We start from the raw sequence: 49,024 nt of genomic DNA on the forward strand, positions 1-49,024 counted from the left end.
CACGGCCCGGGCCGAGGCGCCGAGGGCGGCCGCGGGGCCCGGGCGCCCGGGGTGCAGGGCGGTGACGGCCCAGCCCGCGCTCGTACGTGCGAGGCGGACGTCGATCGTGGTTCCGCCCTCGCGGACGGCGGAGCCGGTCCGGGTGGACTGGGCAGAGGGGACCAGGACGCTCGCCGTTTCGGGCAGGAGCCCGCCGTACTGGGCGTCGATCACGCGGACGACCGCCTGGTCCGCCGCGGGGGTCAGCGGCCCGGCCTCGGCCGCGAGTTCGGCGGCCCGCGGCGCGGAGATGCCCAGGGCCGCCGCTCTCGCCGCGGCGTTGCGCGGGCTTCCCCGGCCCGCCGGCCAGGTCCCGAGCGCCTCGACCAGCCGTACGGCGGCGAGTTTGGCCGCGGGCTCGATCTCGCCCGGCCCCGGCCGCCAGGGAACCGCGGCGGGAAGCGTCCCCGGCGGCGGCGCGGGCGCCGAGGCGGTGGCCCGCGCGGCCCCGGCAGGCGTACGTACCCCTGCGGCGGGCGGACTCGCGGCCGACGGCCCGGCCTCCCGCACGCACCCGGCCGCGGCCGCGCACCAGGCGGCCGTACCCAGCAGCAGTGAGCGCCGGCCTGGCCCGGCGGGCGGGGCCACGTGCGGCGGGGGACTCGGGTCCATGGCCGGCTCCTCGGACATCCGGGGACGGGAGGGGAGGTGACCGCCGTGTCCGCCGGCCGCCACGGACAACTTCGCACCTCCACGCGCTTCGGCCGGGGAACGGCACGTTCACGACGCCCCATCCGGGTCAGGAGCGAGTGGCGCGCGCCACCGCGACAGCGGCGCTACCGCGTCAGCGGGGACGTGTCCTCGGCGAGCAGGGAGAGGAGGCCCGCGACCTCATGGCCGGCTTCCGCGGGGTGCCGGAACATCGCGCCTTCGGCGATCTCGTAGCGGTTGCGCCGGCCGTCGCGCGAGCGGCTCAGGTATCCGTCCGCTTCGAGGTCGGCGACGATCGCCTGGACCGTCCGCTCGGTGAGTCCGCAGGTGACCGCGACATCGCGCAGCCGGACCCCGGAGTCCCGGGAGATCGCCACGAGGACCCGTGCGTGATTGGTCAGGAAGGTCCAGGACGGGCGGCGCTCTGAGCTGCTTTCCATGTCTCCATGATGCGCCGCCCCATTCGCGTGAGACAAGTCGCGTAAGACGGATCGCGTGAGATGAATCGCGTGAGATGAATCGCGTGATGCAAACCGCGTAAGAAGAGACGCGAAATCCTTTTCCAGTAATCCTTGACGTATGAATGCGCGCGGCGCACGATCGAGGTGGCGATCCGACTGGCCAAGGGAGTCTGGAGATGCCTCCAGCTCGGGAAAGCACGACGGCGACACGGGCCGCCTGTCAGCGGTCGACGGTCCACGTGGAACCGGACGGCACCGGCGGCGCGCTCGTCGTCCTCGCGGGAGAAATCGATCAGGACTGCGCCTCGGAGCTCCGGGACGTTCTGGCCTCCGCACTGCGTGCCCATCCCGGCCGGGTGGTGCTGGATCTGGCCGGCGTCACCTTCTGCGACTGCGCATGCCTGAACATCCTGCTGCAGGCCCGCCAGGAGGCGGGTATGCGCTTCGGGGTCCGGAACATCAGCGCCCAGGTATCGCGGCTGCTTCGCTTGACGGACACCTTCGCGTCCTTCCCGAACGGCGCCGACCCCGGTTCGCATCCGGCCGAGGAGGGCACGGGCCGGACCTGACGCGGGGCTAGCCGCTTCGCGCTCCATGGGCCGGAGCCGGGGCCGCCACCTCGAACCAGACGGTCTTCCCGCCCTCCCGCGTCATCACTCCCCAGCGCCTGGCCAGCAGCTCCATCACCATCAGCCCGTATCCGCCGGGCAGCCCGAGCACCGTCGGGGTCCGCAGCCGCGGCAGCGCGCGGCTGGCGTCGCTGACCTCGATCCGCAGGTCTCCCGCGCGCCGGAGAGCGGCATCCGGTTCGGCGGGGGCGAGCCTCAGCACGAGCTCCGTGGGGCCCCCGCCGTGCCTGACCGCGTTGGTCACCGTCTCGGAGACCAGCAGCAAGACGTCATCGACGACGGCGTCCCGCTGCTCGTCCGTCAGTCCGCCGGGATGTCCCCGTTCGGGCCAGGCCCAGTCCTCGATCGCGCCGCGGCAGAAGGCTCGGCACCTCCCGACCACGGCGGCGGCACCGGACAGGCCGAGCCGCCGCGTCCGCACACCCTGCCCCATCATCTCCGGCTCCACCACGCCTCCGGTTCCGCGCCGACACCCCTGTCCACCTCCCCCACCGTTGGCCCCTACCCCCGATACCGGAGTGAAACCGGTGGCGCGGGACGCCCGCGGCCGATGACCTGCCGGCCCCGCGTGCTTCAAAGGTGCAACCGCTCTCCTTAATGAGCGGCTAGCCCTCACGCGATAGGATGGCCGCATGAGCGAGACGACGGGGCGCCGCGAGCGCAAGAAGGCCCAGACGCGCAAGGCGCTGGCGGACGCCGCCCTGCGCCTCTTCACGGAGCGCGGCTTCGACGACGTGGGCGTCAGGGACGTGGCCGAGGCGGCGGACGTGGCGGTGACGACCCTGTTCAAGCACTTCCCGAGCAAGGAGGCGCTCGTCTTCGACGAGGACGAGGGCAGGGAGGCCGCGCTGGTCGCCGCCGTGCACGACCGGCCCCCCGGCCAGTCCGTCCTGCACGCCCTGCGCGACCACCTGACGCACACGGCCGTGGTGGTCGGCCAGGACACCCCGGAGTTCACCAGGTTCACGGCGCTGGTGGACTCGTCCCCCGCCCTGCAGGAGTACGCGCACCGGATGTGGCTGCGCCACGAGAAGGCCCTGGCCGCCGCCCTCGCCGAGGCCACCGGCGCCCCCGAGGGGGACGTCCGCACGGCCGCGCTGGCCCGCTTCGTCATGGAGGGCCCGAGCCTGGTCCGCGGCCGCACGGATCCCCGGAAGGCCCTGCACGAGGTGTTCGACCTGCTGGAACGCGGCTGGGGGGACGCCCCCTCCTGATTCCGGGCGGGCCTTTCGACCACGGGGCCCGCGCTCGGTCCGGCGCCCTTTGCCCGCGCGCCGCGTCCGGCCCGGCCGCGCCTACGCGCCGTTGCCGGGCTCGGCCGCGTGCCACACCGTCGTCGTGTTGCAGAACTCCCGGATGCCGTGGCCCGAGAGTTCGCGCCCGTACCCCGAGCGCTTCACGCCGCCGAAGGGAAGGGCCGGGTGGGAGGCGGTCATGCCGTTGAAGAAGACGCCACCGGCCTCGATGTCCCTTACGAAGCGCTCCTGTTCCGCCTCGTCGCGGGTCCAGACGTTGGAACTCAGGCCGAAGGGCGTGTCGTTGGCGAGCTCCACCGCATCGTCCAGGTCCCGCACCCGGTACACGGTGGCCACCGGACCGAACGCCTCCTCGCGGTGGATGCGCATCTCGGGGGTGATCCCGGTCAGGACGGTCGGCTCGAAGAACCAGCCGCGCGCCAGACCGTCCGGCAGGCCCTGCGGCCGGCGCCCGCCGCACAGGGCGGTGGCCCCGCGTCCCAGGGCGTCCTCGACGAGCTCCTCCACATCGGCGCGTCCCTGCTCGGTGGCGAGCGGCCCGACGTCCGTGGACTCGGACAGCGGGTCGCCGACGGTCAGCGCGGCCATGCGGGCGGTGAAGGCCCGCGTGAACTCCTCATGGACGTCGGCGTGTACGAGGAACCGCTTGGCCGCGATGCAGGACTGGCCGTTGTTCTGCACCCGGGCGGTGACGGCGACCGCCGCGGCCCGCTCGACGTCGGCCGACGGCATCACCACGAACGGATCGCTGCCGCCCAGCTCCAGGACGGTCTTCTTCACCTCGTCCCCGGCGACCGCCGCGACGGCCCGGCCGGCGGGCTCGCTGCCCGTGAGCGTCGCCGCGGCGATCCTGGGATCGCGCAGGATGCCCTCGACGGCCCGGGAGGAGACCAGCAGCGTCTGGAACACCCCTTCGGGAAAGCCCGCGCGCCGGAAGAGGTCGCCCAGGTAGAGCGCGGTCTGCGGGACGTTCGACGCGTGCTTGAGCAGCCCAGCGTTGCCCGCCATCAGGGCGGGCGCCGCGAAGCGGACCACCTGCCAGAGGGGGAAGTTCCACGGCATCACGGCGAGGACCACGCCCAGCGGCCGGTAGTGGACCCGGGCGCGGGAGGCACCGGCGTCCTCGACGTCGTCCTGCGAGGGGTGCTCGTCGGCCAGCAGCCGCTCGGCGTTGCGCGCGTACCAGCGCATGGCCTTCGCACACTTCGCCGCTTCGGCCCGGGCTGCGGCGATCGGCTTGCCCATTTCGAGCGTCATCGTGCGGGCGATGTCGTCACGGTCCTGGTCCAGCAGGTCGGCCGCGCGGTCGAGGAGTCGGGCACGCTCCGCGAACCCCGTCGTACGGTGGCTCCGGAAGGCCGCGTGGGCGGCCGCCAGGCGCTGCTCGATCTGCCCGGCGTCCAACTCGTCGAAGGTCTTGAGCGTCTCGCCGTTCGCGGGGTTGACGGTTGCGATGGGCACGTCCGGCCCTCCTCGTCCTCGATGCGTCGAACCGAACCGAACCGGACCGTACCGGCCACGTCACCCGGCCGCCCGGCGGACCGCGGTGGCGCGTCCGCCCGCGAGGCGGATTCACCCGATCGCCGGGGCCGGCGGCCGCCGAGCCATATCTAAGTCGTTGCTTATATAAGTGGGAGCTGGCACAGTGGCGAGCGTGCACGCCTTTGACGTACTGGGAGACCCCGTGCGGCGCCGGATATTGGAGCTGCTCGCCGCCGGCGAGCAGCCGTCCGGCGCCGTCAGCGAGGTGATCCGGGAAGAGTTCGGGATCTCTCAGCCCGCCGTGTCGCAGCACCTGCGGGTGCTGCGCGAGAGCGGCTTCGCCGTCGTACGGGCGGAAGGGACCCGACGGTTGTACGCGGTCCAGGCCGAGCCGTTGCGCGAGGTCGACGCCTGGCTGGACAGGTTCCGCGGCTTCTGGGAGCAGCGGTTGGACGCGCTGGGCACGGAGCTCGCGCGGGGCCGCCGCGAGCGGCGGGAACAAGAGCGAGGAGAGGCGCGATGAGCGACATCGTCGGACAGATCAACGACGTCCACCGCGAGGTCGGACGCCGCGAGGTGGGCGGCGAGGAGGCGCGGACCGTACTCCTGCGCCGTACGTATCCGGCGGGCGCCGAGGACGTGTGGGAGGCCTGTACGAGCCCGGACCGGCTCGGCCGGTGGTTCCTCCCGGTCAGCGGTGACCTGCGCGAGGGCGGGCACTACCAGACGGAGGGGAACGCGGGCGGGAAGATCCTGCGCTGCGAGCCGCCGAAGCTGCTCCGGGTGAGCTGGGTGATGGGCCAGGCACCCGGGTTCAGCGAGGTGGAGCTGCGGCTGACCCCCGAGGGCACGGAGCGCACCGTCTTCGAGCTGGAACACGTGGCGGTGGTGCAGCCGGAGTTCTGGGGCCAGTACGGGCCCGGGGCGGTCGGTGTCGGCTGGGACCTCACGGTGCTCGGTCTCGGGATGCACCTGGAGGGCGATTCCGTGCACCCCTCGCAGGCCGTGGCGTGGATGGCCTCGGACGAGGCCCGAGCGTTCATGACGGGCAGCAGCGAGGCCTGGGGCCGGGCCCACACGGCCTCCGGGGAGTCCGCGGCGGCCGTGGCCGCGGCGACGCGTGCGACGACCGGGTTCTACGTACCCCCGAAGCCGCAGTAGCCGGTTCACTCGTCCCGGAAGGGGCCGGCGGCGGCGACCAGTGCGCTCAGGGCGAGCAGGACCACCGCGCCCAGACCGGCCGCCCAGGGCGAGCTCCCGCCCTCCGGCGCCGGGGACACCCGGTGCCGGGGGTCGTAGGCGACCCGGATCTCCCCGCCCGCGGCCGCGAGGCGCCGGCCGTCCGTGAGCTCGTCGGGGTAGCCGCCGGGACAGTTCAGCACGTGGCGGTAGACGGTCCTCTCGCCCGGGAGGCCCTCCCCGGCCGAGCTCGTCTTCTGCTCCCGCACCTCGCGCACGACGCACGGGGCGACCTCCGCCCGCGACGCCGCCTGATCCGTGGCCGCCACGGTGAGCAGCAGCCCCAGGGCCAGGAAGAGCGCCCCGAACAGGCTCCGGCTCCCGCCGACGCACACGAAATAGAGCACCGAGGCGCCGACGATCAGGGCCGCTCCGCCCGCCAGGGCGACCGTGCCGGACGGCGCCGAGGCACCCGCGTAGCACCAGTGCGCCCAGCCGTAGAGCGCGGCGGCCGCCACGACGGGTACCAGCGCGGCGAGCCCCGACACCCTCGGCTCAGCCTCTGACATGAACACCACCCCCTGCCCCACAGGGACGCCGCAGGGCGCACGGACGGTTTCCCGGGGGTAGGCGTCGCGGATCACGCGCCAGGCTTGTGTGCTCTCAACACGACCTCCGCAATCGCTTTGCGGACAGCCGCGTTCACGGTGCGATGGGACGTGGGAATCCTGCGCACGGACGTTCCCGCACGACGCCCTCACCGGTTCAGCGCGGCGTCCAGCGCGGTCAGCAGCTGTTCGATGTCGGCACCGGTGGTGTGGAGGTGGGGGCTGATGCGGATGGCCGAGCCGCGCGCCCCGACGAACACGTCCGCCTCCTCCAACGCCGCCACCACACGCTTCTGGAGCCCCTCGGGGACCGTGATGCCGAGCATGTGCGGGCCGCGCGGCGAGGGGACGGGCAGGCCCCGCTCACGCGCCGCCGAGGCGATGCGGGCCGTGGTGGCCGCCAGGGTGACGGCGATCCGGGGCACGGTCCAGGCCGACAGCTGCTCCAGGGCGGCGAGTGCCATGGGCGTGAGCTCGAAGGCGGTACGCGCGCCCACGTCGAAGCGGCGGGCTCCGGGCTGGTATTCGGTCCGGTACTCGACGAGCCGCCCGAAGTCGTCGGAGTCCTTGCGCACGATCCAGTTCTCCTCCAGCGGGCGCCCCTCCTGATGGGCCGGGGCCACGTACAGGTAACCGAGTCCGAAGGGGCCGAGCAGCCACTTGTAGCCGACGCTGACGAGGAAGTCGGGCCGCAGCGCGCGCACGTCGACGGGGATCGCGCCGACCGACTGACTGGCGTCGATGACCAGGGCGGCACCGGCGGCCCGGGTGGCTTCGGCGATCCGGTCCAGATCGAGCAGGGCGCCGTCGGTCCAGTGCACCCGGGGCACCGAGACCACGGCCACGCTGTCGTCGAGGGCGCCGAGGACGGCCTCGGTCCACGTCTGGCCGGGCTCGCGCCGGACGGTGAGCATCGAGGCCCCCGTACGCTCGGCGAACCGCCACCAGGTGTAGATCCCGGACGGGTACTCGCCGTCGAGGACCAGGACCCTGCTGCCGGCCCGCGCCGTCAGGTTGGCGGCGGCCACCGCGAACCCGTAGCTGGTCGCCGGTACGAGGGCGATGTCATCGGCGGTGGCCCCGATGAGGGCCCCGAACAGCGCCCTGCGGCGCTCCGCCCCGCTGAACCAGTCGGGGCCCAGGAGCCGCCAGGGCTGGGCGCGCTTGAGCAGGGCGGCCTCGCCCGCGACGAGGCCGGTGCGCAGCGTCGGTGCCACGCTGGCGGTGTTGAAGTAGGCGATGCCGTCCGGGATGTCGAACAGCTCGCGGGCGTTGGGAAGCGGCTCGCTGCCGACAGGCGAGGTCATGGCGTGCTGCCTTTCGCGTCCTTCGGGGGCCGGAGCCCACCACACTGCCCGGCCCGCGCGGCGGGAAACGTCAGCCGCCCCGGGGGGAGACCTCACTCGCCCCACTTGGCCGACCGTCGCCGTCGGGGTGGCCCACGGGCGCGCCGCACCGGTGGCCCGCCCCGCCGGGCCGATAGTGGGGAGCTGTGAACAACGGGTCAGCGGGACATGAGGAAGAGGGCGGCGCCTGGTCCGGGTCTGCCGGGGCAGAGGCGTTCGCGGCGGTGGAGGCGGCCACGGACTGGCTGCTCGGCTATCCGTTCGTGTTCGAGGCCCTGTCCCGCCGGATCGGCGCGGACGAGGTGCTCGTGGACTACGGGTGCGGGCCGGGCGCGGTGGCCGACCGGGCGGCGCGGGTGCTGGGCGCGCGGGTGCTGGGGGTGGACACGTCCGCCGAAATGCTCGCGCTGGCCCGGAGCACGGCGCCGTCGGTGGCGGAGTTCCACCTGGTCAGGGACGGCCGGGTGACGGGCCTGCCCGACGGGTGCGCCGACGCGGTGATGTGCAATCACGTCCTGGCCTCGCTGCCGACCGAGGAGGCCCTGCTCGGGGTGTTCGCCGAGATGCGCCGCCTGCTGCGGCCCGGAGCCCCGCTCGTCCTGCTGTCCACCGACCCCGCCTGCACCGACCTTGCGTACACCTCGCTGCGCGTGGGCGCCGAGGGGGCCTCGTACCGACCGGGCGAGGAGATGCCGCTGCGGCTGCTGCGCAGGGACGGCACCTGGCAGGAGGTGCGCAACCACGCCTGGCCCGTCGACCGGCTGCCGCTCCTCCTCGGGAGCGCCCGCTTCCGCGAGATCACCCAGCGCCGGCCGACCGTGGACGAGGCGCTGGCGCTCGCCGACCCGGGTCTCGTGGACCGCTACCCGTGGACCGCGGAGCGCGCCGAACCGCCCCTCGTGATCACCTCCGCCCTCGCCGCCTGAGCCCTCCCGGAGACCACCGTGTTCCCCTCCCCCGTCCGAACCGTCCGCTGGGAAGCCTCGGCCTTGACCGTGCTCGGCCTCCTGGGCGCGCTCCTCGCCGGCGCTCCGGCCGCGGCTCCCTCCCCCCGGGCGGCGCAGGTTCCGGCGGTGACCGCCGTCCCCGCGACCCCGGGGAGCACCACGCCCCTGTCCGGGTACGCCATCCGCTCCACGGCCGGCGTCTCCGACGCGGCGGCCCTCGTCTCCGCGCCGGGATACCGGACGGCAGGCTGGCACCCGGCCGGACCCCGGTCCACCGTGCTGGCCGCCCTGGTCGCGGACGGCACCCATCCCGACCCCTTCCACTCCACCGACCAGCGGCGCATCCCCGCCGCGGATTTCACCGTTCCCTGGTGGTTCCGGTCCGAGTTCACCGTGTCCGACACCTCCGCGCGCACGTACCTGGACTTCAGCGGGGTCGTCTCCGCGGCGGACGTGTTCGTCAACGGCACGCAGGTCGCCACGGCGGCCGCGGTGGCCGGCGCGTACACGCACCACGAGCTCGACGTCACCGAGCTGGTGCGGGCGGGCGCCAACGCGGTGGCCTTCCGGATCCAGCCGAACGATCCGCGCAAGAACCTGACCATGGGCTGGCTCGACTGGCTGCAGCCGCCGCCGGACGAGAACATGGGCATCGTCCGCGACGTGCTGGTGCGGCGGGGCGGCCCCGTCGCCCTGCGCGACGCGCACGTACTGACCGGCCTCGCCCTGCCGTCGCTCGCCTCCGCGGACCTGACGGTGAAGGCGAAGCTCCGCAACGAATCGGCCGCGCCCGTCACCGCCGAGGTCTCCGGCACCATCGGATCGGGGATCGCCTTCCGGCGGGAGGTGCCCCTGGGCGCCCACGAGACGAAGACCGTGGCCTTCACCCCGGCCGACACCCCGCAGCTGCACCTGGAACGGCCGCGGGTGTGGTGGCCCGCCGGAATGGGTGCGCAGGAGCTGTACGAGCTCGATCTGGCGGTCACGGTCTCCGGGGCCGGTGGCGGTACCGGTGCCGGTGCCGGTGGCGTCTCCGGCACCGTGTCCGACCGGGCCCGCCACGGCTTCGGCATCCGCAGCGTGCAGGCACCGCTCAACAAGGACGGCGCCCGCCAGTACTCCGTCAACGGCCGGCCGCTGCTGATCCGCGGCGCGGGCTGGTCCCCCGACGAACTGGTGCGCTGGGACGCCACCTACGCGGAGGACCGGCTGGCCTACGCACGGGACCTGGGCCTCAACACCCTGCGCCTGGAAGGGCACCTCGAACAGGACGAGTTCTTCGATCTCGCCGACCGGTACGGGATCCTCACCCTGCCGGGGTGGCAGTGCTGCACCAAATGGGAGGGCGAGGTCAACGGCACCGAGGCCGGAGAGAGCTGGACCGCGGCCGACCACCCCGTCGCCAAGGCCTCGATGGCGGCCGAGGCCGCGCGCCTGCGCGATCACCCCAGCGTCATCTCCTTCCTCATCGGCAGCGATTTCGCCCCGAACGCCGAAATCGAGCGGAGTTATGTCGAGGCGCTGAAGGCCGCCGACTGGCCCACCCCCGTGATCCCCGCCGCTTCCGCCAAGTCGGCGCCGCTCACCGGCGCTTCGGGGATGCGCATGCCGGGGCCGTACGACTGGGTGCCTCCGGGCTACTGGTACGACAAGCGGGAGGGCGGGGCCACCGGCTTCAACTCCGAGACCAGCGCGGGTCCCGACATCCCCACCCTCGACACCCTGCGCCGCATGATGTCCCCGGCCGAGCTGACCTCCCTGTGGAAGGACCCGGCCGCTCCGCAGTACCACCGCTCGCCCTCGCGCACGTACGCCACGCTCAAGCTGTACGACGACGCGCTGAGCGCCCGGTACGGCGCCCCGCGCAGCCTGGAGGACTACGTCGCCAAGGCGCAGCTCGCCCAGTACGAGAACGTACGCGCCCAGTACGAGGCGTACGCGCGCAACGCCACCGACGCCTCGAAGCCGTCGACGGGGTTGATCTACTGGATGTTCAACAGCGGCTGGACCTCGCTGCACTGGCAGCTCGTGGACCGCTACCTCGACCAGAACGGCGCCTACTTCGGGGCGAAGAAGGCGAACGAGCCGCTGCACGTCCAGTACGCGTACGACGACCGGGCGGTGGCCGTCGTCAACCGCCGTGCGGCGGCGGTGTCGGGGCTGACCGCGCGGGTTTCCCTGTTCAACACCGACGGGACGCGGAAGTACGACCGGACGGTGACCGGCCTGAGCGTCGGCGGGAACGGCGCGAAGACCATCGCCCTGACCCTCCCGGCGTCGGTGGAGGGGCTGTCCGCCACCCATCTCGCGCGGCTGGTCCTGACCGACGCCTCCGGGCGCGAGGTGAGCCGCAACGTGTACTGGCTCTCGACGCGCCGGGACGTCCTCGACTACACCGAGAGCGACTGGTACCACACGCCGACCACGGCCTACGCCGATCTCACCGGGCTGCGGTCGATGGCGCAGGCCACCGTCTCCGCCACGGCGACGACGAGCGTGGACGCCGACGCGCCGTCGACCTCCACGACGGTCGTCACCGTACGCAACACCGGCACCGGGAACACCCCGGCCCTGCTGACCGACCTCCACCTGGTCGACGGCAAGGACACCCCCGTCCTGCCCGTCCGGTGGTCCGACAACCAGATCAGCCTGTGGCCCGGCGAATCGGCCACCCTCACGGCGACCTACCGCACGGCGGACCTGCACGGCTCCGCTCCCGCGATCCGGGTCTCCGGCTGGAACACGCCGACGGCCACGGTTCCGGCCGGCTGACACCGGCCCGCGTGCAGGGGCACCTCGGGCCATGGGGCAGGATGGCAACCCGTTCCGGAATGCGTACACGCGCCCGAACGCGGCTCCACGCACGACAAACTGACAGGTGACAAGGTGACGACACACCTCATACGACGGCCCGCGGGGTCCGTCGCCACTCCCCCGGTCCGACGCCGAGCGGAGGGTGTCCGTTGAACCGGGAACTGCTCCTGCACGACTGGCTGGTGGCCGGGATCGCGGTGGCCGCGGGTGCCCTGGCCGGGCTGGTGCTGCGCGCCCTGATGCGCTGGCTGGGCCGGCACGCCGAGCGGACCCGGTGGAACGGGGACGACCTGATCGTCGACGCGCTGCGCACCCTCGTCCCCTGGGCTGCGGTCATCGCCGGCGCCGCCGTGGCCGCTTCCACGCTGCCGCTCACCGCGCGGGTCCTGGGCTTCGTGAACCAGTCCCTCTCCGCCGTGCTGATCATCATCGCCACGTTCGGTGCCGCCCGGGTCGTCGCGGGCCTCGTCCAGTCGGTGGCGGGGTCGCGGACCGGAGTGGCCGGATCGGCGTCCATCTTCGTCAACATCACGCGGGTCGTGGTGCTGGTGATGGGTGTGCTCGTCGCGCTCGAAACCATGGGCGTGTCCATCGCGCCGCTGGTCACCGCCCTCGGCGTGGGCGGTCTGGCGGTGGCCCTGGCCTTGCAGGACACCCTCGCCAACCTCTTCGCGGGCGTGCACATCCTCGCCTCGAAGACCGTGCAGCCCGGCGACTACATCCGCCTCAGCAGTGGTGAGGAGGGATACGTCGTCGACATCAACTGGCGCAACACCGTGGTCCGCAACCTGTCGAACAACCTGGTGATCATCCCCAACAACCGTCTCGCGCGGACGAACATGACCAACTTCACCCAGCCCGAGCAGCAGTTGTCGATCCTGGTCCAGGTGGGCGTGGGGTACGAGAGCGATCTGGAGCACGTGGAGCGGGTGACCCTCGACGTGGTCGACAGCGTGATGGCCGACATCAACGGCGCGGTCCCCGACCACGAAGGCAAGGTCCGCTTCCACACGTTCGCCGATTCCCGGATCAACTTCACGGTGATCCTGGGCGTCGGCGAGTTCAGCGACCAGTACCGGATCAAGCACGAGTTCATCAAGCGCCTGCACGAGCGGTTCCGGGCCGAGGGCATCTCGATCCCCGCGCCGACCCGGACGGTCTCACTCCACCACGACGGGCTCCAGGCGTCGGCGCTCCCCCCGGTTCCGCACCAGCGCGAGGCGCCGCCGCGCTCGCCCGCCCCCACCGGCTGAGCCGCGCCCTTACGAGCGGTACAGCTGCACGGCGCGGGCCAGGTCGACGGCGCCGTCCTGTGGCAGGTGGAGGAAGTGCTCCACCTGCCACGCCTGGGCGCGGTCGGCCTGGCGGTTGGCGGTGACCACCCACGGCGGGTAGACACGGAAGCCCCGCTTCCCGCCCGCGCCGTCCACCGATACGACGCCGTGCCGGCGGAGGGCGTCCAGCGGGAAGACGAACTGGCCTCGGCCGTCGTCGTCATGGCCGGCGATGACGAAGAGGTCCACGCCGTCCGTGGTGTCGAAGGGCCGGATGGGCCCCTGCGGGGACCGCAGCCACACGGTGACGAACTGGCCGACCTTGGTGGGGGTCGTCTTGGCCGCGCGGAACCGGACGGCGCGTCCGTCCAGGGTGAAGGCGTGCGCGGCGTACGCGCCGCCCTCGGCCTCGGGGACCGGCTGCGAGCAGGTGAATCCGCACGGATCGTAGACGCGTGTCTTCGCCACGAGCAGATCGCCGTGGAGCCGGGCCGCGTCCGGCCACGGTTCGGGGCCGGCAGGGGTCGGACGGGGATCGGCGGAGCGCTCGCGGTGGGTCGTCATCCGGCCACCCTGTCACGGATCCGAGACGTCTTGCCGATCCGTGACGTGCGGCCGGGAGAGCGCGGGCCCTGGCCGCCGTGCACGGGGCCAGGATCCGGTGGTCACGGGCGAGTACCGGCCGGGCGCCGTCCGGCACGTCACCGCCGGCTCGGCGCGCCTGCGCCGGGACCTGGACCGGCGCCCGGTGGTGCCGTTCGCCGCCGGTACGGCGGAGCCGACGGCCGGGGCGGACACCCCGTAGCGGCTTCCGGCCGCCACGGCGCCCTCGGCCCCGCCCGAATATCCTGGTGTGGTCCGACATCGGGGGCTTTCCTCTCAGGAAGGGCAGCACGATGAATCGGCAGACCAACCGGTACCGGGGTCTCATGCTTCTCGCGGCCCCGCTCCTCGCCTCCTCCGTCGCCCTGACCCCCGCCTTCGCGGCCCAGGGCCGTGCGGCGGGGGCCGGAGCCGCCCGGGCGCCCATGGCTCCCTCCTGCGAGCTGACTCCGAGCGGGGACGGCCAGTCGGGCGGGAAGTCCACCGTGCGCTACGACCTGCACCTCAGCGGGTTCCCCGCGAACCAGCCGGTCCACGTCCAGGGCAAGTCCTCCTTCCGCGGCACGGTGGACGGAGAGGGCTCACTGGAGCGCCAGGGAGTCCGCTACGGCACGTACGGCGTCGGTTACCGGGACGGCGGGTCGAAGCAGGGCAAGCACGTCGACTGCAGTACGCCGCCCCGGGAGAAGCCGGCCGGCGGCAAGGGGAACGTGCAGGTCACCGCGGTCGAGGTGAAGGCCCTGACCAAGTCGGGGACGGTCGTCGACTGCACCACGCCGCCCAAGTTCGAGTTCGACGGCAAGATCACGGGTTCCGGGAACGGTAAGGTCCGCTACTACTGGACCTACAACTCCAGCGCCGACCCGATCTCCTCGGGCTCGGCCGAATTCACCCCGGGCATCGAGAGCGTGTCCCTCTTCAAGGTGGTCAACGGATCGGCCATGGCGAACGTCGACACGGTGACGGTGTACCTCACCCTGCACGTGCCGGATTCCAACATGACGGGGCGGAGCGAGAACGTGACGTTGACCTGCGCGAAGCAGCCGTGACCGGCTCCTAGGCGGGCGCCGGCAGGGTGAGCTCGAAGCAGCATCCACCGGTGACGTTGCGGACGTGCGCGCGCCCGTCGTGCGCCTCGACGATGCCCCGGACGATCGCCAGACCCAGGCCCGCGCCCCCCGGAGGCGTACGGGCCTGGGTCCCGCGCCAGCCGGTGTCGAACACGCGCGTCAGGTCTTCCTCGGGAATGCCCCCGCAGGCGTCGGTGACGGACAGCACCACCGCGCCCTCGCGGGCCTCGGCGGCGATCGCGACCGTGCCGTCGGCCGGGGTGTGGCGGATGGCGTTGACCAGCAGGTTCGACAGGACGCGGGTCATCTCCTTGCCGTCCACCTCCACCGGGAGCGAGGCGATCGGATCGCCGACCAGCCGTACGCCGTGCTCGCGGGCGAGGGCGTCGGTGCCGGCCAGCGCGTCGCCCACCAGGTCGTAGAGGTTCAACCGGGTGGGGCTGAGGCTGAGGGCGCCCGCATGGATGCGGGAGAGCTCGAAGAGGTCGCCGACCATGGAGTTGAGGCGGTCGACCTCGGTACGCATCTGCCGGTGGTAGCGGGCGGGGTCGGCGGCCATGCCGTCCTCCAGCGCCTCCGACATGGCGCGCAGCCCGGCGAGCGGGGTGCGCAGATCGTGCGAGATCCAGGCGACGAGCTCGCGCCGTGAGGTCTCCAGGGCCCGCTCACGCTCCCGGGACGCCGTCAGGCGTTCGCTGGTCGCGGCCAGTTCGCGGCTGAGCGCGGCGAGCTCGGCGGGAGCGGGCACGCTGGGCGTGGTGAAGGTGCCCTCCTCCCCGAAGACGCGCGCGGCCTCGACGAGTTCACGGCAGCGGCGCACGACCTGGCGCCCGAGCAGCAGCGCGGTGCCCAACGAGACGGCGGCGGCCACGGCGGCGACCACCGTCACCACGGTCAGGTCGTGGGAGGAGAGGAGCATCGCCCAGGCCACGGCGAGCGTTCCGGCGAGCATCGCGAGCACGGCGACGGCGGTCACGACGGCGAGGGAGGCGGCGACGCTGCGCCGGCGCAGTATCCGCAGGGCGACGGCGCCGAGCGCTCCGGCGCCGCCCGCGCCGAGGAGCGCGTACAGGGCGATCAGCAGGAGGTCCTGGTCACGCATGGTCATCTCCGTCCGCCGGTACCGGGGCCGCGGCGGGCGCCGCCGGGGTCGGGTGGGCATCGAAGCGGTAGCCGGCGCCCCAGACGGTCTGGATCAGCCGGGGGTTCGCCGCGTCGTCCTCGATCTTGCCGCGCAGGCGCCGGACGTGGACGGTGACGGTGGACAGGTCCCCGAAGTCCCAGCCCCAGACCTCGCGCATGAGCCGCTCCCGGTCGCAGACCTGCCCGGGGTGGCGCAGGAAGAAGGCCAGGAGGTCGAACTCGCGCAGGGTGAGGGCCAGTTCCTCGCCGTCCTTGCTCACACGGCGCGCCGCCGGGTCCAGGCTCAGGCCCGCCGCGGTGAGCCGGGGGCCCGCGGCCGGCGCCGCGGGGACGGCCCGGCGCAGGACCGACTGCACGCGCAGGACGAGCTCCCGCGGGCTGAACGGCTTGGTCACGTAGTCGTCCGCGCCGACTTCCAGACCCAGGATCCGGTCGTCCTCGTCACCGCGCGCGGTGAGCATGATGACCGGGACGGGCGCGGTGGCGCCCTGGCCGCCGTGCGGGCCGGCGGCGCGCTCGCGCGCCCGCAGCCGGCGGCAGACCTCCAGTCCGTCCATCCCCGGGAGCATCAGGTCGAGGACCACCAGGTCCGGGCGCTGCTCCTCGGCGGCGCGCAGGGCGGCCGGGCCGTCGGCGGCCAGGCGCACGGTGAAACCGGCGCGGTCGAGGTATCCGGCCACGACCTCCGAAACGGTCGGGTCGTCGTCCACGACCAGGATGCCGGCGCCGCCGACGAGGTCCGGCGTCCCCGCCGCGTCCGTACTGTGCGTATTGCTCACTGCCATGGCCACAGCCTGACATCCTCCCCGGTCCGCGCGCACCGCGCCCTCCCCGGATCGGGCACGGCGTCCGCATTTCGTAAGGAGTGGAAGCCCCTTTCGCCCGCGCCCGCTTCCTACGGTGTGCAGGTGACCGATTCTGCTGGTGTGCCGCCCCGGGCGGACCTCGTACTGCCGTGTCCCGACGAGGCGGAGGCCCTGCCCTGGGTGCCGGCGCGGGTGCCGGCCGCCTGTCGGGCCGTCGTCGCCGACACCCCGGAGGACGCGGAGCGGGTCGCCGCCTCGGCGCCCGCGACGGACTGCGCCGACGCCCTGCACGCCGGTCGGGGCCCCCGCTTCCTGCGTCGCAGCGACGGCTGGCTGCTGCCGCTGGAGGTGGAGCGCTGGTGCGCCGGGGCCGGCGCGGCCGACGCCACCGTCCTGGCCCGCCCCGGGCGGCCCGCACCGGGCGTGGACGTGACCCCCGAGGCCGTGGACGAGCGCGTCGGGGTGCACGTAGAGGACGGCAGCGGTGGACGCGGGCTGGACACGAGCGGTCACCTGGAACGCCGCGGGCCGCGCCTTCGCGCAACTGCGGCCTTGAGCGTTCACCGGGGCGAGGGAAGAGCGGCTGACGCGGTTTCGCGGCAGCCGCTGGGCTGAACACACCCGTCGCGAAGCGGTACGCGCCGCTGGTGATGACGGCGGTGCGGTGGCAGCGGCAGCGCGGCGAGGGGCCGGTCGCGGAGCCGTCACAGGCCGGCCGCCTCGGCTCAGGGCTGGTCGTACCAGGAGAACGCGGCAATCCGCCAGCCGTCCGGGGTGCGGACGAACTGGATCGTCTTGGTCCCGCGGCCCTCGAACGGCTCGCCGTCCAGGACCCCGGACTTGCGGTACTCGCCGAACCGCGAGGCGATGTCGCCGGCGATGTCGGTCCGTTCGGACGTCTCCCACTCCGAGAACCCGACCAGCCGGCCGTCGTTCAGCAGCTTCTGGCGCGGCTCGATGAACTCCTCGACGGTGTAGACGGTGAGCTGCGGAGGGCCGGTCTTGACGATCACCCCGCCCGGCAGGACCAGCCGCCGGATCCGGGCCACGTCGGCGGTCTTGCCGCCCCGGTTGTCGAATGCGCCGAAGAACTCGGCGGTCAGCGCGTCTATTTCACCCTTGGACATGGCGCGACGGTAACACGCGGCCCTTGCGAGGGACGCGTGCGCGATCCTGCTCGATGGGGCCGGGTTTCGAGCAGGTATTGACATGCATCCAGCGCTGCGCTCCACTTTGGCTGCACTGTGGCCGAGCTCCGAACTCCCCCTTCCCTCACATGACTTGGGGACTTGCCATGCGTCTGCTCAGATTGCTGGTCGCCGCCGTCTGCGCGGTGGCCGCGCTCTCCTTGCCCGGTGTCGCCGTCGCCGGACCCGCACGGGCCGCCGCCGCGCCGCCGCAGACCGTCCCCGCCCTGCGGCAGTGGACGGCCGGCACCGGCGCCTACACCTTCACCGGCACCAGCCGGGTCGTCGTCGATCCCGCCTATGCCGGCCAGCTCTCCGGCGACGCCGCCACCTTCGCCGAGGACCTGGGCGCGCTGGCCGGGCGCCCCGTCGGTGTCGTCACCGGGAGCGCCTCCCCGGGCGACATCGCGCTGAGCCTGGGTGACCCGGGGCTGCCCGCCGAGGGCTACCGGCTGACGGTCGGACCCTCCGTCGCCATCCGGGCGGGGACCGGCACCGGCGCGTTCTACGGCACCCGTACCGTGCTCCAGCTCCTGCACCAGTCGCCCACGGTGCCCGCCGGTACGGCGGTCGACTGGCCCGCAAAGGCGGAGCGGGGGCTCATGATCGACCAAGGCCGGAAGTTCTTCACCGTCGACTGGGTCGAGCAGCACATCAAGGAGCTGGCCTACCTCAAGCTCAACTACTTCCACTTCCACCTGTCGGACACCTTCGGGTTCCGGCTCGAGAGCTCCACCCACCCGGAGATCGTCTCCGCCGACCACTACTCCAAGCAGGACATCGCCGGCCTCGTCGCGCTCGGGCAGAAGTACCACGTGACGATCGTGCCCGAGATCGACACCCCGGGGCACATGAACGCCGTTCTGGCCGCCCACCCCGAGCTCAGGCTCAAGAACAGTTCCGGCACGGCCAGTCCCGATTTCATCGACCTGTCACTGCCGGCCTCGTACACCCTGATCAAGGACCTGGTGAACGAGTACCTGCCGCTCTTCCCGGCCCCGTACTGGCACATCGGCGCCGACGAATACGTCACCGACTACGCCAAGTACCCCCAGCTGCTGACCTACGCCCGCGCCCACTACGGGGCGGGCGCCACCGCCAAGGACACCTACTACGGGTTCGTGAACTGGGCCGACGACCTGGTCCGGGCGGCCGGCAAGACCACCCGGATGTGGAACGACGGCATCAAGGCCGGGGACGGGACCGTCACCCCGCACCCCGGGATCCTCGTCGAGTACTGGTACAGCTACGGCCTCACCCCGCAGCAGCTGGCCGCGGCCGGCCACACCGTCGCCAACGAGTCCTGGACGCCGACGTATTACGTGCTCGGAGGCGCCAAGCCCGACACCAAGTGGATGTACGAGACCTGGACCCCCGACCGCTTCGAGGGCGGGGCCACCCTCACCGACCCCTCGAAGAACCCCGGCTCGCTGCTCCACGTGTGGTGCGACAACCCCACCGCCGAGACGCAGGAGCAGATCGCCGCGGGCATCATGTACCCGCTGCGCGCCCTGGCCCAGCAGACCTGGGGCTCCCCGAAGCCGGTCGCCACGTACGCCGCCTTCACCCCGATCGCGGCCGCGGTCGGGCACAACCCCGCCTGGCCGGGCCTGGCCCAGCCCGGAAACCTCGCCCGCAACCGGCCGACCACCGCCTCCGGGACGGAGACCGTCGACTTCCCGGCCGCCTCGGCCACCGACGGCGACCCCGGCACCCGCTGGTCCAGCGCGTACGCCGACCCGCAGTGGCTCCAGGTCGACCTGGGGTCCGGCCGGGCCGTGGGCCGCGTGGTGCTGCGCTGGGAGGCCGCGTACGGCAAGGCCTTCCAGATCCAGCTCTCGGACGACGCCTCGACCTGGCGCACCGTGTACTCCACGACGACGGGCGCCGGCGGGGTCCAGGAGATCACGGGACTGTCCGGATCGGGCCGCTACATCCGCGTGTACGGGACCGCGCGCGGCACGGGGTACGGCTATTCGCTGTACGAGTTCGAGGTGTACGGCGGTGCGCCCAGCGGCACGCGTACGCTCAGCGCGGTCGGCAAGGCCCTCGACGACCCGGGGAGTTCGAGCGCGTCCGGTACGCAGCTGATCACGTGGACGCCGCACGGGGGCCCCAACCAGCAGTGGCGGCTGGAACTCAACGCCGACGGCTCCTACTCCATGGTGAACGGCTCGTCGAGGCTGTGCGCGGACGTTGCGGGCGGCTCCACCGCGGCGGGCGCGGCCGTCGTCCAGGCCACCTGCACGGGCGGGGACGGCCAGCGCTGGCTGATCACCGCGCTCGGCGGGGGCGACTACTCGGTGGCCAACAAGAAGAGCGCGCTCCTGCTGACCACCGCGTCCGGGGCGGACGGAGCCCCGGCCACGCAGCAGACGGATTCCGGTTCGGCCCACCAGCGCTGGCAGATCACCTGAACCCGCGCGAACTCATGGGTAACACCGTGATCGTGCGCGGAACACCGTGCCCACCCCACGCGTTGTGCGGGAGATGACACACCGTTCATACCGCCACGACCACCTCTTAGACCCCCACGCAAAGGAGTCCCGCGTGAACCAGGCACCCGCCGTTCCGCTGGTGCTCGACCCCGCCGGCGCCGACCGGCACGCGGAGCACCGGCTGCTGCGTGCCCAAGGGCCCGCGGCCCGCGTCGACGTACTCGGCGTGACGGCCTGGGCCGTCACCGACCCCGCCCTGCTCAAGGAGTTGCTCACCAGCCCGGACGTGTCGAAGGACGCCCGCGCGCACTGGCCGGAGTTCGAGCAGGCCGTCCAGACGTGGCCGCTCGCGCTGTGGGTCGCGGTGACCAACATGTTCACCGCGTACGGAGCCGACCACCGGCGACTGCGGCGGATGGTGGCTCCCGCGTTCAGCGCCCGCCGTGTCGCCGTGCTCCGCGACACCGTCGAGGACATCGTCACCGGCCTCGTCGACGAGCTCGCCGCCCTCCCGCCGGGCGAGGTCACGGATCTGCGCGAGCGGCTCGCCTACCCGCTGCCCATCGCGGTGATCGGGCATCTGATGGGCCTCCCCCAGGAGCAGCGCGCCGACTTCCGCACGGTGGTGGACGGGGTGTTCGACACGACCCTCACCCCCGAGGAGGCCGCCGCGAACACGGTCCGGGTGTACGAGGTCCTCGCCGAGCTCATCGCCGCAAAGCGCGCCCTGCCCGGTGACGACATGACCTCCCTGCTCATCGCCGCCCGCGACGAGGAGGGGGACGGCTCCGCGCTCTCGGACTCCGAGCTGAGCGACACTCTGATCCTGATGATCAGCGCCGGGTACGAGACCACGGTCAACGTCATCGACCAGGCGGTGACGGCCCTGCTCACGCACCCCGACCAGCTGGACCACGTCCGGGCCGGGCGCAGCGGCTGGGGCGACGTCGTCGAGGAGACCCTGCGGCACGAATCGGCCGTCAAGCATCTGCCGATGCGTTTCGCGCTGGCCGACATCCCGCTGTCCGACGGGCGGACCATAGCCAAGGGGGAGGCGATCCTCGCCTCGTACGCCGCCGCCAACCGGCACCCCGACTGGCACGGCCCGGACGCGGACGCCTTCGACGTCACGCGGGTCACGAAGGAGCACCTGGCCTTCGGCCACGGGGTCCACTTCTGTCTCGGCGCCCCGCTGGCCCGTCTGGAGGTCGCGGCCGCGCTCGAAGCGCTCTTCGACCGATTCCCCTCGATGGAGCTGGCGGTGCCCGCGGACGAGCTGCTGCCCGTCACCTCCCTCATCAGCAACGGCCACCGGTCGCTGCCCGTCCGGCTCGGCCCGTCGGCATGACCCGCTTGGAGTAAGGACGCCCGAAGTTCACCTCCCCGACGCCTCGGGCGGGCCGATCATCAGTCGTGCCCGCCCTAGGCTGCCCCCATGTCTCAGGTGGGGGTCACGGTCCGGGGTTGCCGACTGCTCGGAACGCTCGGGTCGGTACTGCTGGCCGCCGGGAGCTGGTCCGCGGGCGCGCTGCCGTTCGGGGTTCCGGACGGGGTGTGGGCGCCGCGCAGCCCGGCGTACACGGTGCTGGGAGCGGCGGCCTCGTACGCCGGGCTGGTCCTGCTCGTGGTCGCCTGGTGGCGGCTGGGCGGACTGCTGCGGGCCGGGGAGCCGGTCGGCCGGGGACGGATGCGGTCCGTGCTGTGGTCCTGGGTCCTTCCACTGGTCCCGGGCCCGGTGATCTTCAGCAATGACGCGTACAGCTACGTCGCGCAGGGCGCGCTGGCGGTCCGGGGCTGGGACGTGTACCGGCTGGGGCCGTCGGTGCTCGGTGGTCCGCTCGCGGACAACGTGCCGGAGGTCTGGCAGGACGCGCCGGCGCCGTACGGGCCGGTGGCCGTCTCGGCGACGCGGGCCGTGGTCGCGCTCACGGGCGAGCACCACACGGTGGCGGCGGTCCTGGGCATGCGGCTGCTGGCCCTGTTCGGGCTGGCGCTGATCGTCTGGAGCGTGGGGCGCCTCGCCTCCGATTGGGCTTCCGGGCGGGGCTCCGGGCCCTGTTCCGGGTCCGGCGACGCCGCGGCGGCCGGGGCGCTGTGGGCGGCCGTGCTCAACCCGCTCGCCCTGGTGCACCTGGTGGGCGGGGCCCACAACGAGGCGCTGATGATCGGCCTGATGGTGGCCGGGCTGGTGGCCTTCCGCCGGGGGCACTGGGTGCTGGGCACCGTCGTGCTGGTCTCGGCCGCGCTGGTCAAGGTTCCCGCCGCCGTGGCTCTGCTGTGCGCCGCCGCGTGGTCGGTGGGAGGGCGGCCGGACCGGCGTGCGGGATGGCTGAGGGCGGCCGGGATCGCACTGGTGGGTCTCGCGGCGCTGGTGCTGGGTGTGGCGGTGTGCGGCCAGGGCTGGGGGTGGCTGTCGACGCTGCGGGGCCCGGCGCAGGTGTACACCGTGCTCTCGCCGAGTACGGATGTGGGCCGGGTGCTCGGGCTGCTGTCCGAGGGGTTCGGCGTGGGGACGGCGGGCGGTGCGATCGCCGCCGCGCGGTCGGTCGGGCTGGTGCTGGGCGTGTGCCTGGTGGGGTTCTGCGTAGGGCGTGCGCCGCGTACGGGGCCCGAGTACGCCGCCGGCATGGCGTTGCTGGGACTGGTCGTGACCGCTCCGGTCGTTCAGCCCTGGTACGTGCTGTGGGGGATCGTGCCGCTCGCCTCGGTCGCCTGGCGGCTGTTGGAGACCACAGGGGTGCGGTTGGTGATGCTGGTGCTGCTGTTCATGGTGCTGCCCAGCGGCACGTCGGCGACCTGGTCCTACGGGGTCGCCGCCGTCACCGGTGCGTCGGCGGCCTTGGCGGCGCTGGTGGCTTGGGGTCCGCCGGTGCTGGGGACGCTGCCCCGCCTGCGCCTGCAGGAGCGCGCTCGGGTGCGGGCTGCGGTCAGGACGCGCCGGTGACCCGGGCGGGGGATCGGTGTTGCGCCGGATCATGACACCACCTAGGGTCGTCCGGGTGACTGCCGGGTCGGCCTTGGGCCATGTACGCGTAGGGTTCCCGGCCTCGGCGTGAGCCCGAGGCGGGCCAGGAGCCCGCCCTTTCTCCGTGTTTCTCCCGCCCGGCGCCCGCGTGCGGCGCCTTCCCACGGCAACCCGAAACCGGAGACACACCACTCATGTCGAACGCCCGGCAGTATCCGAACGCCGTCGAGTTGAACCACACCGTCGTCCACGCCAGGGACCGGGGGCTGTCGGCCGAGTTCCTCGCCGTGGTCCTGGGGCTGGAGGTCGGAGCACCGTTCGGACCGTTCCTGCCCGTCGACCTCGGCAACGGCGTGACGCTCGACTACTACGCGATGACCGACGAGCCGATCCAGCCGCAGCACTACGCGTTCCTCGTGCCCGAAGAGCGGTTCGAGGGCATGATCGCCCGTCTGGAGGCGGTCGGGGTCACCTACTACGCCGATCCCCACCACACCGAGCCGGGACGGATCAACCGCCTGTTCGGGGGTCGCGGGGCGTACTTCGCCGATCCGGACGGCCACAACATGGAGATCATGACCCGCCCGTACGTTCGCCCGTAGCCGCGGGCGGCGGGGCCTCGGCGTGCGCCGACCAGCGGAGGCGTGGCGCCCGGTGAGGTTTCCGGCCGCTTCGTTCCCGCGGGTGACCGGCCCGGCATCGCGTCGGCGGGGTGTCGGCCGTCCGGTGGGACTGTCGGTGATCCGTCGGGGATGTGTCGGCGGCCGCTGGAACCGTGGGGTGTCGCGGCGCCCGAGGGAGCAGTCGCGACCGCCTTCAACTGCAGGGGAGCCCATCACCATGTCGTCCGCATCCTCCATCCCGCCCTGGAACGTCCAACGGCTGCCGGGTGCCGTTGGCCGCGTCTTCCTGGTCACCGGCGGCAACGCCGGCATCGGGTACTTCGTCGCGGAGCAGTTGTCGGCAACCGGAGCCACCGTCGTACTCGGGAGCCGGAATCCCGCCAAGGCCGAGGCAGCCACGGCCTCGATCCGTGCCCGTGTTCCCGGCGCGCGGGTGCGGGCCGTACGGCTGGACCTCGCCGACCTCGCGTCGCTCGGAACGGCGGCGGAGTCACTGGAGGTGGATTGCCTCGACGCGGTGGTCCACAACGCCGGCGTCGCGCTCGACGACCCGCCGCGCAGGGAGACCGGGGACGGTCACGAGCTCATGTTCGGCACGAACCACCTGGGGCACTTCGCCTTGACCCGGTGGCTGATGCCCCTGCTGTCGGCCGCACCGGCGGCCCGCGTCGTGACGATGGGCAGCTTCGCGGCGAAGTCCGAGCGGCTGGACCTGGGCGACCTGCAGTCCCGGAAGGACTACCAGCCGAAGCGCACCTACGGACGCTCCAAACTGGCACAGATGTACTTCGGCGTCGAACTCGACCGCCGCCTGCGTGCTGCCGGCAGCACGGTGGCGAGCGTGGTCGTCCATCCCGGGGGCGCGCTGGACTCCCTCACCCCGTCGCGGCCGCCGATCCATGTGCGGACCACCGGCGCACGGCTGGGCGCGGCACCGGCGGCCCTCCTCGTCCAGGGCAAGGACGCCGGCGCGTGGCCCGCGGTCCGGGCGGTGCTCGACCCGGCCGTGCGGGGCGGCCAGCTGTGGGGACCGCGCGTCTTCGGCCTGCGCGGCGAGCCCCGGCGTGAACCGGTCTGGAACCACCTGGCCGACCCCTCCGTCGCGGCACGGTTGTGGGACGCGAGCCGCGATCTGACCGGCGCCGACTTCAGCACCCTGGCCGGCTAGGCCGTGTCTTTCGGATCAGGGTGGACCGGCCCGGGGCGTCTGGTGCCGTGCATCGCACGGCCGAGGAGGGAGCCGACGTGGTGTGTCGGCGACCGACGAGAACGCCGCGAGGCGCGGTGCCAGGCGCCCCGGGCCCGCCCCTGATCGAAAGACACGGACCAGCCCCTCACACACCCGCCCGCGCGGGCTGCGCGAACCGGGATGCCCAGGCTCGCAGATCCGCGGCCGAGGCTTCGAGCGCGTCGCCTCCGGGCCCGGCCCAGGCTATGTACCCGTCCGGGCGGACCAGGTACAGGCCGCGCCCGTAGGCCTCGTACGCACCCGTCCGTGCGGTCCGCAGGCCCGGGAGCGTCGGCAGCTGCTCCGGCAGCGGGGTGTCGACCGCGAGCAGGGTGAAGTGGGGGCCGCGGTAGAGGTCGAAGAGCCGCAGCCCGTCGCGTTTCCCGTCGGGCGCACGGTCTCCCGCGGTCAGGGCGCCCTCGGCCAATCCGGCCCGTATCTCCCGGGTGAGCGAGGAGTCCCTCTGGTCGAGGCCGAGTTGGCGGGTGGCTGCGCCGCGCCGCTCCTCACCCCGGTGGATGCGGGTGGACAGCCCCAGCATGGCCGCGGCATTGGGCAGGCGCTCCTCCTCGTACGTGTCCAGCAGTGCCTCGGGGGCTCCGTCGCGGAGCACGGCGGCGAGCTTCCACCCCAGGTTGTAGGCGTCCTGGACACTGGTGTTGAGTCCCTGGCCGCCCGCCGGCGAGTGAATGTGGGCGGCGTCGCCCGCGAGGAAGACCCTGCCGTCGCGGAAGCGGTCGGCGAGCGCGGCGTTCACGGTGAAGTCCGAGGCCCACAGGACCTCGGTGATCTCTTCGGCCGGTATGTGGGTGAACTTGGCGACCAGCGACCGGACTTCCTCCGCCGTGACCTCTCCACCGACCGGCGCCGGCTGGGCCACGAACTGGAACTCCCGCGTATGCGGCAAGGGGCAGAGGGCCGCGAAGCCCGTACCCCCCTCAGCCGGCGGGAAGATGTGCCAGTTGCCCCGGTCGAGCGTCGGTATGACCACATCCGCCACGAGCATCGGGGCGGGATCGACGCGCTCACCGGTCATCTTGATGCCGGCAAGCCTGCGGACCGTGGACCGGCCGCCGTCGGCGGCGACGGCATAGCCGGCGCGGACGGACACCGGACTCCCGCCTCCCGCCGGTATCAGCGTGGCCGTGACGGACTCGGCGTCCTGGGTGAGGCCGGTCAGCTCGACCCCGAACACGACGTCACCGCCCCATGCGCGGAGCCGGTCGAGGAGGATCCGCTGGGTGCGCCACTGGGGCAGCAGCCAGGGCCCCGTATAGGGCGCGTCCTCGGTCGGCTCGACGTCCTCGAACATGCGGTACTCCCCCGCACGGACACCTCCCTGCCACGTCATGCCCATCGGCGCCCGGCCACCCCCTCGCAGGACCTCCTCCACCACGCCGAGGTCGTCGAAGACCTCCAGGGTCCGCGGCTGGACGCCCTTGCCGCGGGAGCCGCGGAACAGCTCCGGCGACCGCTCGACGACCAGCGCACTCACTCCGCGCCGGGCGAGATCACAGGCCAGCACGAGGCCGGTGGGGCCCGCACCCACGATCAGGACGTCACTCCGGTCCTCCTGGTACCACTGCTGGTTCATCGATCTCCCCGTTCGGCCGATTCCGCCACCGCCCCTTAACGACGTTAAGGAGCCTCTTCACGCAAGAGTGCCCTTAACGCTGTTAAGCTGTCAACGTCATGGAAGAGTGAACCGCCCCGGGAGACAGAGGCAGACGATGAACGCCGAGCCGCAGCGGACTCCGCCCCGCGTCCCGCCCCTGACCCGCCTGACCGTCGCCGAGACCGCGCTGCGGCTGCTGAACGAGGGCGGGCTCGACAAGCTCACCCTCCGCGCCATCGCGCAGGAGCTGGACGTGAAGGCGCCGGCGCTGTACTGGCACTTCAAGAACAAGCAAGAGCTGATCGACGAGATGGCCACGGAGATGTTGCGGCGCATGGTCGCGGGCCCGGAGGGAACCGGGCCGGGCGACCACTCGGCGCCCTGGCGGGAGCAGATGCTGAGCGCCAATCGCCGGCTGCGCCAGGCCCTGCTCGCCTACCGCGACGGCGCCCGCGTGTTCACCGGCTCACGCTTCACCGGAACCGAGCACGCGGAACAGGCCGAGACCCACCTGCGCGCCCTGCTGGCGCACGGGTTCGAACTGCCGCAGGCCGTACGGGCCATGGCGACCGCCTTCTCCTACACCCTCGGGTTCGTGATCGAGGAACAGGGCGTCCACCCCGTCCCGGGCGAGCGCCGGGACGGCTACGACGTGGCCGAGCGCGGCGAGCGTCTGGCCGGCTACCCGCTCGCCGCGGCCTCCGGTACGCACCTCTTCGAGGAGTACGACGAGCACTTCGAAGAGGGTCTGCGCATCGTCATCGACGGCATCGCCGCGCGCTACGCGATCCGCTGACCGCGGCGGCGCGGGCGCCGGCCGTCACGGATTACGGCACGTTCGACATGGTCTCGCAGCGGACCGCGACGTCGGCTCCGCCCGACCCGTCGCAGGTGTCCTTCGCGTCCTCTCCCCCGTCGATGACGTCGTTGCCGCCCGCCGCCGCGGCCGGGGCGGGCGCGACCGGTGCGACCGGTGCGCCCTGTGCGGGCTTCGCCGGGGTCGGTCGGCCCTGACCGGCCGGGCGCGCGGGCTTGCCGGACAGGCCCTCGCCCTTGCCGTGCGCGGCGTGGCCCGAGTTGCTGTCGCCGATGATGGTGTCCACGCCGGGTCCGCCCATGAGCACGTCCTCACCCTGGCCGGTCGCGGTTCCCTCCGCGGAGGAGTCGCCGGTGAGGCTGTCGTCTCCGGCCCCGCCGTCGAGGACGTCCCTGCCGCCGCCGGTCGCGTTGATGCCGCCCCGGCTGTCGCCGATCATGGCGTCGTTCCCCGCCTCGCCGAACAGGACGTCGTCGCCGCCGCCCGACGCGCTGGAGCCGAAGGCCATGCTGTCGCCGCCCATGCGGTCGTCACCCGGCCCGCCGAAGAGGACGTCGTTGCCGCCGCCTTCCACGGCAGCCCTGGTCGAGAGCAGGTCGCCGCGCATGAGGTCCGCGCCTTCGCCGCCGTCCAGCTGGTCGTTGCCGAGGCCGCCCGCGATCGTGTCGTTCCCGCCGAGACCGCAGATCAGGTCGTCTCCGCCGAGACCGTCGATGGTGTCCGCCGCCGCGGACCCGATGATGACGTCATTGCCCTCCGTACCGGTGATCGTGCCGGACCCGGTGATGGTCGCGGGCTGCCCGAAGCAGGTGGCGTCGGCCGCGTGGGCGACCGTTGCCGGGGCGCCGAGGGAGAGCAACGCGGCTGCGGCCAGCAGAGTGAGTGACGTGCGGCAAGGCATACGGACCTCCGGTCGGAGTGTGCACAGCCGTTCCGGCTGTCCAGGGAAGCAGGCTCGAATCCGTGGGGAACGTATGGCGCGAATGCCTTGAATGCAATGAAATGCATAGCATTTTGTATGCCTTCCGCTCGGTTGGCCCCGCTCCGGGCGGGGCCACCTGGCCCACACGGGGCCGCACCGGCGCGGAGGAGCGGGCAGCAGGAGGGTCGCCTACCGTCGGGTTATGAGCGGGATCATCGTGGTGCACGAACTCGGGACGCCGGCGACGAGCCGCGCGGCGGCGGGCGGTCCGGACCCGGGCGCCGGGGCCGCCGTACGCCAGGTGCACGCCGCCCCGGCGGCCCCGGGTACCGCCTCCGATCCGGGCCCGCGAACGCTGTGCGGCAGGGACACGTTCGCGATGCGAGCGGCCGTGTGGACGCCGTCCGGGGAGCCCGGCTCGCCGTGGTACCCGCCGGAGGAGGAGGGCCTCGTGTGCCCGTCCTGCGATGCCGCCATGGACGACGGCTGAGCCTGCACCCGGGCGCAGTACAGCGCGTGCGCGCGGCGGGTGTTCGCGTGAAGCTTGGAACCAGGTGACACGCACCTCCTCCGGAAGGGCCCGTCCTCATGCCGCTCACGCATCGCAAGGATCTCGGACTGCTCGCCCTGCGCCTCGGCGCGGGCGGGGTGCTGCTCGCGCACGGATCTCAAAAGCTCTTGGGATGGTTCGGCGGGGCCGGCATCGAGGGCACGGCCCGCGGCATGGAGCACATGGGTTTCACCCCGGGCCGGGAGAGCGCGATCGCGGCGGGGCTCGGCGAAGCGGGTGGCGGGGTGCTGCTCGCGCTGGGGCTGGCGACTCCCGCGGCCGGAGCCGCCGCGGCCGGAGCCATGGCGGGGGCCGTCGCCGTGCACGCGCCCGCCGGGTTCTTCGCCCAGGGCGGCGGCTTCGAGTACCCGGCCTTCCTCGGCTTCGTCGCGGCCTGCATCGGCGTGGCCGGGCCCGGCCGGTTCTCCCTCGACCATGCCACCCGGCACAGGCTGGACCGGCCGGCCACGGTGGCGATCACCTTCGCGCTCAGCGCGGCCGCGGCCACCGTCGTTCTCAACCGCCGGGCCGCGACGCTCGCCGCGGCCGAAGCCTCGGGCCCGGACCGGGACCCGAACAACCGGACGGCCTAGCCTCGGCGCCGAATCACCGATTCGCCGGTTCGCCGGTTCGCCGGTTCGCCGGTCAGCAGTGGAGCGGCTACCAGCCGAAGCGGCGGTCGGCCTCCCTGGCGAACTCCTCGAACGTCAGCACGTTGTCGCCGTCCTTGTCGGCGGCGTCGAAGAGCGCGGACGAGGCGTCGACGTCCCCCAGGCCCCAGAACGGCAGGTCGCCGTGGGCGGCCAGGGTCGGGCCCTTCGTCCGCAGGGCGGTGATCACTTCCAGACGGGTCAGGGTGCCGTCGTGGTTGAGATCGAGCGCCTCGAACAGTTTGCGGGCCTTCGCACTCATCGCGTACGTCCTTCCGGAGGAATCGGCAGGGCTGCCTGCCGCCAGCCTACGGCGCACCCAGTCCGGGCCGACGGGGGCGGGGGCCCGGCGCCGACGGCCCGGCCGCGGCGGCCTTTCGGCGGATCCGAACCGTCCGGTGCGGCAGGCCGTGCCCAGCCGCGCCCTACCCCGAAGCAGCAGCCGGAGGAACGAGGAACCAGACGGATGAGCGAGACACCACCTCGGCACGCCATCGCGGAGCGGGCCGTCACCGTCCTGATGGCCTTGGTGCCCTGCGGCGCCGACACCGCGCGGCAGATCCTGGCGGACACGGCGCGGGCCGCCGGCGCCGGACCGCACGAGACGGCGGAGGCCGTGCTCGTACTGGGTGGCGGCGGCAGGCCCGCGGCCCCGCTGGGCAGAGCACTGGCGGACGCGGTGGACGAGACCCGGTCCGCCGTCGAGCCCGTGACGCAGCCGTACACGCGGCTGCTCCCCGACCCGCGGGCCGTCGGTGAACTGCTGAAGCGCCATCGCGGCCTGCGCCGCCGGGCCCTGGCCGCGCCCGAGGACCCGGCCGTGCGCGATGAGCTCGACGACGCCACGTACACCCTGTGCGTCCTGATGGGCCGGCGCAACGCCCACACGGCACTGCGCTCGGCCGAACTCCTCCTCGGCACCGAGTGGCTCGGCACCACGATCCCCAACGGACCGGACCGACACCAGGGTTCCGGAACGCGTCGGCAGGGTCCACATGGGGCGACTTACCGTAGCCGGAATGCTACCTTTCGTGACCGCGGAAGTGAGTGATCATGCGAGGAGAAGGGGCACGAAGTGAGTACGTACCTCGCCGCCCGCACGGCGTTCGCACCCTCCTCCCGGGCGAGGACCTCTGACGCGTGAGCCCCCTCGAGCTGCGGTCCGCGGCGGCCGTCCGCACGAGCACCACCCGGCGGGCGCTGCTCGCCGGGTCGGTGGGCAATCTCGTGGAGTGGTACGAGTTCGGCGTCTACGGATGCCTCGCCACCGTCATCGCCGCGAACTTCTTCCGGTACGAGGGGAGCAGCGGCGCCGAGGCGCTGGTGGCCACGTACGCCTCCTTCGCGCTCGCGTTCTTCTTCCGCCCGGTCGGCGCCGTGCTCTTCGGACGACTCGGCGACCGGGTCGGGCGGCGGCCGGCCCTCATCGCGGTCGTCGGCCTCATGACCCTCGCCACCGTGATGATCGGCCTCCTGCCGACCCGCGCCGCGATCGGCGCCGCCGCGCCCTGGCTGCTCACCCTCCTGCGGGTGCTGCAAGGGCTCTCCGCGGGCGGGGAGTTCGGCGGGGCCGTCGCCCTCATGACCGAGTACGCGCCCGTGGGCCGCCGCGGCCTCTACGGCGCCTGGCAGTCCTTCACCGTCGCGCTCGGCCTGCTCACCGGGGCGGGTACGGCAGCCGCCCTGGCGAGCGCGCTGTCCGCCGACGCCCTGCACGCGTGGGGATGGCGGATCCCGTTCCTGCTGGCGCTGCCTCTGGGGGCGGTGGCGCTGTGGCTGCGTACCGCACTGGCGGAACCGCCCCCGCCACGAGAGCCCGCCGCCCCGGCGGACACCCCTCCCGCCGCCCCCCGGGAGCTCGCGCGGGCCGTCGTCCTCGGCATCGGGCGCGTCATGGGCTGGTCGGCGGCCGGATACACCTTCCTCGTCGTCCTGCCCTCCTACCTCCAGGCGACGCTGGGGGCCTCCCTCCGCGAGGCGCTGCTCGCCACCGCCCTGGCCAACGCCGGGTTCGCGGCCTCGATCCTGCCCGCCGGGGCGCTCAGCGACCGGATCGGCCGGCGGCCGGTGATGCTGAGCGGCGCACTCGGCGTCGTGCTGCTCGCCCTCCCCCTCCTCCATCTGCTCCAGTCCCCCGGCGTCCCGCCGTGGTCCAGGGCCGGGGCCGTCCTGCTCGCGGGAGCGCTGGTCGGCCTGATGGCCGGGCCCGGGCCGGCCATGCTCGCCGAGATGTTCCCGCGCCGGGTGCGCTGCACCGGGCTCGGGCTGGCCTACTCCCTCGCCAACGCGGTGTTCTCCGGCTGCGCCGGGCTCGTCATCACCGCCCTGATCGCCCGGACGGGAGACACCGCCGTGCCCGCCTACTACGCCGCCGGCGCCTGCGCCCTCAGCTGCTGCGCCCTGCTGAGCCTGCGCGGCCGCGACCACAAGGAGCCGCTGCGATGAGGACGAGGGTGATCGGGCTGATGTCGGGGACCTCGTACGACGCCGTCGACGCCGCGGCCGCCGACCTCGAACTCTCCCCCGAGGACGGCACGCTGCGCCTCGAACCGCTGGGCCTGGTCAGCGAGCCCTACCCGGCCGATGTCCGGGAAGCCCTCGCCGCCGCGCTGCCGCCCGCGGCGACCACCCTGGCCGAGGTCTGCCGGCTCGACACCCGGATCGGGCAGGTCTTCGGGGCCGTCGCCGCCCGCGCCGACCGGGAACTGTGCGCCGGGCGCGCGCATCTGGTCGCCTCGCACGGGCAGACGGTGTACCACTGGGCCGAGGACGGTCGGGTGCACGGCACCCTGCAGCTCGGCGAACCGGCCTGGATCGCGGAGCGCAGCGGCTGCCCGGTCGTGTCCGGGTTCCGGCCGCGCGACGTGGCGGCGGGCGGTCAGGGCGCACCGCTGGTGAGCCTGATCGACCTGATGCTCCTGCGCGGGCGTCCCGGCGTACCGGCCGCCCTGAACATCGGGGGGATCGCCAACGTCACCGTGCTGCCGGCGGGTGGCGATCCCGTGGCGTTCGACACCGGCCCGGGCAACGCGCTGATCGACGCTGCGGTCCGTGAACTGAGCGCCGGAAGGCTCGCGTACGACGCGGACGGCGCCCTGGCCGCCGCGGGGCGCGTCCACGAGGGGCTGCTCGAGCGGCTGCTGTCCGGGGAGCCTTACTACCGGCTGCCGATCCCGCGGACGACGGGCAAGGAGCTGTTCCACGCCGGCTACCTGCGGGCGCGCCTGGCGGGGTGCGGCGAACTCCGGCCGCAGGACCTCGTCGCCACCCTGACGCGGCTGACCGCCCGCACGGTGGCCGACGCGCTGCGCCCGCTCGCAGCCACCGAGGTGTTCGTGTCCGGCGGCGGCGTACGGAACCCCGCGCTGATGGCGATGCTCCGCGACGAGCTGAGGAACGGCGCGGACGGGGCGGGCGGCGCCGACGGCACCGCGGTCCGCGGATCCCAGGAGCTCGGGCTGCCCGCGGAGGCGAAGGAGGCCTACGCCTTCGCGGTGCTCGGGTACCTCACCCTGCACGGCCTCCCGGGCAATGCCCCGGGGTGCACGGGCGCCGCGGGGCCGCGCGTACTCGGGTCGCTCACCCCGGGCAACCGCCCGCTGCGCCTACCCGCGCATCCGGGCCGCGCCCCGCGCGCCCTGACCGTACGGGGACCGGCCACCGCCCGGGCGGCCGTGTGACCGTCGGCCAGGGGGGCTGCCTAGGCTGCCGGGGCTGCCGGGGGAAACAGCGAGTCGGACAGCGGGGAGGTTCGGATCACAGCGGCGGCGGCCCTCCGGCCTGGGAGACGTACCTGATCGACGAGCTGCGGCCGCTGCTGGAGAGCGGGTACCGCGCCGGTACGGTTCGCGCCGTCGCGGGGCTTTCGATGGGCGGGCTCGGCGCGATGAAGCGGCGAGCCGGGCTTCCCGTACGACACCGCGGACGCCGCGGACGCCGCGGACGTGCGCCGGCGCGGCGTGTGGGAGCGCACGGCCCCCTCCACCGGGGCGTCCACGCCCGGCCGTACCGGGAGCGCGAGCCGGTGTCCTCGTTCCCGGTGCTGATGGCGGCCGTCGGCGCCTGACCGGGGCGGTGGCTCAGCTCTCTGCCGGGGGTTCGAGCAGCTCGGGGCCGTTGTTGCGGACGCTGTTCACCGCGGTGGAGACCGCCCGTACGTCGAGGTGGCCGCCGGCCGGGGTGTGGAGCAGGGCCCGGAGGCCGTGTACGTCCTCGTGGGCGGGGTCCAGCCAGGCGTCGTGGTCTCGCGCGGCCACGGCCAGGGGCATGCGGGGGTGGATGCGGCCGGCCGCGTCGGTGGCCTCGGTCGTGATGATCGTCGTGGTGACGAGCCAGGCGGCCGGGTCGTCCTCGTCCGTCACGGCCGGGTCGCGCCAGAACTCGTACAGCCCGGCCATGGCCATCACCGCGGCGTCCTGCGGAGCGATGAAGTACGGCTGCTTGTAGGCCTTCGCCGTGGCGGTGGCGGCCACGGGCTGCCACTCGTAGAAGCCGTCCGCGGGCAGCAGGCAGCGGCGCCGGGTGAAGGCCCGGCGGTAGGCGGGCTTCTCGTGCACCGTCTCCACCCGCGCGTTGATCATGCGGGCGCCCCCGTTCGGGTCCTTCGCCCAGGAGGGCACCAATCCCCACCTGAGGGTGCGCAGCCGGCGCTCCACCTCGCCCGTCTCGCGGTCGGGGCGTTCGAGGACCGCCCAGACCTCGTCGGTGGGGGCCACGTTCCAGCTCGGTGCCAGCGTCTCCCGCGGGTCCCAGCGGGCCTCGAACAGGCCGGCCAGGTCCTCGGGGGCGCGGCTGGAGGCATATCGACCGCACATGGCATCCACTGTCCCACCGCGCGGGCCCTTCCGGCTCCGCTCGCCTGCGCGCCGCGCCGCGCCGCCCCCGCCGGGACCGGCCTCCGCCGTGCTCCCCGACCCCGTCCCCGACCCCCTCCTCGACCCCGTCCCCCTCGCCGTACGGGGCCGCGCTCGATCCGCGCATCGCCGAGATCATGCGCAAGCCCGAGTACCGGCACGCCCAGTGGGGCCTCCTGCAGACCGAGCCCGCCGGCGGACGCGTGCTGCGCAGCCTCTTCCCCGGCCAGTTCTTCATCCCCGGCTCCACCGCGAAGCTCTTCGCGGTCTCCGGCACCTGGCGCACCCTCGGCACCGACCACCGCTTCGTCACCCCGGTCTACGCCGTGGGACAGCGCGCCGGCGCCACGCTCACCGGCGACCTCGACCTCGTCGCCCAGGGCGACCTCACCCTCGGCGGCCGCACCCGCCCCGACGGCACCATCGCCTACACCGACCTCGACCACACCTACGCCAACGACTTCCCCGGCGCGACCCTCACCCCCGAGAACCCCCTCGCCGGCATCGACCAGCTCGCGCGGCAGGTCCGCGACTCCGGGATCACCCGCGTCGACGGCGACGTCATCGTCGACAGCCGCCTCTTCGGCCCCGATCCGGTCCTCGACCCCACCCCGACCCCCCTGATCGTCAACGACAACCTCATCGACCTCCTCACCACGCCCGGGGACCGGGCCGGCGCCGACGCCCGGCTCGACTGGCGGCCGAAGGCCGCCCCGTACGCCGTCACCTCCACGGTCAAGACCGTCGCAGCCGGCGAGCCCACGAACGTCACCGTGACCGCCACCGACGGCGGCACCCGGATCCGGCTCTCCGGCACCATCGCCGCCGACGCCGCGCCCCTGCTGCGCACCAGCCCGATCACGGATCCGGCCGCGTTCGGCCGGACCGCGCTCATCGAGGCCCTCGCCCGGGCCGGCGTACGGGTCACCGCGGATCCGGCCGGACCCAACCCGGCCGCCCGGCTCCCGCGCGACTACGCCGGCCGCCCGCGGGTGGCCGAGTACACCTCACCCCCGTACGAGCAGTACGCCAAGCTGATCCTCAAGGTCAGCCACAACCTGGGCGCCAACCTCGGCATCTGCCTGATGGCCGTCTCCGCCGGCAGCAAGCAGTGCGAGGACGGATTCCCGGTGCTCGCCGCCTTCCTGGACCGGGCCGGAGTCGACCGCAGGCAGGCGGAGCTCATGGACGGCCGGGGCGGCAACCCCGCCGACCGGGCCACGCCGCAGGCCCTGGTGCAGATGCTGGCGTACTGGCAGCGCACCCCGGACGCGCGGCTCTTCCGGGAGGCCCTGCCCGTCCTCGGCGTGGACGGGCTGCTCGCCGACAACTGCCGCAGCTGCCCGGCGCGCGGGAAGGTGTTCGCGAAGACCGGCGCGGCCGTCGGCGGGGACGCCCTCAACGACCGGCTCGCCGTGGGCGCCATCACCATCGCCGGCTACCTCGACAAGGGCGGAGGCCGCTTCGACCCCTTCTACGCGGGCGTCAACGGGGCCGCCACCGCGACCGCGAACCCCGCCGGCATCCTCTCCATCGCCAACGACCTCGCCCTGATCGCCGCCTACCTCCAGGAATCGCCCTGACGCGGTGAGGGGGGTGAAGGGGGTGCGGGTGAGTCGGGTGCGGGGCCCTCGTCGAGGAAACCGCCCGACTGGTGCTGCCACAGCTTCGCGTACGTGCCCTCCCGGGCGAGCAGCTCGTGGTGCGTGCCCTGTTCGACGATGCGGCCGCGGTCGAGGACGACGAGCCGGTCCATGTGCGCCACCGTGCTCAACCGGTGCGCGACCACGAGGGCGGTCCGCCCCTCCATGAGCCGCCACAGCGCCTCCTGTACGAGGATCTCGCTCTCGGAGTCCAGCGCGCTGGTCGCCTCGTCCAGCAGCAGGATCGGCGCGTCGCGCAGGATCGCCCGGGCCAGCGCGACCCGCTGGCGCTGCCCGCCGGACAGCTTGACCCCGCGCTCGCCGACCATCGTGTCGAGGCCCTCGGGCAGCGCGTCGGCGAACTCCGTGACGTGCGCCGCCTCGGCCGCGCGCCGGATCTCGGCCTCGGTGGCCCCGGGCCGGGCGAACGCGATGTTCTCCCGCAGGGTGCGGTGGAACATCGCCGGGTCCTGCGGCACGTACGCCATCAGACCGCGCAGGTCGCGCTGGCGCAGCTTGCTGATGTCCCGGCCGCCGATCAGGATCCGGCCCGCGTCGACGTCCGTCATCCGCAGCAGCAGCCGGGTGAGGGTGGTCTTGCCGCCGCCGGAGCGGCCCACGAGCCCGATCTTCGCCCCGCCGGGCACGTCCAGGTCCAGCCCCTCGAAGAGCGGCTCCGCGCCCGCGTGGGCGAAGTCCACCTTCTCGAAGCAGACCTCGCCGGCCCGGTCCGGCTCCGGCACCGGCTCCGGGGACCGCGGCTCGAGTACGGTCGCCGGCGTCAGCAGCAGCTGCGTGAACTGCGCGGCCTCCGTCATCGAGCTCTCCAGGCGGCGGTAGATCTGGTTGAACTCGAACATGATCCGGGTGGCGTTGGAGAAGTACGTGAACGCGACCACGACCGCCTCCACACCGTGCCCGCCGCCGGCCGCGCCCGGGCTGCCGCTCCCGGCGATCGTGACGGCGATCAGCAGGCCCAGCGCGTTGGTCACCACCGACATCGGCGCGACGACCGTGTCGATGCGCAGGTTGCCGTAGTCCCACGAGCGCAGGGTGAGCGCGCGCGAGTGCGCGACCCGGGACCGGTGCTCGGCGGCCTCGCGCTCCTCCGCGGCGAACGCCCGGACCGTGTCCATGTTCATCAGGCTGTCGGAGACGTGCCCCGACACCCGGGCGATCGCCTCCTCGCGCCGGTCCACGAGCGCCTGGCGGCGCCGGACGAGGGGCAGCACGCACGCCCCCGTCACCGCGATCATGACCAGGAGCGCCACCACGAGCAGCGGTTCGTAGCGCCAGAGCACCACGGACCCGAACAGCAGCGGCACGAACCGGCCCACGACCGAGAAGGTCAGCGCGTCGACGAACTCCTCGAAGCGGGAGGCGAAGCTCAGCACCCGCTTGGTCAGCGACCCGGCGAAGTTGTCGTGGAAGAACGCGGCGTCCTTCGCGAACAGCTCCTCCATGCCGACGATGTACAGCCGCTCGATGCCGAGGGCGTCGACCCGGTTCAGGCAGTGCAGGCCGAGGCGCCAGGACGCCTCGGAGAGCAGCAGCACGCCGGCGAAGCCCAGGACGTACGGGAGCGCGGCGCCCAGCCCGATGCCGGCGGCGTCGTCGTCGGCGATGCGGCCGACGAGCTTGGCGACGACGAGCGGGGCGATGTAGTTGATGCCGATGTTGCCGATGGCCGGCATCAGCATGGCGGGAGCCGTCAGCCGGCGCAGCCGCGCCAGCTCCCGTCCGTAGTAGCGGAGTGCGAGGACCACCGGCCCTCTGCCTGGCGGACCCCCTCGTGACACGGACGCTTTCATGGCCACCCTACGCAGTCGCTCGATTACGGAGCTCGCAGTCTCCCGCGACGCCCTCCGCGCCGTCCAAGCGTTTTCCGTGTGGGTGACAACCGCCCGAAAGACACGGCCTAGCCGCCCGGAGTGAAGGTCACCGGGAGGGTCAGGGGGCCGCGCAGGCCGCCGGGGCGCCAGGGGATCTCCGCCGGGGGGACCGCCAGGGCGAGTCCGGGCAGGCGGCGCAGGGCGGTGCCGATCGCGATCTGACCCTCCAGACGGGCCAGCGGAGCGCCCAGGCAGTAGTGGATGCCGTGCCCGAACGCCAGGTGCGCGTTGTCCGGCCGGGTGATGTCCAGGCGGTCGGGATCCGGGAACCGCTCCGGGTCGCGGTCGGCGACGGCCGAGCCGATCAGCACCGTCGCGCCGCGCGGGACGCGCACGCCCGCGATCTCCACGTCCTCCCGCGCGAAGCGGGCGATGCCGGGGCTGACCGGGCCGTCGAAGCGCAGGAACTCCTCGATCGCGCCCGGCAGCAGCCCGGGGTCGGAGCGCAGCCGGTCCAGCTGGTCGGGGTGGGCGAGCAGCATGGCGATGCCGCCGCCGATCAGGTTGACCGTGGTGATGTAGCCGGCGGCCAGCAGCAGGAACACCATGGCGACCAACTCGTCCTCGGACAGCCGCGCTTCCTCGTCCCGGGCGGTGATCAGGGCGCTGAGCAGGTCCTCGCCGGGCTCCGCCCGCTTGGCGCCGATGAGTTCGCCGGCGTACCCGCGCATGTGCCGCCACGCCTCGTTCACCACGGCCGGATCCGGCGGCTCCGCACCCCGCATGATCATGCGGTCGGTCCAGTGCTGGAACTCGTGCCGCTCGTCCACCGGTACGCCGAGCAGTTCGCTGATCACCGTGACCGGCAGCGGCAGCGCGAAGTCCTCGATGAGATCGGCACGGCCGTCCGCGACGACCGCGTCCAGCAGCCGGTCGGTGACCGCCTGGATCCGCGGCCGCATCTGCGCCACCCGGCGCGCGGTGAACGCCTTGGAGACCAGGCGGCGCAGGCGCGTGTGGTCGGGCGGATCGCTGCGCAGCATGTTGCCGAGCATCGACTCGCGCTCCGTGTCGGGCAGCTGCTGCAGGAGCCGGATGTCGGCGGCGTCGCGCACGTCGCTGCTGAGGCGGGAGTCGGACAGGGCCGCGAGCCCGTCCTCGTAGCGCGTGACGAGCCAGGCCTCCAGAGCCCCCGCGATGACGACCCGGCGCACCGGGCCGTCCTCGCGCAGCTGCCGGTACAGCGGGAACGGGTCCGCGACGAAGGCCGGGTCGCCGTAGGGGAGGAGTACCGGCTGCTCGCTCACGCCACCTCCCGCACCGCGTCGCCGCCGCGCAGCGACTGCGCAGGCGGCCGCTCGCGCAGCGCCCCGTACCCGATGAAGTAGGCCGGCACCCGGTTCAGCCACCGGGAGTCGGTGACGAGCTCGGTGAGCCGCTTGGCCCGCCGGGGATGGCCGAACGCGGCGCGGCCGGCCAGCAGCGGCTCGATCACCTGGGCGTGGGCCATGCGCTGCATGCCCTGCGTCGCCACCGTCGTGGGCATGCGGCGGAGCTGTACGCGGCGTACGTCGTGCAGCCCCACGGTGCCCTCGCGCAGCGGGCGCACCAAGTGGCGGGCCGCGGCCACCGCGTCCTGCACGGCGAGGTTGATGCCGATGCCGAACACCGGCGACATGGCGTGGGCGGCGTCGCCGATGCACAGCAGCCCCGGCCGGTGCCAGCGGCGCAGCCGGTCCAGCCGTACGTCGAGCAGCTTGACCTCGTCCCAGGAGGTGACGGAGTGCGCCCGGTCGGCCAGCCACGGCACGGCGTCCGCGAACTGGTCCATGAACCGGTCCACGCCCTCCGCGCGGCGCTCGGCATCGGTCCCCTTGGGGATGAGCCCCGCGATCTGCCAGTAGTCGCCGCGGTCGATGAGCGCGCTGAAGAACCGCTCGCCCAGGCCCCCCACGAGCCCGCTGGGATCGTCCTCGCGGCGCGGCAGCCGGAACCACCAGGCGTCCATCGGGCAGGGGAAGCCCTCCAGGCCGAGCTCGGGCAGCACCCGGGCGAAGGACCCGCGGCCGTCGCAGGCCACGGTCAGCGCGGCCCGGAGCTCGCCGGCGGCGCCGTCCGCCGTGCGGTACCGCACGCCCGTGACCCGGCCGCGCTCCATCAGGAAGGACGTGGCCTCCGTGTTCATGAGCAGCCGGAAGGTCGGCTCCTTGCGCGCCTCGTCGGCGAGCAGGTCGAGCAGGTCCCACTGCGGGACCATCGCGATGTAGTTGTACTTGCCGTGGAGCGCGGCGATGTTCCCGACCGTGACGAGCGTGCGGTCGGGCCCGATCGGCAGCTGCACCGAGGTCACCCGCCGCTGCGGCAGCTGGGCGAACCGCTCGGCGAGGCCGATGTCGTCCAGCAGGGACAAGGTCGACGGGTGCACGGTGTCGCCGCGGAAATCGCGCAGGAAGTCACCGTGTTTCTCCAGCACGGTGACCTCCACCCCGGCCCGGGCCAGCAGCAGGCCCAGCACCATTCCGGCGGGCCCGCCTCCCACCACACAGCAGGCCGTACGCTCCACGGCAACCACGTCCCTTCGCCGGCATCGGATACGTCCCTAGGAGTTGTCGTCAAAGTGTCAGACCCACATCAGGATCGATGCGAGGGTGACGGCTGCCTTGTAGGACTGGGCGGTCTTGTCGTAGCGGGTGGCGATGCCTCGCCACTGCTTGAGGTGGTTGAAGCACCGTTCCACGACGTTGCGGTGCTTGTAGACGTCCTTGTCGAAGACCGTGGGGCGGCCGCCGAGGCTGCCCTTGCGGGCCCGGTTGCGCACCTGGTCGGCCCGTTCGGGGATGGTGTGCCTGATGCCGCGACGCCGCAGCCAGGTGCGGATCGCCTTCGAGCTGTAGCCCTTGTCGCCGATGACGTGATCGGGCCTGGTCCGAGGCCGGCCCGGACCGAGGCGGGGCACCCGGATGGCGTCCATCACCGTGGTGAACTGCGTGCAGTCGTTGGTGTTCCCGCCGGTCAGGACGAACGTGAGGGGGCGGCCGACGGCGTCGCAGGCGAGGTGGATCTTGCTGGTCAGTCCGCCTCGGGACCGTCCGAGGGCCGGGCTTTGGTGCCCCCTTTTCGGGCCCCGGCGGCGTGCTGGTGGGCGCGGACGATGGTGGAGTCGACGGACACCAGCCAGTCGATGTCGCCCGCGGCGTCCGCCTTCGCCTGGGCGGCCTGCAGCATCCGGTCGAACGTGCCGTCCGCCGCCCAGCGGCGGAAGCGGGTGTGGAGGCTGGTCCACGGGCCGTATCGCTCGGGCACGTCCCGCCAGGGGACACCGGTACGGAACTTCCACACGATCCCGTTGAGGACCATCCGGTCGTCCAGCCGGGGCCGCCCCAGCGCAGGCCGGGGCAGCAACGGGCGTATGAGGTCCCACTCGGCATCAGACAGTTCATGGCGACGTATCACCACCCCATGATCCACAATCCAAGATCACTTTGACGACAGGCTCTAGGACGTATACCGCACCCGCGGCGCCGGACGCGTCAACGGCGAAGACGCGCCGCGAAGGAGGCGGGACCTCCTAGCGGCCGGGCGTGCGGCGCAGGACGAGGGAGACGAAGCCCCAGGTCTCGCGGTAGGTGTGCAGCCATTCGGAGCGGCGGATGTTCGCCGTTTCGAGCACCTGCGAACTGTCCGGATCGGCAGGGTGGTCCAGGGCCCACGACGCCAGCGAACCCCAGTTGGACCACTCGTACGCGTCCAGCTCGGCGCGCGTGCTGACGTGCCCCTCGACGGGGGTCCACCCGTCGGCGACGATCCGGTCCACGGTGGTCGCCAGGTCGGCGAAGTCGCCGAGCATGTCGACGGCTTCCGGGGACGGTGCGTGCTCCCAGAACCCGTCGCCGATGACGACGCGGCCGCCGGGGGCCAGGTGCTCGCGCGCCGCCGCGAGGGTGGGGAGCAGCCCCCCGAACGCGTGCGTGGATCCGACGCTGAGCACCAGGTCGAAGGGGTGCGGGGAGGCGAAGTCCTCGGCCGGCGTCTTGTGGAGGGTCAGGCGGTCTTCGACGCCGAGCTCGCGCGCCGCCTTCCCGGCCAGAGCCAGGGCCTCCTCGGAGATGTCCACGCCCTCGGCGCGCACGAGCGGCTTCGCGGCCAGTGCCCTCAGCAGCCACTCTCCGGTGCCGCATCCGAGGTCGAGGACGCGCTCGTCGCCCCGCGGGAGCCCGCGCTCAAGCAGCCTGCGTACGGACGCGTCGTCGAGCGGGGCCTTGATCGGGTGATCGGCGTGGGCGATCGCGGAAATCTGTTCACGGTTCATTGGGGGGCAGCCTCTCAACGAAAGGCGGGACGCGCACCTCGATTTCACTGCGCGGTCGGCGCACGCCACGAGGCCATCTGCTCCCGGAAGTTCGGGCAGGCCACGATGTCCGTCCTGCTGCACTGGAGGGCGTGGGTCAGCAGCTGGTGGGCGTGCTCGAGGTCGACCTGGCGCTGCTCGATCTCGGCGACCTTCGCGCGGATCATCGCCTGCCGGCGCGGCTGGTCCTGCTGCAGCTCGCGGATCTCGGCCAGGGTCAGGCCCGCCTGCTGGCACTTGCGCAGCAGCACGATCCGCTCCGCGGCCCCCACCGGGTAGCGCCGCTGCCCGCTCTGGCGTTCGGGCTGGGGCAGCAGTCCGTGGCGCTCCCAGTACCGGATGGCCGAGGCGGGTACCCCGGTGGCCTCGGCGAGCTGCCCGATCGTCATGCGCACGTCCGGCCGCCTCCCTCGCTCCTCGCCGACGTTTGACTTGAACCTTAGTTCAAGTTGAAGAGTGGGACGCGTACGGGACGGCAGCCCATCAGGGGCCGCCGGCCACGGCATTCGAAGACAGGACGGCCATGACCAGCACAGACGCACGACGTGAGATACGGGACGAGGCCCACCGGCTCGTGGAGGCCTCCCGGCGCCTCTTCGAGGCGGGAGTGATGTCGCATTCCGGCCACGCCAACCTGAGCGTCCGGCTCGACGCCGAGCGCTTCATGCTGACCCCGGGCTTCGTCCGCGGTCTGCGGCCCGAGGACCTGGCGACCGTGAGCCTCGACGGGCAGGTCCTCGAAGGGGAACTGCAGTCCGTCAGCATGGAGATCATCGCCATGCACAGCGCCGTCTACCGCGCCCGCCCGCGGGTCGGCTCGGTCATCCACACCCACTCGCCCTCCGCGACGGCCTTCGCCGTGGCCCACCGGCCGCTGCCCTGCCGCACCGAGCCGATGCTGCGTTTCGGCCAGGCCGAGGACGTGCCGGTGGTGCCGTGGGGGCCGCGCGGTTCGGACGTGTCGGTGAGGGGAGTCGTCGACGCCCTGACGCACAGCCCCACGACCGCCGCGGTGCTGCTGGCCAACCACGGCCTCCTGGTCTTCGGACCGGACCCGGCGGACACCGCCCACCTCGTGGTGGCCATCGAGGAGAGCGCCGAGGCGGAGCTCGCCGCGGCGGCCATCGGCGGGGCCGTGGATTTCCCCGAGGGCGCGCTGGAGACCGTACGGGCGTCGATCGCGCGGGTGGCGTCGTGAGGAGCCCGGAAGAGCCCCCCGCCCCGCGGGCCGAGGCCGTACGCGAGCGCTACCGCGCCACGCTCGGCGCCGTCCCGGCCGGCGTCGAGGCCCGTCTGGACCTGGCCCTGGCCCACGGCCGCCTGCACACCGAGGAGGCGGTCGCCGAGCTGCGGCACATCGTCCTGACGGACAACGCGCTCGGCGGGCGCGTACAGCAGCTCGTCCACTTCGGGCAGCTCCTCGCCCTCGGCCGGGCCGACCCGGCGCGGATCCACGCCCGGGGAGCCCTGCACGCCGGAGCCGACGTCGCCGACCTCATCGGCGTGGCCGAGACCTCCCTCCTCACCGCGGGAGTCCCGGCGTACGCCCTCGGCATCGAGACGGTCCTCGAACTCGTCCACGCCCAGGAGGCCGGGCCGCTCCGGGGCGCGGCTCCCGCGGCCGGCCGGCGGTGAGAGGCGGCGGTCCACGCCGACCGCCCCGTCAGGCGCCCGGCGGCGGGGGCTCGACGACGACCGCCGAAGGGGCCAGGAGGGACCGGTCCACGGGGAGTGCGGGGCCCGTCAGGACGACCAGGTCCGCACCCAGGAGGGCCCGTTCGCGGGAGGCGGCCGTGGTCAGGACCGTGCCCTGCGCCGCGGCCAGCGCGGCGGCCCCGGGGTGCGGCCAGTGGGCCGGGCCCGGATGGACCGTGATGTTGCCGAGGCCGGGCACCTCGCGCACCAGCGCCGCGAGGTGGGCCGCCACGGCCGGGCCCGTGCCCAGCACGGTCGCCGAGCTGACGCGCGGCACGAGCAGGGTCCGGGCCGCCGCCGCGCAGAGCCGTGCGGCGGCCTCGTAGGGGAGGACGGTCTCGTACGGGAGGGCCGGCGGGGCGGTACGGGGCATGCGGGTGCCTTCCTGCGAGCGGGGCCGCCTGCCCCGGTGCCCGCAGCGTGCCGCCGCCCGCTACCCGCCCGCTATCCGCCGGCCGCGCGCACGCCGCTGACCGCCCCCACCGCTACCCCGCCGACCCCCGTACGAGCAGCTGCTTGCCCGCCAGTTCCGAGCGCAGGCGGGCCGCCGCCGGTGCCGGGTCGGCCGCCAGCAGCGCCTCGGCCGCCGAGGCTTCGGCCAGGGCCGCCGCCGGGTCGCCGGCGGCCGCGTACGCGTCGAAGAGTGCGCTGGCCGCACGGCCCTGCCAGACCCGGCCGCCCTCCAGGCCGCCGAACACCTCCCGCGCCGCCGCCAGATGGGCCACGGCCGCGTCGGCCGCGCCGCCCTCCAGCGCGGCCCGGCCCAGGGCGAGCGCGATCCGTCCCTCCGCCGCCCGGTCGCCGGTGCGCCGGGCCAGGGCCTGCGCCTGCAGCAGCGCCCCCTCGGCGGCTTCGCCGCGACCCGCGCGCCCGTGCACCAGGCCCAGGCCCAGCAGTGTGTGCGCCTCCCCGGTGCGGTCGCGGGCGGCCCGGTCCATGCGCAGCGCCCAGTTGAAGGCCTGGGCGGCGAGCTCGCCCTCCCCGGTGTGCAGGTACAGGGCGCCCAGCCCGCGCACCGTCTGGGCCTCGGCCCGAAGCGAGCCCGTCTCCCGGCTCAGGCCCAGCGCCCGGGTCAGCAGCTCCCGCGCCTCCCCGGGCCGGTCCTGCTCCAGCCGCGCGGCCGCCTCCCCGGCCAGGGCGAGCGCCTCGCCCGCCCGGTCCCCGGCCTCCCGCAGCAGTACCGCGGCCGCGGCGTGTCCCTCGGCCGCCGCCGCGTGGTCGCCCCGTACGGCGTCGGCGCGCGCGCGGAGCCACCGTACGAGGGCCGCCCCGTGCCGGTCACCCCGTACGCGGAAGGCCTCCGCGGCCGAGGCCAGCAACGGCGCCGCCTGCGCGGCCCGGTGCCGGAACAGGTGCAGCGCGGCCAGAGTCGTGCGCGCCGCGGCTGCGCCCCGCGCGTCCCCGGCCACCTCGCAGGCGGCCAGGGCCAGTTCGGCGCACTCGCGCCAGTCCTCGGTGTGCGCGCGGGTCTCGAAGTGGCCGGCGCAGGTCAGCGTCAGGTCCCAGGCGCTCTCGTGCAGGCCGCGGCCGGCTGCCCGGCGCACCGCCGCCACCAGCGCGTCGTGCTCCCGCTCCCACCACGGGCCCGGAGCGGCCAGGATCTCGTCCGCGGCGGCGGCGGGGAGCTCGTACAGCGGCGACCGGGCCTCGCCGTGCAGGACGAGGAAGTCCCCGCCGTGCTCGCGCCGGTGGGCCTGCGCGGCCAGCGACAGCCAGGTGTCCAGCACCCGGCGCACCGCCTCCGCCGACTCCCGCGCGCTCTCCGTCGCCAGCAGCTGCTCGCGGGCGAAGACGCGGATCAGGCCGTGGAAGCGGTAGCGGGCCGTGGTGCAGGAGCCGGTGCCGGTACCGATCCCGTCGCCTTCCCCGCCGCCGCCGGGTACGAGGTCCAGCAGCTGGGAATGGACCAGCTCCTCCACCACGTCCTCCGCCGCCGCCGGATCCGTGCCGAGCAGCGCGGCCGCCGTCCAGCCCGGGAACTCGGCCGTGTCGAGCAGCGTCAGCAGCCGCAGCAGCCGGGCCGGCTCGGGGTCCAGCGCCCGGTAGGCCAGCGTGATGTGCGAGCGCAGCTCCATCCCGCAGTACGAGAACTCGTCGAGCCGGCCCGCCTCGTCGCGGAAGCGCCGTACGAGCCGGTCCAGCGTCCAGTGCGGCCGGCACGCCAGTCGCGCCCCCACCACCCGCAGCGCCAGCGGCAGCCCGCCGCAGAACTCCGCCAGCTCCAGGGCCGCCGGGAGCTGGCCCGCGATCCGCTCGGCCCCCGCGATCCGGGTGAGCAGCTCCACCGAGTGCGCCTCGTCGAGGACGTCGAGGCGGACCTGCCGGATGCCGGGCAGGCCGGTCAGCGGGTAGCGGCCGGTGACGACCACCGCCGAACAGGCGTCCCCCGGCAGGAGTTCGCGGACCGCGCTCTCGTCGGCCACGTCGTCCAGCACGATCAGCACCCGACGCCCCGCCAGCAGGCTCCGGTACAGCGCCTGGCGCTCGCCGCGGCCCTCGGGAACCGCGTGCGCGGGCACGCCGAGCGCGCGCAGGAAGCCGGCCAGCACCCCGGACAGCGCGTCATCGCCGCTGTCGCCGAGACCCTCCATGGCGGCGTACAGGCGGCCGTCGGGGAACCGCTCGCGCAGCCGGTGCGCCGCGTGCACGGCCAGGCTCGACTTGCCGATGCCGTCCTTGCCGCAGATCCCGGCGATGCGCACGGGTTCCCCCGTACGGCCGGACACACCGTCCGGGCCGGCGAGGAACTCCGTGAGCTCGGCCAGGTACTCCCCGCGGCCCGTGAAGTCGGGCAGGTCGGAGGGCAGTTGTTCGGGTCGTACGGGGCCCGCGGCCGATGCCGGTGCGGGCTGCGCCGCGGGCGGGCCCCCCGACGGGCCGACCGGCGCCGCACCGGCCGCGTCGAGGGAGGGGTCGCGGTTCAGGACGGCCGCCTCCAGGTCCTGCAGGGCGCGGCCCGGCTCGATGCCGAGCTCCGCGTCGAACACGGAACGCAGCCTGCGGTACACCTCCAGCGCCTCCGCCTGCCGGCCCGAGCGGTACAGCGCCAGCATCAGGCTCGCGTGCAGCCCCTCGCGCAGCGGCTCGGCGGCCGCCAGCGCGAACAGCTCGCCCGTCATCTCGGCGTGCCGGCCCAGTGCCAGGTCGAGGCGGGCCAGTTCCTCAAGGGCGGTCAGCCGCTGCTCGTCCAGCAGGGTCGCCCCCCGGCGCACCGGATCGCTGTCCAGGCCCAGCAGGGCCGGGCCCCGCCACAGGGCGAGCGCCTCGCGCAGGTGCCGGGCCGCGCCGGCCCGGTCGCCGGCCGCGGCGTACGAGCGGGCCCGCGCCAGCAGCGCGGCGAAGCGGTGCGCGTCCAGCTCCTCCTGCGCGATGTGCAGCCGGTAGCCGGCCGCGGTCGTCTCGATCGCATCGGGACGCCCGGCCCGGGCACACGCCTTGCGCAGCGCGGAGACCGCCGACTGGACCTGGGTCCGCGCCGTCTCCGGCGGGGACTCGCCCCAGATGGCGTCGACGAGCAGTTCCTGCGGGGCGACCTGGTTGGCGTGCAGGGCCAGCACCGCGAGGACGATCTGCTGGCGGGGTCCGCCGAGGGGGCGCGGTACGCCGTCCTGTGTGAGCTCCAGCGGACCCAGAAGGCCGATGTTCATCTGCGATTCCCCCATTCCCGGCGGCCCGTTGGTCCATGGGCGGCCGCGGGCAGGCTATGGGCCGCCGGACGGCCCCCACCAGGGACCGCGGTGCGGGGTTCGCGATGCGTGGGATCGGCCGTGCCGATGGGGGGCGGCGACCGGCCGCGGCACCGGGTTGCGGCGACGGACGCGGTGATCGGCGGGACGGGGGTCCTGACCGGGTCCGATCGGGTTTTCTGATGGGCCGGTTCGGCACCCTCCATCGGCCGTCCGTTGTGGCGGCGAGGTCCGCTGAACCAGTCTGACCGGGCATTTGTCAACGCAATCAGCCGCAATCCCCGGAGGTTGGACCGTGTTCCAGGACGACGACGAGGGCCGGTACGACGTCGTGATCAACGACGAGGAGCAGTACTCCATCTGGCCGCAGGTCCGCGAGATCCCGGCGGGCTGGCGCGCCACCGGGTTCAGCGGGACGAAGGACGCCTGCGTCGCCCACGTGGACGAGGTCTGGACGGACATGCGGCCGCTCAGCCTGCGTCAGGCCATGGCGCAGGACGCCGGGGCCGCCGCCGGAGCGGGGCCTCGGTGACCACAGGCTCGATACGCCCGCTGATCGGCCGTGGGGAGGAGCTCGCGGCCGTCCGCCGGCGGTTCGCCGCCCTCGGTGACGGCCCGGCCCTCGTCGGTATCGCGGGGGACCCGGGCCTGGGCACGACGCGGCTCCTCACCGAGATCGCCGCGTGGGCCGCCCGTGCCGGCGCCCACGTCCGCACCACGAACCCGGAGGCCCTCCCACAGGCCCTCGCGGCCCTCCCCGCCCCGGCCGCCGCGCCCGTCGTCGTCATCGTCGACGACGTCCACCGGTGCGACGAGGCCGCGCGGGAGGCGCTGACCGGGCTGCTGGAGACCCCGCGGGACGGGGTGCTGCTCGTCCTCGGCCACCGGCCCCGGCAGTGCCCGCCCGCTCTGCTCGCCGCGCTGACCGCGGCCCGCCCCGGCCTGCACGCCGAGCACCTCGACCTCGCCCCGCTCGACCGGGCCGGCGCCGAGGAGTTCGCCGGGGCCCGGCTGTGCGCCCGCCACCGGGCCACCCTGTACCAGGACTGCGGCGGCATCCCCCGCCTGCTCGCCCTGCTCACCGCCTCCTGCGAAGGCCCCGGCGCCTGCCCCGGGGACGCCCCCGGAACGCGCCCCTTCGCCGCCCGCGCCGCGGCCCCGCTGCTCGCCGAGGTGGCCGCGCTCGGCCCGCACGCCCGACTGGTCGCGCACGCCGCCGCCGTGCTCGGCGAGCCCGCCGAACCCGACGCCCTCGCCGAGGTCGCCGAACTCGACCGCGCCGCCGTCCTCACCGCCGTCGACGAACTCCTCGCCGCGGACGTCCTGCGCGTCTCGGCCGTCCCCGGCCACGTCGAGTTCCGCCACCCCCTGCTGGCCCGGCTCGTGCACACCGCCGTGCCCGGCGGCTGGCGGCTCGGCGCGCACCGCCGCGCCCGTACGCACCACCAGGCCCACGGCCGTCCCGCGGTCCGCCGCGCCCGCCACGCCGAACAGGCCTGCCGGCCCGGCGACGAGTCCGGTGCGACCGAACTCGTCGCCGCCGCCGAAGAGGTGCTCGCCACGGCACCCGCCACGGCCGGCGCCTGGTACACCGCCGCCGCCCGGCTGCTGCCCGCCGCCCCCGCGCACCGGGCCCGACGCCGGGAGCTGCTCGCCGCCGCGGC

46 protein-coding genes and 3 pseudogenes are annotated in these 49,024 nt (G+C 73.8%); 27 read left to right on the plus strand and 22 right to left on the minus strand.

Translation table 11 applies throughout. The annotated features are described in order from the left end of the window. Positions 1–651: pseudogene (locus tag K7B10_RS03295) on the minus strand (hypothetical protein); the annotation flags it as partial. 164 nt (positions 652–815) lie between these two features. Next, positions 816–1,130: a helix-turn-helix transcriptional regulator gene (locus K7B10_RS03300; protein WP_229334442.1), complete on the minus strand. Its 315-nt coding sequence runs from the start codon at positions 1,128–1,130 to the stop codon at positions 816–818. A 197-nt stretch (positions 1,131–1,327) separates the two neighbouring features. Here K7B10_RS03300 and K7B10_RS03305 point away from each other — a divergent pair, with 197 nt between their 5' ends. Beyond that, positions 1,328–1,720 (plus strand): STAS domain-containing protein, encoded by a 393-nt coding sequence (locus tag K7B10_RS03305; protein WP_229334443.1) that lies wholly within the window; start codon positions 1,328–1,330, stop codon positions 1,718–1,720. A gap of 7 nt (positions 1,721–1,727) precedes the next feature. Here the strand turns inward: K7B10_RS03305 and K7B10_RS03310 are convergent, their stop codons facing one another. Beyond that, a complete protein-coding gene (locus K7B10_RS03310; RefSeq protein WP_229334444.1) occupies positions 1,728–2,231 on the minus strand; it encodes an ATP-binding protein in 504 nt (167 codons plus the stop codon). Positions 2,232–2,412: 181 nt separating this feature from the next. Between K7B10_RS03310 and K7B10_RS03315 the strand changes: the two genes are divergently transcribed. Further along, positions 2,413–2,994: a TetR/AcrR family transcriptional regulator gene (locus K7B10_RS03315; RefSeq protein WP_229334445.1), complete on the plus strand. Its 582-nt coding sequence runs from the start codon at positions 2,413–2,415 to the stop codon at positions 2,992–2,994. A gap of 81 nt (positions 2,995–3,075) precedes the next feature. Here K7B10_RS03315 and K7B10_RS03320 read toward each other — a convergent pair whose 3' ends face one another. Then, complete coding sequence (locus K7B10_RS03320; RefSeq protein ID WP_229334446.1) at positions 3,076–4,497, minus strand: NADP-dependent succinic semialdehyde dehydrogenase; 1,422 nt, start codon at positions 4,495–4,497, stop codon at positions 3,076–3,078. Positions 4,498–4,681: 184 nt separating this feature from the next. Between K7B10_RS03320 and K7B10_RS03325 the strand changes: the two genes are divergently transcribed. After that, positions 4,682–5,041, plus strand: coding sequence for an ArsR/SmtB family transcription factor (locus K7B10_RS03325; RefSeq protein ID WP_229344724.1), 360 nt, complete (start codon positions 4,682–4,684; stop codon positions 5,039–5,041). Then, positions 5,038–5,679 carry an SRPBCC family protein gene (locus tag K7B10_RS03330; protein ID WP_229334447.1) on the plus strand — a complete coding sequence of 214 codons (642 nt, stop codon included), beginning with the start codon at positions 5,038–5,040 and terminating at the stop codon, positions 5,677–5,679. The genes K7B10_RS03325 and K7B10_RS03330 overlap by 4 nt, the downstream gene beginning before the upstream one ends. Positions 5,680–5,684: 5 nt before the next feature. On the opposite strand, the gene K7B10_RS03335 is transcribed toward K7B10_RS03330, so the two are convergent. Further along, on the minus strand, positions 5,685–6,266 hold the full coding sequence (locus K7B10_RS03335) for a hypothetical protein (protein WP_229334448.1): 582 nt from the start codon (positions 6,264–6,266) through the stop codon (positions 5,685–5,687). A 188-nt stretch (positions 6,267–6,454) separates the two neighbouring features. Then, complete coding sequence (locus K7B10_RS03340; RefSeq protein WP_229334449.1) at positions 6,455–7,612, minus strand: aminotransferase class V-fold PLP-dependent enzyme; 1,158 nt, start codon at positions 7,610–7,612, stop codon at positions 6,455–6,457. 185 nt (positions 7,613–7,797) lie between these two features. Here K7B10_RS03340 and K7B10_RS03345 point away from each other — a divergent pair, with 185 nt between their 5' ends. The 3 genes from K7B10_RS03345 to K7B10_RS03355 all read left to right on the plus strand — a co-directional run bounded on the left by K7B10_RS03345 (position 7,798) and on the right by K7B10_RS03355 (position 12,665). Beyond that, positions 7,798–8,577 carry a class I SAM-dependent methyltransferase gene (locus K7B10_RS03345; protein WP_229334450.1) on the plus strand — a complete coding sequence of 260 codons (780 nt, stop codon included), beginning with the start codon at positions 7,798–7,800 and terminating at the stop codon, positions 8,575–8,577. A gap of 63 nt (positions 8,578–8,640) precedes the next feature. Beyond that, entirely contained in the window at positions 8,641–11,370 is a 2,730-nt protein-coding gene (locus K7B10_RS03350; protein ID WP_267501318.1) for a glycoside hydrolase family 2 protein, read from the plus strand. A 191-nt stretch (positions 11,371–11,561) separates the two neighbouring features. After that, on the plus strand, positions 11,562–12,665 hold the full coding sequence (locus tag K7B10_RS03355; RefSeq protein ID WP_229334451.1) for a mechanosensitive ion channel family protein: 1,104 nt from the start codon (positions 11,562–11,564) through the stop codon (positions 12,663–12,665). 9 nt (positions 12,666–12,674) lie between these two features. Here the strand turns inward: K7B10_RS03355 and K7B10_RS03360 are convergent, their stop codons facing one another. After that, positions 12,675–13,250 carry a MepB family protein gene (locus tag K7B10_RS03360; protein ID WP_229334452.1) on the minus strand — a complete coding sequence of 192 codons (576 nt, stop codon included), beginning with the start codon at positions 13,248–13,250 and terminating at the stop codon, positions 12,675–12,677. A 97-nt stretch (positions 13,251–13,347) separates the two neighbouring features. On the opposite strand from K7B10_RS03360, the gene K7B10_RS03365 reads away from it, so the two are divergent. Together K7B10_RS03365 and K7B10_RS03370 are read left to right on the plus strand one after the other, a co-directional pair. After that, the gene (locus tag K7B10_RS03365; RefSeq protein WP_372481357.1) at positions 13,348–13,491 is read left to right on the plus strand and encodes a hypothetical protein; all 144 of its coding nucleotides are present in this window, start codon (positions 13,348–13,350) and stop codon (positions 13,489–13,491) included. Positions 13,492–13,582: 91 nt separating this feature from the next. Next, positions 13,583–14,338, plus strand: a complete 756-nt coding sequence (locus K7B10_RS03370; protein WP_229334453.1) for a hypothetical protein — start codon at positions 13,583–13,585, stop codon at positions 14,336–14,338. 7 nt (positions 14,339–14,345) lie between these two features. Here the strand turns inward: K7B10_RS03370 and K7B10_RS03375 are convergent, their stop codons facing one another. Together K7B10_RS03375 and K7B10_RS03380 are read right to left on the minus strand one after the other, a co-directional pair. Beyond that, positions 14,346–15,467, minus strand: a complete 1,122-nt coding sequence (locus tag K7B10_RS03375) for a sensor histidine kinase (protein ID WP_229334454.1) — start codon at positions 15,465–15,467, stop codon at positions 14,346–14,348. Next, complete coding sequence (locus K7B10_RS03380; RefSeq protein WP_229344726.1) at positions 15,454–16,221, minus strand: response regulator transcription factor; 768 nt, start codon at positions 16,219–16,221, stop codon at positions 15,454–15,456. Before K7B10_RS03380 ends, K7B10_RS03375 begins: the two co-directional genes overlap by 14 nt. Before the next feature lie 372 nt (positions 16,222–16,593). Here K7B10_RS03380 and K7B10_RS03385 point away from each other — a divergent pair. Further along, positions 16,594–16,714: pseudogene (locus tag K7B10_RS03385) on the plus strand (SAM-dependent methyltransferase); the annotation flags it as partial. Positions 16,715–17,033: 319 nt separating this feature from the next. On the opposite strand, the gene K7B10_RS03390 reads toward K7B10_RS03385, so the two are convergent. Next, positions 17,034–17,435, minus strand: a complete 402-nt coding sequence (locus tag K7B10_RS03390; protein WP_229334455.1) for a Cif family virulence factor — start codon at positions 17,433–17,435, stop codon at positions 17,034–17,036. 167 nt (positions 17,436–17,602) lie between these two features. Here K7B10_RS03390 and K7B10_RS03395 point away from each other — a divergent pair, with 167 nt between their 5' ends. The 5 genes from K7B10_RS03395 to K7B10_RS03415 all read left to right on the plus strand — a co-directional run bounded on the left by K7B10_RS03395 (position 17,603) and on the right by K7B10_RS03415 (position 24,689). Further along, complete coding sequence (locus K7B10_RS03395) at positions 17,603–19,912, plus strand: family 20 glycosylhydrolase (RefSeq protein WP_229334456.1); 2,310 nt, start codon at positions 17,603–17,605, stop codon at positions 19,910–19,912. 133 nt (positions 19,913–20,045) lie between these two features. Further along, positions 20,046–21,281, plus strand: coding sequence for a cytochrome P450 family protein (locus tag K7B10_RS03400; protein WP_229334457.1), 1,236 nt, complete (start codon positions 20,046–20,048; stop codon positions 21,279–21,281). An 87-nt stretch (positions 21,282–21,368) separates the two neighbouring features. Continuing rightward, positions 21,369–22,877 carry a polyprenol phosphomannose-dependent alpha 1,6 mannosyltransferase MptB gene (gene mptB / locus K7B10_RS03405; protein ID WP_229334458.1) on the plus strand — a complete coding sequence of 503 codons (1,509 nt, stop codon included), beginning with the start codon at positions 21,369–21,371 and terminating at the stop codon, positions 22,875–22,877. A gap of 215 nt (positions 22,878–23,092) precedes the next feature. Then, complete coding sequence (locus K7B10_RS03410) at positions 23,093–23,500, plus strand: VOC family protein (RefSeq protein WP_229334459.1); 408 nt, start codon at positions 23,093–23,095, stop codon at positions 23,498–23,500. A 238-nt stretch (positions 23,501–23,738) separates the two neighbouring features. Next, positions 23,739–24,689 (plus strand): SDR family NAD(P)-dependent oxidoreductase, encoded by a 951-nt coding sequence (locus K7B10_RS03415; RefSeq protein ID WP_229334460.1) that lies wholly within the window; start codon positions 23,739–23,741, stop codon positions 24,687–24,689. Positions 24,690–24,855: 166 nt separating this feature from the next. On the opposite strand, the gene K7B10_RS03420 is transcribed toward K7B10_RS03415, so the two are convergent. Beyond that, positions 24,856–26,343: an FAD-dependent monooxygenase gene (locus K7B10_RS03420; protein WP_229334461.1), complete on the minus strand. Its 1,488-nt coding sequence runs from the start codon at positions 26,341–26,343 to the stop codon at positions 24,856–24,858. 136 nt (positions 26,344–26,479) lie between these two features. Between K7B10_RS03420 and K7B10_RS03425 the strand changes: the two genes are divergently transcribed. Beyond that, positions 26,480–27,160 (plus strand): TetR/AcrR family transcriptional regulator C-terminal domain-containing protein, encoded by a 681-nt coding sequence (locus K7B10_RS03425; protein ID WP_229334462.1) that lies wholly within the window; start codon positions 26,480–26,482, stop codon positions 27,158–27,160. A 31-nt stretch (positions 27,161–27,191) separates the two neighbouring features. Here K7B10_RS03425 and K7B10_RS40650 read toward each other — a convergent pair whose 3' ends face one another. Further along, the gene (locus tag K7B10_RS40650; protein ID WP_267501320.1) at positions 27,192–28,082 is read right to left on the minus strand and encodes a calcium-binding protein; all 891 of its coding nucleotides are present in this window, start codon (positions 28,080–28,082) and stop codon (positions 27,192–27,194) included. 223 nt (positions 28,083–28,305) lie between these two features. On the opposite strand from K7B10_RS40650, the gene K7B10_RS03445 reads away from it, so the two are divergent. Next, on the plus strand, positions 28,306–28,593 hold the full coding sequence (locus tag K7B10_RS03445; protein ID WP_229334463.1) for a hypothetical protein: 288 nt from the start codon (positions 28,306–28,308) through the stop codon (positions 28,591–28,593). Between the two features lie 98 nt (positions 28,594–28,691). After that, positions 28,692–29,246, plus strand: coding sequence for a DoxX family protein (locus tag K7B10_RS03450; protein ID WP_229334464.1), 555 nt, complete (start codon positions 28,692–28,694; stop codon positions 29,244–29,246). 67 nt (positions 29,247–29,313) lie between these two features. On the opposite strand, the gene K7B10_RS03455 is transcribed toward K7B10_RS03450, so the two are convergent. After that, positions 29,314–29,565, minus strand: coding sequence for an EF-hand domain-containing protein (locus tag K7B10_RS03455; protein WP_229334465.1), 252 nt, complete (start codon positions 29,563–29,565; stop codon positions 29,314–29,316). Positions 29,566–29,769: 204 nt separating this feature from the next. Here K7B10_RS03455 and K7B10_RS03460 point away from each other — a divergent pair, with 204 nt between their 5' ends. From K7B10_RS03460 to K7B10_RS03475, 4 genes are all read left to right on the plus strand, one after another. Then, positions 29,770–30,354: a DUF5133 domain-containing protein gene (locus tag K7B10_RS03460; RefSeq protein ID WP_229334466.1), complete on the plus strand. Its 585-nt coding sequence runs from the start codon at positions 29,770–29,772 to the stop codon at positions 30,352–30,354. An 89-nt stretch (positions 30,355–30,443) separates the two neighbouring features. Next, the gene (locus K7B10_RS03465) at positions 30,444–31,748 is read left to right on the plus strand and encodes an MFS transporter (RefSeq protein ID WP_229334467.1); all 1,305 of its coding nucleotides are present in this window, start codon (positions 30,444–30,446) and stop codon (positions 31,746–31,748) included. Continuing rightward, positions 31,745–32,983: an anhydro-N-acetylmuramic acid kinase gene (locus tag K7B10_RS03470; protein WP_229334468.1), complete on the plus strand. Its 1,239-nt coding sequence runs from the start codon at positions 31,745–31,747 to the stop codon at positions 32,981–32,983. The genes K7B10_RS03465 and K7B10_RS03470 overlap by 4 nt, the downstream gene beginning before the upstream one ends. Then, a complete protein-coding gene (locus K7B10_RS03475; protein ID WP_229334469.1) occupies positions 32,980–33,369 on the plus strand; it encodes an alpha/beta hydrolase-fold protein in 390 nt (129 codons plus the stop codon). The genes K7B10_RS03470 and K7B10_RS03475 overlap by 4 nt, the downstream gene beginning before the upstream one ends. Before the next feature lie 13 nt (positions 33,370–33,382). On the opposite strand, the gene K7B10_RS03480 is transcribed toward K7B10_RS03475, so the two are convergent. Further along, on the minus strand, positions 33,383–34,117 hold the full coding sequence (locus K7B10_RS03480) for an SOS response-associated peptidase (protein WP_229334470.1): 735 nt from the start codon (positions 34,115–34,117) through the stop codon (positions 33,383–33,385). A gap of 176 nt (positions 34,118–34,293) precedes the next feature. On the opposite strand from K7B10_RS03480, the gene dacB reads away from it, so the two are divergent. Then, positions 34,294–35,739 (plus strand): D-alanyl-D-alanine carboxypeptidase/D-alanyl-D-alanine endopeptidase, encoded by a 1,446-nt coding sequence (gene dacB, locus K7B10_RS03485; RefSeq protein WP_229334471.1) that lies wholly within the window; start codon positions 34,294–34,296, stop codon positions 35,737–35,739. Here dacB and K7B10_RS03490 read toward each other — a convergent pair. The 6 genes from K7B10_RS03490 to K7B10_RS03515 form a co-directional block, all read right to left on the minus strand. Then, complete coding sequence (locus tag K7B10_RS03490) at positions 35,718–37,610, minus strand: ABC transporter ATP-binding protein (protein ID WP_229334472.1); 1,893 nt, start codon at positions 37,608–37,610, stop codon at positions 35,718–35,720. The genes dacB and K7B10_RS03490 overlap by 22 nt on opposite strands. Before the next feature lie 107 nt (positions 37,611–37,717). Then, positions 37,718–38,938: a cytochrome P450 family protein gene (locus K7B10_RS03495; protein ID WP_229334473.1), complete on the minus strand. Its 1,221-nt coding sequence runs from the start codon at positions 38,936–38,938 to the stop codon at positions 37,718–37,720. Then, complete coding sequence (locus K7B10_RS03500; protein ID WP_229334474.1) at positions 38,935–40,194, minus strand: FAD-dependent oxidoreductase; 1,260 nt, start codon at positions 40,192–40,194, stop codon at positions 38,935–38,937. Before K7B10_RS03500 ends, K7B10_RS03495 begins: the two co-directional genes overlap by 4 nt. Before the next feature lie 57 nt (positions 40,195–40,251). Next, positions 40,252–41,081 (minus strand): IS5 family transposase gene (locus K7B10_RS03505; protein WP_372481531.1). Its coding sequence is split into 2 segments (ribosomal slippage): positions 40,252–40,745 and positions 40,745–41,081, totalling 831 coding nucleotides; the frame shifts between segments, so codons are not numbered across the junction. A 118-nt stretch (positions 41,082–41,199) separates the two neighbouring features. After that, the gene (locus K7B10_RS03510; protein ID WP_229334475.1) at positions 41,200–41,940 is read right to left on the minus strand and encodes an SAM-dependent methyltransferase; all 741 of its coding nucleotides are present in this window, start codon (positions 41,938–41,940) and stop codon (positions 41,200–41,202) included. 44 nt (positions 41,941–41,984) lie between these two features. Next, positions 41,985–42,368, minus strand: coding sequence for a MerR family transcriptional regulator (locus tag K7B10_RS03515; protein WP_229344732.1), 384 nt, complete (start codon positions 42,366–42,368; stop codon positions 41,985–41,987). A gap of 134 nt (positions 42,369–42,502) precedes the next feature. Here K7B10_RS03515 and K7B10_RS03520 point away from each other — a divergent pair, with 134 nt between their 5' ends. Beyond that, positions 42,503–43,177 (plus strand): class II aldolase/adducin family protein, encoded by a 675-nt coding sequence (locus K7B10_RS03520; RefSeq protein ID WP_229334476.1) that lies wholly within the window; start codon positions 42,503–42,505, stop codon positions 43,175–43,177. After that, positions 43,174–43,614, plus strand: a complete 441-nt coding sequence (locus tag K7B10_RS03525; protein ID WP_229334477.1) for a carboxymuconolactone decarboxylase family protein — start codon at positions 43,174–43,176, stop codon at positions 43,612–43,614. The genes K7B10_RS03520 and K7B10_RS03525 overlap by 4 nt, the downstream gene beginning before the upstream one ends. Positions 43,615–43,642: 28 nt before the next feature. Here K7B10_RS03525 and K7B10_RS03530 read toward each other — a convergent pair whose 3' ends face one another. Together K7B10_RS03530 and K7B10_RS03535 are read right to left on the minus strand one after the other, a co-directional pair. Beyond that, entirely contained in the window at positions 43,643–44,047 is a 405-nt protein-coding gene (locus K7B10_RS03530; RefSeq protein ID WP_229334478.1) for a hypothetical protein, read from the minus strand. 112 nt (positions 44,048–44,159) lie between these two features. Then, the gene (locus K7B10_RS03535; RefSeq protein ID WP_229334479.1) at positions 44,160–47,321 is read right to left on the minus strand and encodes an AfsR/SARP family transcriptional regulator; all 3,162 of its coding nucleotides are present in this window, start codon (positions 47,319–47,321) and stop codon (positions 44,160–44,162) included. 334 nt (positions 47,322–47,655) lie between these two features. Here K7B10_RS03535 and K7B10_RS03540 point away from each other — a divergent pair, with 334 nt between their 5' ends. Both K7B10_RS03540 and K7B10_RS03545 read left to right on the plus strand, forming a co-directional pair. Further along, positions 47,656–47,892: an MbtH family protein gene (locus K7B10_RS03540; protein WP_229334480.1), complete on the plus strand. Its 237-nt coding sequence runs from the start codon at positions 47,656–47,658 to the stop codon at positions 47,890–47,892. Then, positions 47,889–49,024: pseudogene (locus tag K7B10_RS03545) on the plus strand (hypothetical protein); the annotation flags it as partial. The gene K7B10_RS03540 and the pseudogene K7B10_RS03545, both read left to right, overlap by 4 nt.

The sequence above is a fragment of the Streptomyces flavotricini genome (genome assembly GCF_020639365.1).
Classification (GTDB): Bacteria; Actinomycetota; Actinomycetes; order Streptomycetales; family Streptomycetaceae; genus Streptomyces; species Streptomyces flavotricini.

Bases quoted from the DNA above. Each gene is read 5' to 3' on its own strand.
- K7B10_RS03300 (WP_229334442.1), bottom strand. From the start codon at position 1,130: ATGGAAAGCAGCTCAGAGCGCCGCCCGTCCTGGACCTTCCTGACCAAT.
- K7B10_RS03305 (WP_229334443.1), top strand. From the start codon at position 1,328: ATGCCTCCAGCTCGGGAAAGCACGACGGCGACACGGGCCGCCTGTCAG.
- K7B10_RS03315 (WP_229334445.1), top strand. From the start codon at position 2,413: ATGAGCGAGACGACGGGGCGCCGCGAGCGCAAGAAGGCCCAGACGCGC.
- K7B10_RS03330 (WP_229334447.1), top strand. From the start codon at position 5,038: ATGAGCGACATCGTCGGACAGATCAACGACGTCCACCGCGAGGTCGGA.
- K7B10_RS03335 (WP_229334448.1), bottom strand. From the start codon at position 6,266: ATGTCAGAGGCTGAGCCGAGGGTGTCGGGGCTCGCCGCGCTGGTACCC.
- K7B10_RS03340 (WP_229334449.1), bottom strand. From the start codon at position 7,612: ATGACCTCGCCTGTCGGCAGCGAGCCGCTTCCCAACGCCCGCGAGCTG.
- K7B10_RS03360 (WP_229334452.1), bottom strand. From the start codon at position 13,250: ATGACGACCCACCGCGAGCGCTCCGCCGATCCCCGTCCGACCCCTGCC.
- K7B10_RS03370 (WP_229334453.1), top strand. From the start codon at position 13,583: ATGAATCGGCAGACCAACCGGTACCGGGGTCTCATGCTTCTCGCGGCC.
- K7B10_RS03375 (WP_229334454.1), bottom strand. From the start codon at position 15,467: ATGACCATGCGTGACCAGGACCTCCTGCTGATCGCCCTGTACGCGCTC.
- K7B10_RS03390 (WP_229334455.1), bottom strand. From the start codon at position 17,435: ATGTCCAAGGGTGAAATAGACGCGCTGACCGCCGAGTTCTTCGGCGCA.
- K7B10_RS03395 (WP_229334456.1), top strand. From the start codon at position 17,603: ATGCGTCTGCTCAGATTGCTGGTCGCCGCCGTCTGCGCGGTGGCCGCG.
- mptB (WP_229334458.1), top strand. From the start codon at position 21,369: ATGTCTCAGGTGGGGGTCACGGTCCGGGGTTGCCGACTGCTCGGAACG.
- K7B10_RS03410 (WP_229334459.1), top strand. From the start codon at position 23,093: ATGTCGAACGCCCGGCAGTATCCGAACGCCGTCGAGTTGAACCACACC.
- K7B10_RS03415 (WP_229334460.1), top strand. From the start codon at position 23,739: ATGTCGTCCGCATCCTCCATCCCGCCCTGGAACGTCCAACGGCTGCCG.
- K7B10_RS03420 (WP_229334461.1), bottom strand. From the start codon at position 26,343: ATGAACCAGCAGTGGTACCAGGAGGACCGGAGTGACGTCCTGATCGTG.
- K7B10_RS03425 (WP_229334462.1), top strand. From the start codon at position 26,480: ATGAACGCCGAGCCGCAGCGGACTCCGCCCCGCGTCCCGCCCCTGACC.
- K7B10_RS40650 (WP_267501320.1), bottom strand. From the start codon at position 28,082: ATGCCTTGCCGCACGTCACTCACTCTGCTGGCCGCAGCCGCGTTGCTC.
- K7B10_RS03445 (WP_229334463.1), top strand. From the start codon at position 28,306: ATGAGCGGGATCATCGTGGTGCACGAACTCGGGACGCCGGCGACGAGC.
- K7B10_RS03450 (WP_229334464.1), top strand. From the start codon at position 28,692: ATGCCGCTCACGCATCGCAAGGATCTCGGACTGCTCGCCCTGCGCCTC.
- K7B10_RS03455 (WP_229334465.1), bottom strand. From the start codon at position 29,565: ATGAGTGCGAAGGCCCGCAAACTGTTCGAGGCGCTCGATCTCAACCAC.
- K7B10_RS03460 (WP_229334466.1), top strand. From the start codon at position 29,770: ATGAGCGAGACACCACCTCGGCACGCCATCGCGGAGCGGGCCGTCACC.
- K7B10_RS03470 (WP_229334468.1), top strand. From the start codon at position 31,745: ATGAGGACGAGGGTGATCGGGCTGATGTCGGGGACCTCGTACGACGCC.
- K7B10_RS03480 (WP_229334470.1), bottom strand. From the start codon at position 34,117: ATGTGCGGTCGATATGCCTCCAGCCGCGCCCCCGAGGACCTGGCCGGC.
- dacB (WP_229334471.1), top strand. From the start codon at position 34,294: ATGCGCAAGCCCGAGTACCGGCACGCCCAGTGGGGCCTCCTGCAGACC.
- K7B10_RS03490 (WP_229334472.1), bottom strand. From the start codon at position 37,610: ATGAAAGCGTCCGTGTCACGAGGGGGTCCGCCAGGCAGAGGGCCGGTG.
- K7B10_RS03510 (WP_229334475.1), bottom strand. From the start codon at position 41,940: ATGAACCGTGAACAGATTTCCGCGATCGCCCACGCCGATCACCCGATC.
- K7B10_RS03515 (WP_229344732.1), bottom strand. From the start codon at position 42,368: ATGACGATCGGGCAGCTCGCCGAGGCCACCGGGGTACCCGCCTCGGCC.
- K7B10_RS03520 (WP_229334476.1), top strand. From the start codon at position 42,503: ATGACCAGCACAGACGCACGACGTGAGATACGGGACGAGGCCCACCGG.
- K7B10_RS03530 (WP_229334478.1), bottom strand. From the start codon at position 44,047: ATGCCCCGTACCGCCCCGCCGGCCCTCCCGTACGAGACCGTCCTCCCC.
- K7B10_RS03535 (WP_229334479.1), bottom strand. From the start codon at position 47,321: ATGAACATCGGCCTTCTGGGTCCGCTGGAGCTCACACAGGACGGCGTA.